The organism is uncultured Flavobacterium sp. (assembly GCF_963974175.1).
Classification (GTDB): domain Bacteria; phylum Bacteroidota; class Bacteroidia; order Flavobacteriales; family Flavobacteriaceae; genus Flavobacterium.
Map to the genome: position 1 here is coordinate 115,343 of NZ_CAXBBR010000006.1, position 57,671 is coordinate 173,013.

General features: G+C 34.5%; 52 protein-coding genes and 1 tRNA gene (2 of these 53 running past the window's edge). 26 read left to right on the plus strand and 27 right to left on the minus strand.

Features of this window, described 5'->3' with window-relative positions:
• On the plus strand, positions 1 to 181 hold the 3' portion of the coding sequence (locus AAC069_RS11265) for a 3'-5' exonuclease (RefSeq protein ID WP_339920571.1). It extends 434 nt beyond the left edge of the window; only the last 181 of its 615 coding nucleotides appear in the window; its start codon lies off the left edge, out of view; the stop codon is at positions 179 to 181.
• Positions 182 to 496: 315 nt separating this feature from the next.
• A complete protein-coding gene (locus AAC069_RS11270; protein WP_339920572.1) occupies positions 497 to 889 on the plus strand; it encodes a lipid-binding SYLF domain-containing protein in 393 nt (130 codons plus the stop codon).
• A 168-nt stretch (positions 890 to 1,057) separates the two neighbouring features.
• Here the strand turns inward: AAC069_RS11270 and AAC069_RS11275 are convergent.
• Positions 1,058 to 1,130: transfer RNA gene (locus AAC069_RS11275), tRNA-Phe, on the minus strand.
• Between the two features lie 128 nt (positions 1,131 to 1,258).
• On the opposite strand from AAC069_RS11275, the gene AAC069_RS11280 reads away from it, so the two are divergent.
• From AAC069_RS11280 to AAC069_RS11305, 6 genes are all read left to right on the plus strand, one after another.
• Complete coding sequence (locus AAC069_RS11280; protein WP_339920573.1) at positions 1,259 to 1,993, plus strand: type III pantothenate kinase; 735 nt, start codon at positions 1,259 to 1,261, stop codon at positions 1,991 to 1,993.
• Positions 1,986 to 3,236 (plus strand): hypothetical protein, encoded by a 1,251-nt coding sequence (locus AAC069_RS11285; RefSeq protein WP_339920574.1) that lies wholly within the window; start codon positions 1,986 to 1,988, stop codon positions 3,234 to 3,236. Before AAC069_RS11280 ends, AAC069_RS11285 begins: the two co-directional genes overlap by 8 nt.
• A 41-nt stretch (positions 3,237 to 3,277) precedes the next feature.
• On the plus strand, positions 3,278 to 3,832 hold the full coding sequence (gene lptC / locus AAC069_RS11290; protein WP_339920575.1) for an LPS export ABC transporter periplasmic protein LptC: 555 nt from the start codon (positions 3,278 to 3,280) through the stop codon (positions 3,830 to 3,832).
• Positions 3,833 to 3,850: 18 nt separating this feature from the next.
• On the plus strand, positions 3,851 to 4,045 hold the full coding sequence (locus tag AAC069_RS11295) for a DUF6526 family protein (protein ID WP_074720896.1): 195 nt from the start codon (positions 3,851 to 3,853) through the stop codon (positions 4,043 to 4,045).
• Positions 4,046 to 4,048: 3 nt separating this feature from the next.
• Positions 4,049 to 5,308 (plus strand): hemolysin family protein, encoded by a 1,260-nt coding sequence (locus tag AAC069_RS11300; RefSeq protein ID WP_339920576.1) that lies wholly within the window; start codon positions 4,049 to 4,051, stop codon positions 5,306 to 5,308.
• A gap of 107 nt (positions 5,309 to 5,415) precedes the next feature.
• Positions 5,416 to 7,512: a peptidylprolyl isomerase gene (locus AAC069_RS11305; protein WP_339920577.1), complete on the plus strand. Its 2,097-nt coding sequence runs from the start codon at positions 5,416 to 5,418 to the stop codon at positions 7,510 to 7,512.
• Positions 7,513 to 7,622: 110 nt separating this feature from the next.
• Here the strand turns inward: AAC069_RS11305 and AAC069_RS11310 are convergent, their stop codons facing one another.
• The gene (locus AAC069_RS11310; RefSeq protein WP_339920578.1) at positions 7,623 to 8,540 is read right to left on the minus strand and encodes a GYDIA family GHMP kinase; all 918 of its coding nucleotides are present in this window, start codon (positions 8,538 to 8,540) and stop codon (positions 7,623 to 7,625) included.
• A gap of 115 nt (positions 8,541 to 8,655) precedes the next feature.
• On the minus strand, positions 8,656 to 9,972 hold the full coding sequence (locus tag AAC069_RS11315) for a hydroxymethylglutaryl-CoA reductase, degradative (RefSeq protein WP_339920579.1): 1,317 nt from the start codon (positions 9,970 to 9,972) through the stop codon (positions 8,656 to 8,658).
• Positions 9,973 to 10,152: 180 nt separating this feature from the next.
• Between AAC069_RS11315 and AAC069_RS11320 the strand changes: the two genes are divergently transcribed.
• Genes AAC069_RS11320 through AAC069_RS11340 form a run of 5 tightly spaced genes read left to right on the plus strand, consistent with a single transcriptional unit; the run spans position 10,153 to position 17,462 of the window.
• The gene (locus tag AAC069_RS11320) at positions 10,153 to 12,321 is read left to right on the plus strand and encodes a S9 family peptidase (RefSeq protein ID WP_339920580.1); all 2,169 of its coding nucleotides are present in this window, start codon (positions 10,153 to 10,155) and stop codon (positions 12,319 to 12,321) included.
• A gap of 8 nt (positions 12,322 to 12,329) precedes the next feature.
• The gene (locus AAC069_RS11325; RefSeq protein WP_339920581.1) at positions 12,330 to 13,832 is read left to right on the plus strand and encodes a peptide MFS transporter; all 1,503 of its coding nucleotides are present in this window, start codon (positions 12,330 to 12,332) and stop codon (positions 13,830 to 13,832) included.
• A 27-nt stretch (positions 13,833 to 13,859) separates the two neighbouring features.
• The gene (locus AAC069_RS11330) at positions 13,860 to 15,377 is read left to right on the plus strand and encodes a peptide MFS transporter (RefSeq protein WP_339920582.1); all 1,518 of its coding nucleotides are present in this window, start codon (positions 13,860 to 13,862) and stop codon (positions 15,375 to 15,377) included.
• Between the two features lie 36 nt (positions 15,378 to 15,413).
• Positions 15,414 to 16,955, plus strand: coding sequence for a peptide MFS transporter (locus AAC069_RS11335; RefSeq protein ID WP_339920583.1), 1,542 nt, complete (start codon positions 15,414 to 15,416; stop codon positions 16,953 to 16,955).
• A 45-nt stretch (positions 16,956 to 17,000) separates the two neighbouring features.
• Positions 17,001 to 17,462 carry a thioredoxin family protein gene (locus AAC069_RS11340; RefSeq protein ID WP_339920584.1) on the plus strand — a complete coding sequence of 154 codons (462 nt, stop codon included), beginning with the start codon at positions 17,001 to 17,003 and terminating at the stop codon, positions 17,460 to 17,462.
• Positions 17,463 to 17,465: 3 nt separating this feature from the next.
• Here the strand turns inward: AAC069_RS11340 and AAC069_RS11345 are convergent, their stop codons facing one another.
• The 5 genes from AAC069_RS11345 to surE form a co-directional block, all read right to left on the minus strand.
• Entirely contained in the window at positions 17,466 to 19,502 is a 2,037-nt protein-coding gene (locus AAC069_RS11345; protein WP_339920585.1) for a ComEC/Rec2 family competence protein, read from the minus strand.
• Positions 19,503 to 19,600: 98 nt separating this feature from the next.
• The gene (locus tag AAC069_RS11350; protein WP_339920586.1) at positions 19,601 to 20,098 is read right to left on the minus strand and encodes a C40 family peptidase; all 498 of its coding nucleotides are present in this window, start codon (positions 20,096 to 20,098) and stop codon (positions 19,601 to 19,603) included.
• Positions 20,099 to 20,144: 46 nt separating this feature from the next.
• Positions 20,145 to 21,254, minus strand: coding sequence for a lipid-A-disaccharide synthase (gene lpxB, locus AAC069_RS11355; protein WP_339920587.1), 1,110 nt, complete (start codon positions 21,252 to 21,254; stop codon positions 20,145 to 20,147).
• Positions 21,255 to 21,341: 87 nt separating this feature from the next.
• A complete protein-coding gene (locus AAC069_RS11360) occupies positions 21,342 to 21,614 on the minus strand; it encodes a hypothetical protein (protein WP_339920588.1) in 273 nt (90 codons plus the stop codon).
• Entirely contained in the window at positions 21,607 to 22,386 is a 780-nt protein-coding gene (gene surE / locus AAC069_RS11365; protein WP_091089288.1) for a 5'/3'-nucleotidase SurE, read from the minus strand. Before surE ends, AAC069_RS11360 begins: the two co-directional genes overlap by 8 nt.
• Before the next feature lie 206 nt (positions 22,387 to 22,592).
• Between surE and AAC069_RS11370 the strand changes: the two genes are divergently transcribed.
• Genes AAC069_RS11370 through AAC069_RS11380 form a run of 3 tightly spaced genes read left to right on the plus strand, consistent with a single transcriptional unit; the run spans position 22,593 to position 26,822 of the window.
• Entirely contained in the window at positions 22,593 to 24,848 is a 2,256-nt protein-coding gene (locus AAC069_RS11370) for a carboxy terminal-processing peptidase (RefSeq protein ID WP_339920589.1), read from the plus strand.
• A 16-nt stretch (positions 24,849 to 24,864) separates the two neighbouring features.
• Positions 24,865 to 25,971: an ABC transporter permease gene (locus tag AAC069_RS11375; RefSeq protein ID WP_339920590.1), complete on the plus strand. Its 1,107-nt coding sequence runs from the start codon at positions 24,865 to 24,867 to the stop codon at positions 25,969 to 25,971.
• 23 nt (positions 25,972 to 25,994) lie between these two features.
• Positions 25,995 to 26,822: a DNA/RNA non-specific endonuclease gene (locus AAC069_RS11380; RefSeq protein ID WP_339920591.1), complete on the plus strand. Its 828-nt coding sequence runs from the start codon at positions 25,995 to 25,997 to the stop codon at positions 26,820 to 26,822.
• A gap of 29 nt (positions 26,823 to 26,851) precedes the next feature.
• Here AAC069_RS11380 and rodA read toward each other — a convergent pair whose 3' ends face one another.
• Genes rodA through purH form a run of 6 tightly spaced genes read right to left on the minus strand, consistent with a single transcriptional unit; the run spans position 26,852 to position 34,024 of the window.
• Positions 26,852 to 28,087 carry a rod shape-determining protein RodA gene (rodA, locus tag AAC069_RS11385; protein WP_339920592.1) on the minus strand — a complete coding sequence of 412 codons (1,236 nt, stop codon included), beginning with the start codon at positions 28,085 to 28,087 and terminating at the stop codon, positions 26,852 to 26,854.
• A gap of 17 nt (positions 28,088 to 28,104) precedes the next feature.
• A complete protein-coding gene (mrdA, locus tag AAC069_RS11390; protein ID WP_339920593.1) occupies positions 28,105 to 30,036 on the minus strand; it encodes a penicillin-binding protein 2 in 1,932 nt (643 codons plus the stop codon).
• Positions 30,033 to 30,539 carry a rod shape-determining protein MreD gene (locus tag AAC069_RS11395; protein ID WP_339920594.1) on the minus strand — a complete coding sequence of 169 codons (507 nt, stop codon included), beginning with the start codon at positions 30,537 to 30,539 and terminating at the stop codon, positions 30,033 to 30,035. The genes mrdA and AAC069_RS11395 overlap by 4 nt, the downstream gene beginning before the upstream one ends.
• Complete coding sequence (mreC, locus tag AAC069_RS11400; RefSeq protein WP_339920595.1) at positions 30,532 to 31,356, minus strand: rod shape-determining protein MreC; 825 nt, start codon at positions 31,354 to 31,356, stop codon at positions 30,532 to 30,534. Before mreC ends, AAC069_RS11395 begins: the two co-directional genes overlap by 8 nt.
• Before the next feature lie 57 nt (positions 31,357 to 31,413).
• Positions 31,414 to 32,442 (minus strand): rod shape-determining protein, encoded by a 1,029-nt coding sequence (locus tag AAC069_RS11405; protein WP_091088876.1) that lies wholly within the window; start codon positions 32,440 to 32,442, stop codon positions 31,414 to 31,416.
• A gap of 55 nt (positions 32,443 to 32,497) precedes the next feature.
• The gene (gene purH, locus AAC069_RS11410; protein WP_339920596.1) at positions 32,498 to 34,024 is read right to left on the minus strand and encodes a bifunctional phosphoribosylaminoimidazolecarboxamide formyltransferase/IMP cyclohydrolase; all 1,527 of its coding nucleotides are present in this window, start codon (positions 34,022 to 34,024) and stop codon (positions 32,498 to 32,500) included.
• A 165-nt stretch (positions 34,025 to 34,189) separates the two neighbouring features.
• Here purH and AAC069_RS11415 point away from each other — a divergent pair, with 165 nt between their 5' ends.
• Positions 34,190 to 35,440, plus strand: a complete 1,251-nt coding sequence (locus AAC069_RS11415) for an ABC transporter permease (protein ID WP_339920597.1) — start codon at positions 34,190 to 34,192, stop codon at positions 35,438 to 35,440.
• A gap of 265 nt (positions 35,441 to 35,705) precedes the next feature.
• On the opposite strand, the gene accD is transcribed toward AAC069_RS11415, so the two are convergent.
• The 3 genes from accD to AAC069_RS11430 all read right to left on the minus strand — a co-directional run bounded on the left by accD (position 35,706) and on the right by AAC069_RS11430 (position 40,339).
• Positions 35,706 to 36,560, minus strand: coding sequence for an acetyl-CoA carboxylase, carboxyltransferase subunit beta (gene accD, locus AAC069_RS11420; protein ID WP_091088865.1), 855 nt, complete (start codon positions 36,558 to 36,560; stop codon positions 35,706 to 35,708).
• Between the two features lie 86 nt (positions 36,561 to 36,646).
• Positions 36,647 to 37,714: a class II fructose-bisphosphate aldolase gene (gene fbaA, locus AAC069_RS11425; protein ID WP_339920598.1), complete on the minus strand. Its 1,068-nt coding sequence runs from the start codon at positions 37,712 to 37,714 to the stop codon at positions 36,647 to 36,649.
• A gap of 66 nt (positions 37,715 to 37,780) precedes the next feature.
• Positions 37,781 to 40,339 carry a BamA/TamA family outer membrane protein gene (locus AAC069_RS11430; RefSeq protein ID WP_339920599.1) on the minus strand — a complete coding sequence of 853 codons (2,559 nt, stop codon included), beginning with the start codon at positions 40,337 to 40,339 and terminating at the stop codon, positions 37,781 to 37,783.
• A 37-nt stretch (positions 40,340 to 40,376) separates the two neighbouring features.
• On the opposite strand from AAC069_RS11430, the gene AAC069_RS11435 reads away from it, so the two are divergent.
• The gene (locus AAC069_RS11435) at positions 40,377 to 41,099 is read left to right on the plus strand and encodes an RNA methyltransferase (protein WP_339920600.1); all 723 of its coding nucleotides are present in this window, start codon (positions 40,377 to 40,379) and stop codon (positions 41,097 to 41,099) included.
• A 12-nt stretch (positions 41,100 to 41,111) separates the two neighbouring features.
• On the opposite strand, the gene AAC069_RS11440 is transcribed toward AAC069_RS11435, so the two are convergent.
• Together AAC069_RS11440 and ubiE are read right to left on the minus strand one after the other, a co-directional pair.
• A complete protein-coding gene (locus AAC069_RS11440) occupies positions 41,112 to 41,816 on the minus strand; it encodes a porin family protein (RefSeq protein WP_091088851.1) in 705 nt (234 codons plus the stop codon).
• A 24-nt stretch (positions 41,817 to 41,840) separates the two neighbouring features.
• Positions 41,841 to 42,572 carry a bifunctional demethylmenaquinone methyltransferase/2-methoxy-6-polyprenyl-1,4-benzoquinol methylase UbiE gene (gene ubiE, locus AAC069_RS11445; RefSeq protein ID WP_339920601.1) on the minus strand — a complete coding sequence of 244 codons (732 nt, stop codon included), beginning with the start codon at positions 42,570 to 42,572 and terminating at the stop codon, positions 41,841 to 41,843.
• 236 nt (positions 42,573 to 42,808) lie between these two features.
• Between ubiE and AAC069_RS11450 the strand changes: the two genes are divergently transcribed.
• Complete coding sequence (locus AAC069_RS11450; protein ID WP_339920602.1) at positions 42,809 to 43,108, plus strand: hypothetical protein; 300 nt, start codon at positions 42,809 to 42,811, stop codon at positions 43,106 to 43,108.
• A 54-nt stretch (positions 43,109 to 43,162) separates the two neighbouring features.
• Here AAC069_RS11450 and AAC069_RS11455 read toward each other — a convergent pair whose 3' ends face one another.
• Both AAC069_RS11455 and AAC069_RS11460 read right to left on the minus strand, forming a co-directional pair.
• Positions 43,163 to 43,645 (minus strand): dihydrofolate reductase, encoded by a 483-nt coding sequence (locus AAC069_RS11455; RefSeq protein WP_339920603.1) that lies wholly within the window; start codon positions 43,643 to 43,645, stop codon positions 43,163 to 43,165.
• Positions 43,646 to 43,656: 11 nt separating this feature from the next.
• Complete coding sequence (locus AAC069_RS11460; protein WP_339920604.1) at positions 43,657 to 43,989, minus strand: 2TM domain-containing protein; 333 nt, start codon at positions 43,987 to 43,989, stop codon at positions 43,657 to 43,659.
• Between the two features lie 236 nt (positions 43,990 to 44,225).
• Here AAC069_RS11460 and AAC069_RS11465 point away from each other — a divergent pair, with 236 nt between their 5' ends.
• A complete protein-coding gene (locus tag AAC069_RS11465) occupies positions 44,226 to 44,522 on the plus strand; it encodes an isoamylase early set domain-containing protein (protein WP_339920605.1) in 297 nt (98 codons plus the stop codon).
• A 22-nt stretch (positions 44,523 to 44,544) separates the two neighbouring features.
• Here the strand turns inward: AAC069_RS11465 and AAC069_RS11470 are convergent, their stop codons facing one another.
• From AAC069_RS11470 to AAC069_RS11485, 4 genes are all read right to left on the minus strand, one after another.
• The gene (locus AAC069_RS11470; protein WP_339920606.1) at positions 44,545 to 45,369 is read right to left on the minus strand and encodes a thymidylate synthase; all 825 of its coding nucleotides are present in this window, start codon (positions 45,367 to 45,369) and stop codon (positions 44,545 to 44,547) included.
• Positions 45,370 to 45,439: 70 nt separating this feature from the next.
• Positions 45,440 to 46,069 carry a bifunctional nuclease family protein gene (locus AAC069_RS11475; RefSeq protein ID WP_091088830.1) on the minus strand — a complete coding sequence of 210 codons (630 nt, stop codon included), beginning with the start codon at positions 46,067 to 46,069 and terminating at the stop codon, positions 45,440 to 45,442.
• Between the two features lie 163 nt (positions 46,070 to 46,232).
• The gene (locus AAC069_RS11480) at positions 46,233 to 47,201 is read right to left on the minus strand and encodes an electron transfer flavoprotein subunit alpha/FixB family protein (RefSeq protein WP_339920607.1); all 969 of its coding nucleotides are present in this window, start codon (positions 47,199 to 47,201) and stop codon (positions 46,233 to 46,235) included.
• Positions 47,202 to 47,274: 73 nt separating this feature from the next.
• On the minus strand, positions 47,275 to 48,021 hold the full coding sequence (locus AAC069_RS11485) for an electron transfer flavoprotein subunit beta/FixA family protein (RefSeq protein ID WP_339920608.1): 747 nt from the start codon (positions 48,019 to 48,021) through the stop codon (positions 47,275 to 47,277).
• Positions 48,022 to 48,288: 267 nt separating this feature from the next.
• On the opposite strand from AAC069_RS11485, the gene AAC069_RS11490 reads away from it, so the two are divergent.
• The 5 genes from AAC069_RS11490 to AAC069_RS11510 all read left to right on the plus strand — a co-directional run bounded on the left by AAC069_RS11490 (position 48,289) and on the right by AAC069_RS11510 (position 55,729).
• A complete protein-coding gene (locus AAC069_RS11490) occupies positions 48,289 to 49,266 on the plus strand; it encodes a pyruvate dehydrogenase complex E1 component subunit beta (protein WP_339920609.1) in 978 nt (325 codons plus the stop codon).
• Between the two features lie 70 nt (positions 49,267 to 49,336).
• Entirely contained in the window at positions 49,337 to 51,823 is a 2,487-nt protein-coding gene (locus tag AAC069_RS11495; protein ID WP_339920610.1) for a DUF5686 family protein, read from the plus strand.
• Positions 51,824 to 51,915: 92 nt separating this feature from the next.
• Positions 51,916 to 52,524, plus strand: coding sequence for a DNA-3-methyladenine glycosylase 2 family protein (locus AAC069_RS11500; RefSeq protein ID WP_339920611.1), 609 nt, complete (start codon positions 51,916 to 51,918; stop codon positions 52,522 to 52,524).
• Positions 52,525 to 52,625: 101 nt separating this feature from the next.
• Entirely contained in the window at positions 52,626 to 53,156 is a 531-nt protein-coding gene (locus AAC069_RS11505; RefSeq protein WP_339920612.1) for an inorganic diphosphatase, read from the plus strand.
• Positions 53,157 to 53,272: 116 nt separating this feature from the next.
• Positions 53,273 to 55,729 (plus strand): sodium-translocating pyrophosphatase, encoded by a 2,457-nt coding sequence (locus tag AAC069_RS11510; protein WP_339920613.1) that lies wholly within the window; start codon positions 53,273 to 53,275, stop codon positions 55,727 to 55,729.
• Between the two features lie 98 nt (positions 55,730 to 55,827).
• Here AAC069_RS11510 and AAC069_RS11515 read toward each other — a convergent pair whose 3' ends face one another.
• Positions 55,828 to 56,442: a deoxynucleoside kinase gene (locus AAC069_RS11515; protein ID WP_091088809.1), complete on the minus strand. Its 615-nt coding sequence runs from the start codon at positions 56,440 to 56,442 to the stop codon at positions 55,828 to 55,830.
• Positions 56,442 to 57,233, minus strand: a complete 792-nt coding sequence (locus AAC069_RS11520) for a hypothetical protein (RefSeq protein ID WP_339920614.1) — start codon at positions 57,231 to 57,233, stop codon at positions 56,442 to 56,444. Before AAC069_RS11520 ends, AAC069_RS11515 begins: the two co-directional genes overlap by 1 nt.
• A 122-nt stretch (positions 57,234 to 57,355) precedes the next feature.
• Here AAC069_RS11520 and AAC069_RS11525 point away from each other — a divergent pair, with 122 nt between their 5' ends.
• On the plus strand, positions 57,356 to 57,671 hold the 5' end (the start) of the coding sequence (locus tag AAC069_RS11525) for a GLPGLI family protein (RefSeq protein ID WP_339920615.1). 563 nt of this gene lie beyond the right edge of the window; only the first 316 of its 879 coding nucleotides appear in the window; it begins with the start codon at positions 57,356 to 57,358; its stop codon lies beyond the right edge, outside the window.

Genomic DNA, 57,671 nt, shown 5'->3' on the forward strand with positions numbered 1-57,671 from the left:
TAAAAGTATTGATAGTGATGCGATGTATCAAAAATTTAAAGGACTACAGGAAGATCAGCATACAAGTTTGGATGAACTCTGTGGAGTTTTTAAGATTCAAAGTAGTGACCGACACACGGCAATTGGGGACGCGTACATAACAGCATTGATTTTTTTACGACTTAAAAACAACTTGAAGTAGTATTGTTGTTTTGCAATTTAATATTTTATATTACTGATAATCAGATTATTTGATTATTATTTGGAGAATTTATTTTAAATTTGAATAACCTTATTCCACTCTTTAGTTAATGGTTGAAAGTGTCCGTATTCGGAGTTGTTTTTTTGATAACAATTTAAAATAGAAGCTATGAAAAAAGTAAATATTACTTGGATAGTATTGATGGCTTGCACAATGATGATAACACCTATTTTCGGGCAATCTCGTGCAAAGAAGAATAAAATTATTGCTGATAGCAAGATGGCAAAGATGGAGTTTATTAAAACTGATCCTCTTATGAAGGGGCTTTTTGATAAAGCCTATGGCTATGTTGTTTTTCCCAATGTGGGTAAGGCAGGATTTGGTATAGGAGGAGCGTCTGGTAATGGGGCGGTCTATGAACGCAATACCTTGATGGGAATGGCAAAGTTGTCGCAGCTGAGTATAGGATTTCAGGCAGGGGCGCAAGCGTATCGCGAAGTCATATTTTTTGAGACAGAAGCTGATATCGAACGATTTAAAAGCAGTCAATTGGAGTTTGCTGCTCAAGTTTCGGCAGTAGCTGTCACAGCAGGAGCTTCAGCAAATGTGAAGTATGCCGAAGGTGTTATGGTATTTACGATGCAAAAGGGTGGACTCATGTATGAGGCATCAGTAGGTGGGCAACAATTTAAGTTTAATAAATTGTAGCGTTGTGATACTTTTTGGACATTATACATTTGCAATTAGTGAAAATCTGATTGAATTTGCTAAACGCTTAACGAGTTAAAAGAAAAAAGGAGCTAGTAGCTCCTTTTTTGTGTCTTATAGTAATATTATAAAATAAAAAACCCGAATATTTCTATTCGGGTTTTAAAGTGGTACCTCCAGGGATCGAACCAGGGACACATGGATTTTCAGTCCATTGCTCTACCATCTGAGCTAAGGTACCATTTGGTTGCTTTTCGTAAGCTATAATGCTTGTTGATTGCGGGTGCAAAGATAGAATGTTTTTTAATATATCCAATACATTTTTTTGAAAAAATCAATTCGTATCTTCGCACAATCAAAATTCAAATTATGATTTTAACAGTTGACGTGGGGAATACAAGAATTAAAGCTGCTGTTTTTGAGGAGGATATCCTCTTGCAGCATTTTGTTTTTATGAAAGAAGAGCTCAAAGAAAATATTGAAAATATTTTAAAAAAATTTAAAAATACTTCTCATTTGGTTGTTGCGTCGGTTGGAAATGTAGAAAAACAGTCTTTTTTGGAGTTTAAAAAAGAGGTTGTAATTCATTTTATTTCTCATGATGATGTCTTCCCTTTTCTTAATGGGTATGAAACTCCAAAAACTTTGGGAATTGACAGGATGGTACTTGCTGCCGGAGCAACTTTGCAGTTTCCGAGGCAAAATAGGTTAGTCATCGATGCCGGGACATGTGTCACATTTGATTTTGTAAATGAGAATGATAAATATCTAGGAGGTGCAATCGCTCCCGGATTGCAGTTACGCTATAAATCATTGCATGATTTTACAGCCAGGTTGCCTTTGTTGTCATTACAAAGTCCTGAAGGTTTAGTAGGGAAGTCAACTTCGGAATCCATTCATTCTGGAGTTGTAAATGGTTTGGCATATGAGATTGACGGTTTCATAGATGAATATAGGGCTGTTTGTCCAAATTTTATAATAATTTTAACGGGAGGTGATGCAGAATTTTTGGCTAAACGATTAAAAAATACCATATTTGCCAATTCAAATTTTCTTTTAGAAAGTTTGAACCAAACATTTCAATATAAAATCAAAAATGATTAAAAAAATTATAATAAGCGCTTGTTTGCTTTTGTCGTTAGTTTCCTTTGCTCAAGAAGGTACTTCATCGCCTTATTCTTATTACGGAATTGGAGATGTTAGGTTTAAAGGAACAGTTGAAAACCGTTCTATGGCAGGCATAGCAGTCGAACAAGACAGTATTCATATCAACTTACAAAATCCTGCAAGTTTTGCTAATTTAAAGTTTACAACATTTGCACTTGGAGGTACTTATAATACTACTACAGTAAAATCAGATGCTAAGAGCGAAAAAGCAAGAAGAACAATGTTAGATTATCTTGCTGTTGGATTGCCTTTCGGTAAAGTAGGAGTTGGGTTTGGATTAATTCCTTATTCTTCTGTTGGATATAAGATAGAATCTATTACGGAAGATGCAAACACAAATAATAGACGTTATAATGGTTCAGGAGGATTGAATAAAGCTTTTCTTGGAGTAGGTTATAAAATAAATTCTAATTTTAGTATAGGAGCTGATGCTCAATATAATTTTGGAAAAATTGAAACGACTAGTTTAGAGTTTATAACTGGAGTTCCTGTTGGAACAAGCGAGAAAAACCGTGCTGATTTGTCAGGAGTAAACTTTGATATTGGAGCGATGTTTAAGGCTAAGCTAAATAATAAACTAAATGTGTATAGTAGTTTAAATTATACATTAGAAAATACTTTGACATCTAAAAACACAAGGAATATAGCTACTGTAGCTTATAATTCAGGGTTTGATTTGTCAGCCGTGGATATTTTAGCGGAGCAATCAAGTGTTGTAGAGTTGAAATTCCCAAGTAAGATCTCTTTAAGTGCTGGTATTGGAGAATCGCAAAAATGGTTAATTGGTGGAAAAGTGGCTTATTCAAAAACTGCAGCACAAGCTAATGAATATAATAATGCGAGCAATGTAGGTTACGGAAAATACGGAAGTGTAAGTTTAGGAGGGTATTATCTTCCTGACTATAACTCGTTTTCAAGTTATGCTAAAAGAATTGTTTATAGAGGAGGTTTGAAATATGAAAAAACAGGCCTGGTTGTTAATGGAGAATCTATAAATGATGTTGGACTTACATTAGGACTTGGGTTGCCTATTACGGGAACTATCTCTAATGTCAATATTGGATTTGAATTAGGGAAAAAAGGTACTACATCGGCGGGGTTGGTTCAGGAGAACTATGCTAACATTAGTATTGGATTTTCATTGAATGACAAGTGGTTCGTGCAAAGGAAATTCCAATAATAAAATCATTACAATACATTTCACTTTGTCTATATTGACGTATGAATTTATTCAAAACACATAGAATACTTAACCTAGTCACAGTTTTTGCTGTGACTCTGTTTTTTGGGTGTGAAAGTAATTTTAAAGAAGTTCAAAAAATCAATGTCACGGAATTTACGCCGAGTGGGGATGCTGATAAAGTGAATTTAAAATACACTGATTCTGGACTTATAAAAGTGGTCTTACTTAGTCCTAAAATGCTGGATTTTTCGACTGTTGATTTTCCTTTTACCGAATTTCCTAAAGGAATTGATGTTACATTATATGACGACAAAGGGAAGACCACCCGCGTGACATCAAATTATGCTATATCCTATAAAGTTACCGGTATAATTGATTTACAAGGAAAAGTAAAGATTGTTTCCGAAAAAGGACAAACGCTCGAAACAGAGCAATTGTACTATGATCAAAAAAATGAATGGTTTTTTACTGAAAAAAAGTTTAAATTTACAGATATCAAAGGATCTACTAACGGACAAGGAATAGATTTTTCCAAAGATTTTAAGATTGTCAATTCACAAAGATTAACGGGCGAATTTGAATCGGCTCAATAAACATCAAATAATAATACTATGGGTTACTTAAAATACACACCTTACATTTACCTTATTTTTGCTTTGTACTTCATTTATGAGGCTATTGTGAAATGGAGCGATCCGGAAGCTACGCCTTGGTTGAGTGTGATGATTGCTGGACTTGCAATTTTTATGTTTTTCTTCAGGAGAAAATATGCAAAGAAGATGCAGGACCGTAATGATCAATCCTAGTATATGGAAATTGGTGTTATAATATTATGTCTAATACTAAGTGCCTTTTTTTCTGGGATGGAAATTGCATTTATTTCTTCGAATAAAATATATTTAGAAATAGAGAAGAAACAAGATAATTTTCTTTCTAAAATTCTTACTAAACTTACCGAAAAGCCATCAAAATTCATAGCTGCTATGCTTATTGGGAACAATATTGCACTAGTGGTTTACGGTTTTTTTATGGGGGCTTTACTGATGCGTCAGATCGAGTCGTTAGGATATCATTTTTCGGATTTATTGAATTTACTTATCCAAACAGTGCTGTCTACGCTGATTGTTTTGATAACAGCAGAATTTTTACCAAAAGTATTTTTTCAAATTTATGCCAATGGTTTAATTAAGTTTTTTGCGCTGCCAGCCTATATGTTCTATGTCCTGTTCTATTTTATTTCTACTTTCTTAATTTGGGTTTCCGATTTTGTTCTAAAGAAATTTTTTAGAACAGATGGTGATCAGATACAACTTTATTTCAGTAAAGTAGAACTTGGAAATTACATTACGGAGCAAATGAGTAGTGTTGAAGATGATGATGAGGTAGATTCAGAAATACAAATGTTTCAGAATGCCTTAGAGTTCTCAGGTGTAAAGGCCAGAGATGTTATGAGCCCTAGAACGGAGCTTGTAGCTATCGATTTATTTGACACTATAGCGGAGCTGAAAGAATTGTTTATTGAAACAGGCTATTCTAAGGTAGTTGTCTATGAAAATTCACTAGATGATATTGTGGGTTACGTACACTCCTTTGATTTGTTTAAGAAACCAAAAAGTATTAAAGCTGTCGTTATTCCTGTCGAGTTTGTTCCTGAAACCATTTACATCAAAGATGTTATGAACTTGCTTACTAAAAAGCGAAAAAGTGTGGCGGTGGTGCTAGATGAGTATGGTGGGACTTCAGGTATAATTACTATTGAAGATATTGTAGAAGAGCTTTTTGGAGAGATTGAAGATGAGCATGATTCAGATGAAGAATTGATCGAAAAGGAAATGGGTGACGACACTTATATTTTTTCGGCTAGATTTGACGTCGAGTATTTGAATCAAACCTACAAGCTTAATATACCGGAGAGTGATTCATACGGTACTTTAGGTGGTTTTATAGTTGATTTTACTAATGATATACCGTTAAAAGGGGAGGTGATTACCATAGGAACCTATCATTTTATAATAGAAGAGGCTACAAACAAGAAGATTGAATTGGTCAAATTGACCGTAAAAGAGTGATTTTTTTTATAAAAGTATTTTTTTTGTAAAATAAAACGCTACTAGTATAATTATTAATTAGATAATTGTATTTTCGCAAACTGAATATAAAATTAACAACAATAAAAATGGCAGTTTTATCAAATATTAGACAACGTTCCGCTTTAATGATTGCAGTAATCGCATTTGCATTATTTGCATTTATCATTGGCGATTTATTCAACAGTGGTAGCTTTAACAGTACGTCAAAAGATGTAGGAAGTATCAATGGAAGTGATATTTCATTTGAAGATTTTAGAATTAAAGTAAGTAATGTTGAAAAGAGTAATCAAGGAATCACTTCTACAGCAGCAGCAAACAGAGTTTGGGACCAAGAGGTTTCTGTAGCTTTGTTAACTTCTGAATTTGATAAATTAGGTTTGAGAGTTGGTGAAAAACATTTATTAGCAGTTTTACAAGCTGATCCTAATATTGGAAAAAATCCAATGTTCTTAAATGCAGCAGGTATGTTTGATATCGCAAAATTCAAAGAATACTTCAAGTCAAATCCTGCGCAATCACAATTCTTGAAAGACAGAGAGAAAGATGCTGAGCTTAGTGCTAAATATCAAATTTATAATACTTTGATAAAATCAGCGGTTTATACTACTCAAAGCGAAGGAAAGTTGAAATATGAAATGGAAGCTAACAAAGTTAACTTTGCTTATGTTGCCGGTTTATATTCTACTATCAAAGACAGTGACGTAAAAGTGACTGACGCTGAGATATTGGATTACATGAAGAAAAACGAAAAGAAATTTAAAGCAGACGAATCTCGCGAAGTGGAGTATGTTTTAATCGCAGATAAAGCTTCTAAAGAAGATGAAGCTGAAGTAAAAGCAAAAATCACTGGTTTATTATCTGGAAGTGTTGTTTACAATCAAGCGACTTCTAAAAATGATACTGTGGCAGGATTTAGAGCTACTAAAAACACAGTTGAATTTGTAAATTCAAATTCAGATGTACCTTACGATTCTACTTATGTAGCTAAGAAAGATTTACCTGCTGTTGATGCAGATCAATTATTTAACCTTGCTCCAGGAGAAATTTATGGACCTTACGTTTTTGGAAACTACTACTGTGTTTCAAAATCTATGGGTAAAAAATTAGGAGTGAATGCAAAAGCAAGTCATATCTTAATTAGTTATGAAGGAACACAAGTTCCAAACAAAAAAGAACAAAGAACTAAAGAAGAAGCAAAAGCAAAAGCTGAAGCTATTTTAGCTCAAGTAAAAGCGAATCCAGATAGTTTCATGATGTTAGCTTTTTCTAGCTCAGATGATTCATCATCACAACAAGGTGGAGATTTAGGATATTTCAGTCAAAATCAAATGGTGAAACCATTTAATGACTTCGTTTTCAATAGTAGTATTGGTTCAATTGGTTTAGTTGAAACTGCTTTTGGATTCCATATTATCAAAGTAACTGATAAACAAGACGGAATTCGTTTAGCTACTGTAGCGTTAAAACTAGAAGCTTCAGAAGCTACTTCAGATAAAGCGTTTACACAAGCGACTAAGTTTGAAATGGATGCGACTGATAAAGATTTCAATACTGTTGCAAAAGGAATGGGGCTTTCAGTAGTTCCAGGAATTACAGTTCAGGCTATGGATGAAAACTTTGGACCATTAGGAGTACAAAGATCTATTGTAAGATGGGCTTTTGAAGATGATTCTAAAATAGGTACAGTAAAAAGATTTGAAGTAGCTAACGTTGGACACGTTATTGCAAGAGTTAAAGGTATCGATAATTCAGGTTTAGTATCTATTACACAAGTTAAACCTTATGTAGAGCCAATTCTTAAAAACAAGAAAAAAGCAGAATTAATCAAAGCTAAGATGACAGGAAGTTCTATAGACGCTATTGCTAAAGCGGCAGGTTCTACTGTGCTACAAGCAACTGATGTTACTATGGAAAACCCAATGTTAACTGGTGTTGGTCAAGAGCCGAAAGTTGTTGGAAATGCATTTGCCTTGGAAGCAAACAAGATGTCTGCACCAATTGAAGGGAATACTGGAGTATATGTTGTTAAAAATGTAAGTACAGTGAAGGCGCCAGCTTTAAAAGATTTTGCTCCTTATGTAGCTAAATTGAAAGCGCAGTCTGCTGGAGATGTAAACAGAGTTTTACCAGCGCTTAAAGATAATGCGACAATAGAAGACAATAGAAAACAATTTAATTACTAGTTGATTTAAAGTAATTATTAATTTCACAAAAAACCCGATACATTGTATCGGGTTTTTTTATGCTTGAATATTTTTTGAAGTGCTGCTTATTTCTTTCTTTCTTATCGATTCTAACTTAGGATCATTTCATTATATGGAATAATAGTATCAAACCCTTTTGAGCTAAAATAAGATGTTGGGTCTGACTCACTGATTGCCATAATAAAATCACCACCCCAAGCGCCCAGACTTTTTACTTCACCGTTAAAATCAGAAAACAGGGCTTCTTTAACTGTTGTCGTTTTTAAAACAATACTCATTTTATTCTCATGCTTTTCTATTGCTTGCGCAAAAGAGTGAAGGCTATTTGCGTGTAGAACTTCAAGTGTTATTTTATTGATTGCATCAATATTTGTATTTAGATTGTTGGTTTTATTCGTTTGGTAGTTAGCAATGGCTGTCTTGCTACTTTGTTTCTTATTTAGATAAACGAAATAAATATGCTGTGAGAAGTCTGGTTTGAAAGTAGTTTTCTCTACGATAGGTTTTCCTTTTTCAAGATGGAAGAGAATGGGGTTGTTGTTTTGGGCGCAGGCAATATCGTAACCGCTACCTCCAAAGCTGTTATTAAGTAATGTAAATGCATCGATTTGTAACCACTGTGCAATATTGTTTATTAAGGTGGAGGAGGTTCCTAGACCCCATTTTTTTGGAAAGCTTAGTTGGGTAATAATAATATATCCGGATTCGGCCTTTATAAAGCTGGGATTTAATACATAGCCTTCATGAAGAATAGATAGTAAAGTAGATTTTATAGTTTCGGGTTCTTGCAGCTCTGGATTGATGATTTCTGAAAACAAAATCGTGTCTTCAAACCAGATTTGGCCGTCAGAATCAAAACTTTTCCAATGAATTTTATGATTAGGGCTCTTTTCGACAGTTAAGTTCTGTCCGAATTTTGTAGGCAATGCAAAAGCTTTCGCACCGTCCAAAACCAGGTATTCTCCGGTAATCAAAAGTTTCCCGTTACTGTAAAATGTTTCTTTCATTTATGCTGAATTTATTGCAATATTCCTTTTTGTAGCCCCGATAGTAGCGGTATCCTTTACTTGATTTCTTTAATCAAGTAAAGATAGAGCGAATAGCGGGATTAGCTTCTAATTATTACTTCCTTAAATTGTCAATATAGTCAACAACGGCGCTGTGAGACACCGCATGGGTCTTAAAGTGTTTTTGAATTAGGATGCGCTCGTCATCATTTGCTTCAAACTGGTTCAAGATGTTGTTTAAATGCATTTTCATATGACCGTCTTGAATACCTGTTGTGGTCAAGGAACGTAACGCAGCAAAGTTTTGTGCTAAACCGGCAACGGCAACGACCTGCATTAATTCTTTGGCGGAAGGTTTTTTAAGCATTTCCAATGATAGCTTTACCAACGGGTGTAAAGTAGTTAGTCCGCCAACAGTTCCCAGTGCTAATGGTATTTCTAGCCAGAATGTGAATATGCCGTTTTCAATTTTTGCGTGGGATAAACTAGAGTACTGACCTGATTTTGCCGCATAAGCGTGTATTCCTGCTTCGACCGCACGAAAATCGTTACCTGTAGCAAGTACAACAGCGTCGACTCCGTTCATAATCCCTTTATTATGTGTTACGGCTCTAAAAGGTTCTACTTCGGCAATTTGAACTGCTTGTACGAAGCGTTCCGCAAAATCTTGTGGATTGAGAATGTGTTTTTCGGCTAATTCTTCTATAGGGCATGAAACCTCTGCGCGTACAATACAATTGGGTACGTAATTAGAGAGGATGCTCATAATTACGGTGATGTCTTTTTCTATTTGTGAAAACAGTTCGTAGATCTGCGTTTCTTCTTTTAATGTTTTTGCAAATTGCTCTAAACAAGAATTAATGAAATTAGCGCCCATGCTGTCTTTAGTTTCAAAAGTAGCGTGAAGTTGGTAGTAGTTGGGAAGCAGGTTGGTTTTGTCTTGTAAGACAATATCCAGAATTCCGCCCCCTCTTTTTTGCATGTTTTTTGTAATGCTTTCTGTGTCAGAAAAGAATTTTGCTTTGTTTTGAGCAAAAAATAATTCCAGTTTTGAAACATCGCCTTTATAAAGAAAGTGTACTTGACCTATTTTCTCCGTGTTGATTACTGTTGCTTTAAAACCACCTCTAGTAGACCAGAATTTTGCGGATTTAGAAGCTGCGGCGACAACAGAACTTTCTTCGATAGCCATTGGAATGGTGCTGTATTTTCCGTTAATTAGAAAATTAGGAGCCACGCCAAGGGGGATGTAGAAATTAGTGATGGTGTTTTCTATAAATTCATCGTGTAGTTTCTGTATTTTTTCATCTGAATTCCAATAATTTTTCAATAATGTAATGGCTTGTGAAGGAGTTGAAAAGTATTCCTTGGCAATCCAGTTTATTTTTTCTTCTTTGGATAATTTTGAAAATCCTGCAACGGGCTTATTCATTCTCAATAGATTATAGTGTAATTAGCTGCAAAGATACATTTTTAGTGGTTTTATAGGCATTAAATTATTGTCATTAAAGTGGACTCTTAAATATTGTTTTCAACATTTAACACATCAAATGTGATATAATTGTAATTTTTTCACTAAAATTGGGCTCATTTTTACATTTAAATTAATAGTATGAAGTATAAGCAGTTTTCGGTCTTATTTTTATTTTTGTGTTTCACGGTTTTCGGGCAACAAAAAATATCGGTTGAGCAAATATACGGTGGAGCCTTTCGTGCTCAAGGAATGGATGAGCTACAATCCATGAAGAATACAAATCAATATACAGTATTGAACTTAGATCGCTCTTCTAGAACGATGCAAATCGATTTGTATGATTATGCTACCCTGAAAAAAACGGCAACTTTAATAAATACAAATGATCATGCGGATATGCCGATGATCGATAGCTATACTTTTGATGCTAGTGAAAAAATGATTTTGATTGCCTGTAATTCAAATCAAATTTTCCGTCATTCTTTTACGGCAGATTACTATTTATACAATACTGCAACTAAAGAATTGACAAAACCATTTGATTTTCAAGTGCAGGAGCCGACTTTTTCTCCTGATGGAAAAAAGATTGCCTACGCTAAAGAAAACAATCTTTATGTATATGACTTGGCTTCAAAATCAACTACTCAAATTACAACTGATGGGAATAAAAATGCCGTGATAAATGGTATTACGGACTGGGTTTATGAAGAAGAATTTGCTTTTGTAAGAGCATTTGACTGGAGTAAAGACAGTAGAAAATTAGCCTATATTCGTTTTGACGAAAGTCAGGTTCCTGAATTCTCTATGTCTATGTTTCACAAAGATTTGTATCCTACAATTGAAACATTTAAATATCCAAAAGCAGGAGAGAAAAACTCTCTAGTTTCCTTACATGTATACGATGCTAATTCGAAAGCGACCAAAGAAATCAATTTGGGTAAGTACGATGATTTTTATATCGCGCGCATGCAGTGGACTAATGATTCCAATGTATTGTCAGCTCAGGTTTTAAACCGTCATCAAGATAATCTGGATTTATTATTTATTGATGGGACAACTGGAGCGACAAACGTAGTTTTGAACGAAAAAGATAAAGCTTATGTGGATGTTACAGATAATCTTACATTCTTAAACGATAACAGTTTTATCTGGACGAGTGAAAAAGACGGGTTTAATCATATCTACTTATACGACAAGAACGGAAAATTACGCAATCAAGTTACCAAAGGGAATTGGGAAGTAACTTCGTATTATGGATTTGACGAAAAGACAAATACTGTTTTTTATCAATCTACGGAGAATGGGTCTATTAACAGAGCAGTGTACAGAATTGCCCTTAATGGAAAAAGCAAATTGGCTTTGTCCAAAGAGTTAGGGACGAATGACGCTACTTTTAGTCCTAATTTCCAATATTATATTAACACGTTTTCTAGTGCTGCTCAACCAACGACTTATGCTTTAAATGAAGCTAAAACAGGAAAGCAAATAAAAGTCATTGAAGATAATGCTGCATTGGCAACAAAGTTAAAAGACTATAATTTACCTGCAAAAGAGTTTTTTGTTTTAAAAACGGAAAAAGGAAATGAATTGAATGCATGGATTATTAAACCGAAGGATTTTGATGCTTCAAAGAAATATCCGGTTTTTATGTATCAGTATTCAGGACCAGGTTCTCAGCAGGTAGCAAATCAATGGAATTCATCAAATGACTATTGGTTTATGATGCTTACGCAACAAGGGTATATCGTAGCTTGTGTGGATGGGCGAGGAACCGGTTTTAAAGGAGCTGACTTCAAGAAAGTGACTCAATTAGAATTAGGAAAGTACGAAGTGGAAGATCAAATCGACGCTGCAAAAGTGATTGGAAATTATTCGTTTGTAGATAAGTCCAGAATAGGCATATTTGGCTGGTCTTACGGCGGGTTTATGTCTTCAAACTGTCTTTTTAAAGGGAACGATACTTTTAAAATGGCAATTGCAGTAGCGCCGGTAACTAACTGGAGATTTTATGATAGTATTTACACAGAACGTTACATGCAGACTCCACAAGAAAATGCCAAAGGATATGATGATAATTCACCAATTAATTATGTAGACGGTTTGAAAGGGAAGTTTTTGTTAATTCACGGTAGTGGAGACGATAATGTTCATCTACAAAATTCAATGCAAATGATGGAGGCTTTAATTCAGGCAAATAAACAATTCGATTCGCAAATTTATCCAGATAAAAATCATGGGATTTATGGAGGGAATACGAGAATTCAATTGTACAATAAAATGACTAATTTTATTAAAGAGAATTTATAACATCATAGATGAGTAATAGAATTCCAACGTTAGAAGAAATTCAAAATTTTGAAGGCAAATACCCAAAGCAATTGTGGTATTTGTTTTTAGTTGAAATGTGGGAGCGTTTTTGTTTCTATGGAATGCGCGGGGTGCTTACCATTTTTATGGCAGATAAAATTTTGGGTCTGGCACTTTCCGATAAGGATGCGAATTTGAAGTATGGGGCAATTCAGGCTTTTGTCTACGCATTTACTTTTATTGGAGGAATCTTTGCCGATAAGATTTTAGGTTTTAAAAAGTCACTTCTTTTTGGTGCAACCGTAATGATTCTTGGAAATCTATTAATTGCATTCTCTCCCCAGGACTTTTTCTATTTAGGAATTACGCTTACAATTATTGGAACTGGTTTTTTCAAGCCAAATATTTCTTCAATGGTTGGTGATCTATACAAAGTGGACGACAGTCGCAGAGATGCTGGTTTTGGATTGTTTTATTCAGGAATTAATATTGGAGCATTATTAGGTGGAGCAGTTTGCGTGTATTTAGGTACAAGTCCTGATTACGGTTGGAGCTACGCTTTTTTATCGGCTGCAGTTGTTATGGTAATTGGTTTAGTTACTTTTATAGCTACGAAACATTCCTTGGGACCAATAGGGGATTCTCCGCTAGTGGATCTGGCGCCTTCTAAAAGAACAACCAAAGAAATCGCTGTTTATGTAGGTGCTTTAATCAGTATTCCACTTATTTTTATTATGATCAAAAACACCGATTATACTGATTATTTCATGTATGCCATCGGTCCATTGGCTATCCTGTATTTTCTTTATGAAACTTTTAAAGAGAAAGAGGAAGCTTCACGAAAGAAATTAATTGCTGCTTTTGTATTTATTCTTTTTTCTATCATCTTCTGGGCATTTTACGAACAAAGTGGTGGTTCTTTAGCGCTGTTTGCAAAAGATAACCTACATCATAACTTGTTGTTTTTCGAAATTAATCCTAATATTGTTAACAATACGTCGAACTCATTGTTTGTCATCATTTTTAGCCCAATAGTTGGATTGATTTGGTTGGCTATGGCAAAGAAGAAAATAGAGCCTAATACGGTAATAAAATTTGGTGTAGGGTTCTTATTTTTAGCTGCTGCTTTTTATGTGTTCTATTATACTAAGTTTTTTGCTGATGCAGAAGGTTTAACTTCTTTGAATGTTTTTACTCTGGCGTATTTAGTAATTACCTTTGGGGAACTATGCGTGTCGCCAATAGGATTGTCTATCATGACGAAATTGTCGCCAAAAAGATTATCAGGGATGATGATGGGGATGTGGTTTTTAGCAAGTGCTTACGGGCAGTACGCTGCAGGTCTACTTGGAGCAGGGATGTCATCACCGGATGAAAATGCTTCTTTAGTCACAAAGTTACAAGGATATACAGAAGGATATTATCAATTAGCAATATATGCTTTAATTGCGGGTTTACTACTAATTGTAGTTTCTCCGTTAATTAGAAAATTAATGCAGGAAGTCAAATAAATACTAATATTAATTAAATTTTATAATATGTCTACAACTACTTCAGACGCTCATTTAAACAAGAATCTTTTTGGACATCCAATTGGGTTATTTATATTATTTCTTACAGAAATGTGGGAGCGTTTTTCATATTATGGGATGAGAGCACTACTGGTTTTGTATATGACTTCATCAACATTAGGAGATGATGCAAGAGGAGCTGGTTTAGGATGGACAAGTCAAGAAGCTTTAGCATTATACGGATGGTATACCATGTTAGTATATATAATGTCAATTCCCGGAGGAATGATTGCGGATAAGTTATTAGGACAAAAGAAGGCCGTTCTTTTAGGAGCTATTGTGCTTTGTATAGGACATGGTGTTTTAGTATTGACAGATACCTGGGCATTTTATACTGGATTAGGATTGGTAATATTAGGGGTTGGTTTATTGAAACCTAATATTTCAACGATGGTCGGAGGATTGTATCCTAAAGGAGATATTAGACGAGATAAAGGATTTAGTATTTTCTATATTGGAATAAATACAGGATCGTTGTTAGCTACTATGGTGATTGGATTTGTAGTTGTAAAATGGGGATGGCATGCAGGTTTCGGTTTAGCTGGTATTGCGATGCTATTAGGACTTGTAGTTTATATCTGGGGACAAAAATACTTAACACATGTTGGTAATTTTGAAGCGCAAGAAGTAAATGAAGTGGATCAGTCTTCTTACGGGCGTCTTTTTGGAGATCTTCTTAAATCTAAAAATCAATTATTATTTACTGCGATACTTTTTGCTCTATCCTTATTTGGATGGTATAGTTTAGGTTGGGCTTTTGGTTTACTGTTTATGTTTCTTACAGTAATCGTAGCTTTAATGATGATGATTTATAAGGAATTGTCATCGCAACAAGACAAGGATCGTTTTGTGGTTTTGTTATTGTCTTTCATTATGGTTATTATTTTCTGGGGTGCTTTTGAGCAAGCTGGAGGTTTAATGAATTTATATACGGATACTAAAACAGACAGAATGCTATTGGGTTGGGAAATACCTACAGTTATGTTTCAAAGTTTAAATGCAGGATTTATTATACTTTTTGCAACTGTTGTAGCCGGATTTTGGGCAAAAAGAAAGTTGAAAGGGAAAGAAGCTTCTTCTATTTTTAAAATGGCGATGGGTATTATTATCATGGGTTTCGGATTTTTATTTATGGTTTTTGCAGCTATGGAATTTGAGAAATCAGGCTCTTCAAGTATGATATGGTTAGTTTTGGCTTATTTGTTTCATACTATTGGTGAACTTTGTATTTCGCCTGTGGCATTGTCATTTATCACAAAATTATCTCCGGTTAAATATGCTTCTTTAATGATGGGAGTTTATTTTGCAGCAACGGGATTAGGGAATAAAGTAGCAGGTATTATTGGTGAGTCTGCCAGTGATCTTGGTGAGTACTCCGTGTTTTTGGGAATATTAATATTTACCCTTGTCATCGGTGCAGTATTTATGATGTTGCTAAAACCATTAAATCGTTTAACTCATGGTGCTGAGGATAACGAAAAATAATAGCTGAAAATAAATTCAATTTAATAATTAGATCATATGAGTCAAAATACGACCGACGAATTTTTTAAAAACCCTGTTCTTGGACATCCGGCAGGATTGTTCGTATTGTTTTTTACCGAAATGTGGGAGCGTTTTTCTTACTACGGAATGCGTGCCTTGCTCGTGTTGTTTTTAACATCTTCGCTTGCAAAAGGCGGATGGGCATGGAGTATTGAAGATGCAATGGCATTATATGGAACGTATACTATGTCTGTATATTTCACTCCGGTAATTGGAGGGTTTTTAGCAGATCGTTATTTAGGGTATCGTTGGGCAGTTGTTTTAGGTGCATTAGCGATGACTTTGGGACATGCGTCGATGGCAGTGGAAACTCCTTTGTTTTTATATATTGGAATCGGATTTCTTATTATTGGTAATGGGTTATTTAAACCTAATATGACCTCGATTATTTCTAATGCATATCATTCCCACCCTGAGAAAAAAGACGGTGCTTATTCAATGTATTATATGGGAGTAAATGCAGGTGCTTTTTTAGGTATTATGCTTTGTGGTTATATAGGAGAAAAAATTTCTTGGAGTTGGGGCTTTGGATTAGCAGGTGTTTTTATGTTATGTGGAATGCTACAGTTTTATTTTACTCAGGACATATTTGGTGATATTGGTTTAAAACCAACAGCTGCATCTAAACAAGAATCTAAATATAAAGCAGCTGCTGAGAATACTCCAACTAATGTGGTTCGGGATAGGATTATAGCAGTATTGATTTTTTCAGTCTTTACAGTTTTCTTTTGGGCTTCCTTTGAACAAGCGGGAGGTTCAATGACCATTTTTGCAGAGAAGTTTACGCAAAGAGAGTTGTTTGGTAACAGTGCATTTTTATTTAAAATAGCGGATGCTCTATTGACAATAGTCCCTCTTATTATTATTACGTATGTTTTAATTAAATTGTTTAGACAAACCTTTAAAAAGTATGCGACAGGGAATATTATACTGTCTGTTAGTTTTGTAATAATATGGGGTATTGTAATATGGAAAGTAGGCAGAGAATATGCTTCTGCAACTACAGAGGTTCCTGCAACTTGGTTCGGAATTTTGAACTCTTTATTTATTGTAGGTTTTGCTCCAGCTTTTTCAAAATGGTGGGAAAGCAAATACAATCTTTCAGGACCTATGAAATTTGGATTAGGGCTTACTTTGTTGGGCTTAGGTTTTGGATTTTTAGCCTACGGGAGTATGGGTATTACTGCAGACTCTGTTGTTAGAGTTAGCATGTTTTGGTTGATAGCTGCATATTTATTTCATACGCTTGGAGAATTATGTATTTCTCCAGTAGGTTTATCTTATGTGAGCAAATTAGTTCCTGCAGCATGGATAGGAATTATGTTTGGGGTGTATTATTTATTTATAGGAATGGGTAATAAACTAGCCGGATCAATGGGAGGAATGATTGAGACAATTACTGCACAGTATAGTTTGACAACTTTTTTCTTGATTTTTACTATTGTACCTATTGGAGCTGGTTTAATAATGATAATGCTATCTCCTCTTATGAAAAAGTTAATGCATGGTGTAAAATAGTTTTTAGGTATTATATTTGTTATGTAGAGATTAAAAGAAATAAACATGAAAAAATTAATTTTACTATTCGTTTTGTTTTTTGGGATGCAGGCAGTCCAATCACAAGAACTGAAATGGCATACTAATGTTAAAGAAGCTATTTCCATTGGGAATAAAGAACACAAGCCTTTGATGATGTTTTTTACAGGCAGCGATTGGTGCGGGTGGTGTATAAGATTACAGAAAGAAGTGTTGTTGACGCCAGAATTTGCAAAATGGGCATCAGATAATGTTATTCTTGTCGAGTTGGATTATCCAAGAAGAACTCCTCAGGCTCCTGAAGTAAAAAAGCAGAATGATGAATTACAACAAGCTTTTGGAATACAAGGGTTTCCAACGATTTATTTCGCTAATGGTACTGATGCCGGTGGGAAAGTAAATTTTGAAGGTCTAGGTAATACTGGTTATGTTGCCGGTGGTCCTGTAGCTTGGTTGGCTGTTGCAAATCAAATTCTTAAAAAGAAATAATACTCAATTTAGTTTAAAAAATCCCTTTTCACCAATAGCGTGAAAGGGGATTTTTTGGTTTTCACAACTCTGTTTCCAATATTTTTGAACGGTCTTATAATTCGATGCATCGGCGACAACTATTTTTGGTTGCAGTTCCTTTAGCATGCGGTCTAAATTTATTTTAGGAGATTGCGTGAGCAGTATCACTGTAGGATGCATATCCTTTGGGTAAGTGCCCAAGCTATCTAAAATCAGAATTCTGTTTTCATTATAAAAGGCAGTATTTTGAATCTTTTCTTTACTGGTTAAGGCACTGAAATTAGCAGTTAAATACGCTTTGAGAACGCTGTTGTTTTTTGAATTCTTCCTAATACTATCATTCGCGTAGAGAATTACTTTGGTTCCATGACGCTCCGTTATCATGGTACTCCTTTTTAGGTTAAAAATTACCCATTCTTGTTGGTTTTGGATGTTCCACCGTGTTTGCATATACGTAAGCTGAATGGTTATAACAGACACTAAGACGATGGCCAGTTTATGGAATGTAGGTTTCTTGAACCAAACGATAGCTGAGATTATCAGTAAATAACAACTAAGCAGTAAATAGGAGTTTAGTGGTATGTCTCGAATTATAAACTGTTCAAAAGAGGCTATCGAATTAACTATTTTGTTGAGATAATAGATGCTCCATTCCAGTGGTTTTGACATAAAAAGTGGAACGAAGTCAAAAGCAGCTAATACCATAACTAGAACTCCAAGAATCATTATTAAACTCAGTAATGGGATAACGATTAAGTTAGTGATGAAAAACAAACCTGGAAACTGGTGAAAGTAATAAATACTCAAAGGCATGGTTCCAATTTGTGCAGCGAAGGAAACAGTGAGAATTCCCCAAATGTATTGTAAGTGTTTGTTTTTTGGATTCCATATAGAAGCTAATAATGGCTGTAGCCAAATTATAAAAAATAAAGCGATGTAACTTAACTGAAAACCTACATCAAACAAAAAGGACGGTTGAAATAGTAAAATTAGTAATATTGAAACCAATAAAGTATGATAAATGTTGACGCTTCGTCGCAATTGATATCCGATGGCTACAAAAGAAAACATAGTTACTGAACGAACAACAGATGGAGCGAGTCCTGCGATTAATGCAAAAGCAGCTAGACATAACAGAATTAGAATTAACTTGAGTACAGCCCCTCTTTTAGTGTTAGGGATTGGACTCAGGATAAAAGTTAGAAACAGCAGTAGGAACCCAACATGTAATCCTGAAACTGATAAAATATGAATTGCGCCAGCATATTGGTAATCTTGGATGATGTCGGGAGAAATGTCTTGTTTTTGACCCAAAACTAAAGCGATGGCTACACTTAGCTCTTTTTTATGGAAGTTATTTTTCTCAAGATTATGAATAATTGTTGTTCTTAACTTGGACGCATAATACCAAATGTCTTTCGTTAAGTCGGCACTAATATCTATCTGATCTGTGTCGGTGTATAGTTGGGCGTAGATTTGTTTTTTTGAAAGGTATTCGCCGTAATCGAATTGGTTTGGGTTGTTTGGTAGTTTGTTTTTATAGAGTACGCCTCTAATGCGTAATAAAGTCCCGGTTTCTAAATTGTGAGGCACGCTGTCTTTGCGTATATTTAGGAGTATTTTTCCTGAGTATTTTTTTGTTTCAATTTGATTAATGACAGCAATATAACGATCATTAGTATTGCTTCCTTTTAGCTTTTCTCTAATTACCAGAGACAAAAGCTGTGGTTTTTCAAAAACACTGCGATCTTGAGTGTAGTTGGTTTTTTGATAAGAGTCAGTATGAACAATCAGAGTGGCAGCTCCGATCAAAAAGGATAGCAAATACGTGCTTAGTCCAAAAAAAATGGTGTTTTTAAGAATGTTTTTTTGCAAATAGTAACTGGCACCAAAGAGCAACAAAGAAGCACCTAATAATCCGAAAAGGAATGCTGGAGCGGGTTTTATGTAAAAGGTGATTAGTATACCCAATACAAAACCTATTGTAATTCTCGCTAAAGGGAACTGCAGTACTTTCATAGTTCTAAAGTACAGAATTTTAACAATAAAAAACGGGTTTGTTTTACTGTTTAAAAAATGACATCTTCGCTAGAAAAATAAGTGGGGTCTATTGTGTTTTATCTTAGAATACGATTCAATTGAACAAAAGTATTCTGGTAATAGGTCTGGCTCATTGAAGAGATTATAACTCCTTTTGAGGTAGAGGCGTGAATAAACTTGATCTCGTCATCTTCGACTTCAGTTACGATTCCAACATGATTAATTTGAGATCTTCTATTTGTTTTAAAAAAAATAAGATCTCCTTTTTTTGCCTTTTTTAGATTTTGCCCTAGTTCAATTCCTATTTTTGATTGTTCGTAAGATGATCGGGGTAGTTTGATGTCGTATATTCCAAAAGTGGAATAGACTAACCCAGAACAATCATAACCTGATTTTGTTGTTCCTGCCGTTTTATATCGAACTCCTATGTTTTCAGTTGCTGCGCTTATTATTTTATCAATAATTTGGTCTGTATTCTCCTTTTTGTTTTCAGTGGACGAGGGGATAACTACCGAAGAAGATTTGCAGGAGGCAAATAAAACAATTAGAGATAATATGTAAAATGATTTTTTCAAATGAATTTGCTTATAGGGATTAAATCGCTACCGATTGGGAATTGAGTTATTTTAAGGCCGCAACAATCAGCTTAGCTGTTTTTTCACTTGCTCCAGTGCCTCCGAGTTTTTTTTCTAATATATCATATTTTTTCAACAGTTGTGCACGATAGTTAGGGTCCAGTATTTTTTGGAGCTCTGTTTTAATATTTTTGGTATTAAAATCTTCCTGAATTAATTCGGTGACTACTTCTTCATCCATAATCAGATTGACAAGGGAAATGTATTTTAGGGTTATAATACGTTTTGCAATTTGGTAGGAAGCCCAGCTTCCTTTGTAACATACTACTTCTGGTACTTTTAAAAGTGCAGTTTCTAATGTTGCTGTTCCGGAAGTAACTAACGCTGCTGTAGCGTTCTTCAGTAAATCATACGTTTTATTCGAGATGAATTTTATATTTTCTTTTTTAATGAATTGTTGGTAAAAGGAATAATCTTGGCTTGGTGCACCAGCAATCACAAACTGATATTCTGGAAAATCATCAACTATACTTAACATCCCAGCAAGCATTTTGGTTATTTCTTGTTTACGACTACCAGGAAGCAAAGCAATAATAGGTTTTTCACTTAATTGGTTCTCAGTTTTAAAAACCGTGGAATCTATTGATGGGTGATTATTAATAGCATCAATTAAAGGATGTCCTACATAGGTTACATCATAATTGTATTTTTCATAGAAAGGCTTTACGAAAGGCAAAACCACATACATATGATCAATTGTTTTTTTAATTGTTTCTACTCTACTGGCTCTAGATGCCCATACCTGAGGACTTATGTAGTAAAACGTTTTGAATCCTGCGGGTTTTGCCCATTTAGCAATTCGAAGGTTGAACCCAGAATTGTCTATAAAGATTAACGCATCAGGTTTGTAATCTTCAATGTCTTGTTTGCAAGTCTTTATAAAATCTAAGATGGAAGAAAGGTTTTTTATAATCTCTGCAAAGCCCATAAAAGCACGTTCTTTGTAATGAGAAACTAATTCGGCTCCAGCTTGTTGCATTAAATCGCCTCCCCAGCATCTTATTTGTGCCTCTTTATCTTGCTTGAATATTTCTTTAATCAAATTAGATCCATGCAAGTCTCCTGATGCTTCTCCAGCTAGAATGTAGTATTTCATTTTAAGGATATGAATTAGTTTAAAAAAACTTCGGCATTCAAAATTAGGTATTGGATGTTCATCAATCAAGCAAATCAGTTGTTATTTTTAAATAAACAAAGTCAAAACGGTTAAAGCAATTACGGCGAGAATTACACCTCGCGCGATAAAATCTTTATTTAATTTTAATAATACAGCAAAAATCGCGAGGTCTAGAATAGAACCGAGCGTAATTAATTTACCAAGTGAACCTTGAGATTTCATAATTTGAATTCCTGACATAAATGCATAAGGAGTAAAAAAGCTTATGAAAATAAAAATGCCAAATAGTGATCCAATAATACCAAGTAAAAATCCTTTTAACAACGCTATTTTATTCATTCCACTTCCAGGTATTTAGTTCTTGTGTGGCATAATGTGCCGTTAAATCAAATTGAACAGGAACGACAGAAATGTACCCATTTCCAAGGGCCCATTCATCAGTGTCTTCACCTTTGTCTTGGTTTACAAACTCACCGGCAAGCCAATAATAATCTCTTCCTTGCGGTGTTTGTCGTTTGTCAAATTTTTCTACCCAACGGGCTTTAGCTTGACGACATATTTTGATTCCTTTGATGTTCTCTTGTGTTAATTTCGGAAAATTCACGTTTAATACAACTCCTTTGGGTAAGCTGTTTTCTAAAACTTCTAAAGTGATTTTTCGGATAAAAGGTTTCATCGTCTCAAAATCGGCATTCCAATCGTAGTCTAAAAGCGAAAACCCTATTGCGGGAATTCCTTCTATACCTGCCTCGACGGCAGCACTCATCGTTCCTGAGTAAATGACGTTTATGGAAGAATTAGAACCATGATTTACTCCAGATACACATAAATCTGGTTTCCTTTTTAGGATTTCGTTTACCGCTAGTTTTACGCAATCTACCGGTGTTCCAGAACAGCTATATTCTTGAATACTATCAGTTTCTTTCGAAATTTTGTTTAAATACAAGGTGCTGTTTGTCGTTATGGCATGCCCCATGCCACTTTGAGGCTTGTCAGGTGCCACAACTAAAACATCTCCTATTTCAGCCATAACAGCAATTAATGCTCGTAGTCCTGGAGCCGAAACACCATCGTCGTTTGTTATTAAGATTAAAGGTTTTGCTGTGTCCATATATTTGTGATTTTTTATGATGTAAGTCCTGTTTTGAAGGCTAATAGCATTAGGCAGATTTATGTAATTCAAGCAAAGGAAACAAAATTTATTAACTTGTTAGATTAAAGCAAAACAAAAAAACATTTTTATATCTTTAACAAAAATTTATGGAGACCTTGCGAGCCGTGGCATAGTTTTTACCGTATATTAGTTCAAAAATTTGGATGAATACTATTCTTAACTTTATGAAAAGAAATTATAAAATATTACTTGCAATTGTGCTTCTTTCTGCGACTTTATTTGCATTTAAAATGAAATCAGGGGTCGATTCTAATCCTGATAAAGACAAACTACTTTTAGAATTATTGACTTTTGTGCTTGAAAAAGGGCACTATAATCCAGCGACTATAGATGATGCTTTTTCAAAAGGTATTTATAAAGACTATGTTCAGGCTTTAGATCCGTCAAAACGATTTTTTCTGCAATCAGATATTGATGAATTTTCAAAATATGAAACGGAGTTAGATGATGAGTTGATTAACAAAGATTTGACTTTTTTCAATCTGACTTACGATCGTTTGATGAAAAGAATGGAAGAAAGCAAAAGTATCTATAAAGGAATCATGAATGTTCCTTTTGATTATTCTATTGATGAGAGTTTTGATACGGATTATGACAAAGCACCTTATGCAAAAAACACTGCTGAACTTAACGAAAGATGGAGAAAGCAGATTAAATTGTCTACACTTTCTTCTTTGACAGAGCGTTTGAGAGTTCAAGAAAATAAAAGTAAGGGTATTGATACGGTAGCTACTGCGAAATCTGGGAATAAATTAATTAATGAAAACATAGAGAAAATAAAAAGTGATGACTCTGTGGATAGCGGTAAAGTCAAAACTTTTGTAGAGTTAGAAAAAGAAACGCGTGAAAGTGCTAAAAAGTCGTTAGATGAGTACTTTGGTTTTATGAATGATTTAGATAGAGACGATTGGTTTTCAGTTTATATCAATTCAATCACGGCTGGTTTTGACCCACATACAAATTATTTTGCACCGGAAGAAAAAGAACGTTTTGATGTAAGTATTAGCGGGAAATTAGAAGGAATCGGGGCGCGCCTTCAAAAGAAAAATGACTTTACCGAAATTTCTGAATTGATTTCAGGAGGTCCGGCTTGGAGAGGAAAAGAGCTTGAAGCAGGAGACTTAGTTATGAAAGTAGCTCAAGGAAATGCATTGGCTGTTGATGTTGTAGGAATGCGACTTGACGATGTTGTTAAAAAAATTAAGGGACCTAAGGGAACTGAGGTCCGTCTTACTGTGAAAAAAGTAGATGGAACGATTAAAATTATATCTATCATTAGAGATATAGTGGAGATTGAAGAAACTTATGCTAAGTCTAGTGTTGTTACTAAAAATGGTTTGAAATATGGGGTGATTTATTTACCTAAATTCTATATTGATTTCGAAAATAAAGACGGTAGAGATGCCGGAAAAGACATTGCTTTAGAAGTTGAGAGACTGAAAGCGGCACAAGTAGATGGAATAGTATTAGATGTTCGTGATGATGGAGGAGGATCATTATCAACAGTTGTGGATATCGCTGGACTGTTCATCGAGCAAGGTCCTATTGTTCAAATTAAATCAGCAGGAAGAAAGAAAGAAGTTTTATTCGATAGAGATAAAAAGATAGAATGGGATGGTCCATTGGTAATTATGGTCAATAGTTTCTCTGCTTCAGCTTCAGAAATTTTAGCTGCTGCGATTCAAGATTATAAAAGAGGAGTAATCATCGGTAGTAAGCAAACCTATGGTAAAGGAACGGTACAAAACGTTATCGATCTAAACCAATTTGTAAGAAATAGTGAGGTAGGAGATTTGGGAGCATTGAAAACAACAACCCAAAAATTTTATAGAATAAACGGAGGTTCAACCCAATTAGAAGGGGTGAGTAGTGATATAGTTATGCCGGATCGTTATGCTTATTTAAAAATGGGTGAAAGAGATGTTGAGCACGCTATGCCTTGGGATAAAATTGATGCTGCTCCATACACAGTGTGGGATAAAAATGCTAATTTCAGTAAAGCTATTGCAAACAGTAAGGATAGAATTGCTAATAATGAGCATTTTAAATTAATCGAGGATAACGCTAAATGGATCGATAGCCGTAGCAATGAAAATACCTATAGCTTAAATATTGAAAAATTTAAAATTGCCCAAAACGCAATTGAAGAAAAAGCCAAAAAATACAAACCTATTTCGCAGTATAAAAATTCATTACAGTTTTCTTCGCTGCCATATGAAGTAGTGCAAACGGCTAAGGATAGTATTTTAAAAGAAAAAAGAGACAGGTGGCACGAAAGTTTGTCTAAAGATATTTATGTTGAGGAAGCATTGAATGTTTTGGATGATTTGCAAACCAAAGTTGTTTTGAAAAAGACAATTCCTTCAAAAATAAAAAAAGAAAAACTAGCTAAATCATAAGTGTAGCCTTCTTTAAATGAATAATACAACACAATCATTAACTGCAATTGCGCTCCATAAATTCAAAAAGAATTTTTGGGGCGTTTTTAGTTTTGCGTTTATCGTAATCTTACTTTTTATTTCCGTTTTTGCGTATGTTTTGGCACCTGATAATTCAGAAAACGCAAACCAGATGCATTTGTCGATTCATTCTAAACCGCCGGGTTTCAATGTGACTATACTGTCTATTCCTTTAGATGTGAAGCCAAAAACGACGGTGAAGAATTATCTTTTAGGTTTTCCAAATACTGTGACAGAAGTAGCGATTGAAAGTTACCAGATCGCTGGGAATAGTATTGTGTATGTCGAGTATAACGATGAGCCGTCATTAAAAATGGTTAAAGAGATTGATTTAAAGTCTTTTGTGGGGCAAAGTTCAATTGCGTCCGTGGAACAGAACTTTATTAAGAGTAGGACTTTTTACCTAGGCACTGATAAATATGGTAGAGATTTACTCAGTAGAATGTTGATTGGGTCTAGAGTTTCAATTTCTATTGGTATTGTCGCTGTGTTAATTTCCCTAATTGTAGGAATCTTTTTCGGTGCAATAGGAGGATATTTTGGAGGGAAAGTAGATGCTTTTATTATGTGGTTGGTCAATATTATTTGGTCAATACCTACACTTCTTTTAGTGATAGCTATAACATTGGCCTTAGGAAAAGGTTTTTGGCAGGTTTTTGTTGCTGTAGGACTAACGATGTGGGTTGAAGTAGCACGTGTTGTACGTGGACAGGTCATAAGTGTTAAGGAGATGCAATATGTTACCGCGGCTAGAGCTTTAGGTTTTTGTGATTTTCGAATTATATTCAATCATATATTACCCAATATTATGGCGCCGGTAATTGTGATTTCGGCGGCTAATTTTGCTTCAGCGATTTTAGTGGAAAGTGGACTTAGTTTTTTGGGTTTAGGTGCTCAACCTCCAATTCCTAGTTGGGGGAGTATCATAAAAGACCATTACAGCTATATCATTTTGGGGAAACCCTACTTAGCAATGGTTCCTGGTTTAGCTATTATGTTGTTAACGTTAGCATTTATGATGATGGGGAATGCTTTGCGAGATGCCTTAGATGTCAAGGAATAATAATTAAATAAAAGAAATTGTCGATGAAGTATTCACAGCTAGTAATATTCTCAATGGTAAGTTTGACATTGTTATCTTCTTGCAAGAGAGACTTTGGACCTGCTGACTTACGGATTAAGAATGAGGGCGGTGATATTTCGATAATAAAAGAAACTGTAGCAGAAAGGAATATTGTATTTGACTATTTGCCAGCAGCGTCTACAAATGAAATTGTTAAACATAAGTATTATACGTTGTCGTATAATGAGAAGGCGGAACAGGCAGAATGGCTGGCGTATGAATTAAAGAAAGAGTACGTTACCAATAGTGATTTTAAAAGACCATACTTTATTGAAGATCCTAAAGTGAAAAGTACTTCTGCTGACTGGAGGAATTATAAAAATTCAGGATACGACAAAGGTCATCTATGTCCTGCCGGAGATATGCAGTTTGATAAGAACGCCTACAATGATACTTTTTACACATCTAATATTTCTCCTCAAAATCATGATTTTAATTCTGGGTTTTGGAACAGACTGGAGCAGAAAGTTCGTTATTGGGCGGTTCGATATGATGGAGTTTATGTCGTGACTGGTGGAGTATTTAATAACTCTACGAAAACCATTGGTAGAGAAAAAGTCATTGTTCCTGATTCTTTTTATAAAATAGTATTAAATAGGAGTAATGGAAATTATAAAATGATTGCTTTTTTAGTTCCTAATAAGCGAACTGAAAAACCACTTTATAGTTTTGTAGTTTCCGTAGATAGAATTGAGCAGCTAACCGGAATTGACTTTTTCCCGAAACTAGATGACACATTAGAAAATAGCTTAGAGAAAAATACCGATTATAGTGCTTGGATTTTTAATTAGATACTACCACGTTTCGGGTCTTTTTTAAGTTACCATTCATTTACTTTATTAGCATCCATTTTAAGGAATATAAACAGTAATATAGTAAATCCCCAAAGTCCAGATCCTCCATAGGAAAAGAAAGGTAATGGCACGCCAATCGTAGGGAAAACGCCTACTACCATTGCTATATTTACAAAAAAGTGTGTAAATAAAATACCCGCTACGCAGTACCCATAAACGCGACTGAATTTGGTTTTTTGCCTTTCGGCCAAATAAATAACTCTAAGAAATAAGCTTACAAATAGAGCAATAACTACAAAAGATCCCACGAATCCCCATTCTTCACCAACGGTAGTGAAAATGTAATCAGTGTGTTGCTCTGGTACAAACCCTCCTTTGGTCTGTGTTCCTTCAAGGAAACCTCTTCCTAGCCATCCTCCGGAACCAATAGCAATCTCTGATTGATTAGTATTGTATCCAATTCCTTTTAAATCTACGGTTTTACCCAATAAGATATTAAAACGATCCCTATGGTGTTGTTTAAATACATTTTGAAAAACATAATTAACAGATAGTACAAAGCCTGAAATTAGTACAAAAAGAATACTACTTAAAACGATATTTCGGTCTCCTAATCTTGATTTAAAATAGACGATCAAGATGACCGCTAGCGCCAATAATATCACATATTGTGGTTGTAAGACTAGGGTCAGTACAAATAAAAGAATAGTTGTAAAGCCAGTCCATACATACCATGAAGGCAATCCTTCACGATACAATACAATGATAAAGATGCTGTAAATAAGCGCGCTACCAGGGTCTGGTTGTGGTAGGATAAGTAGAACGGGTAAAAAAACAATCGCAAGAGCTTGAATTTGACGATTGACCTCCTTTAAGTTAATTTGAGAATCACTTAAAAATTTTGCTAAAGCCAATGAGGTTGCTGCTTTTGCAAATTCAGAGGGTTGTAATGTGAAGCTACCTATTGCATACCAACAACGCTGGCCAGCGATGGTTTTTCCAAATAAAAATAGACCTGCTAATGATAATAGAGAGACACCAAAGATGATACTCGCATATTTCTCATAAAACTTACCGTCAATAGCAAGCAGTATGAAAATTAGAGGAATAGTCAATAAAATAAATATAAGCTGTTTCTGGTAGGTATCTTCTATAGATGACAAGGACGATGAGTAGATATTTAACCAACCCATAATCACAAGTGCACCATAAATTAGTATACATGTCCAGTCAAGATTTTTCTTTATACTCTGATTTTTCATTTGAAATGAATCTCTTTTTAATTTTGTTTAGTAGAATCAATAGGTGTAAATGTGTTCACAACATTTTTTTTCCCTATAGAATCTTTAGGCGTAGTTTCAATAGCGCTAGCTTCCGTCATTCCGCCTAATTTTGCATATTGATCTCGTAAGCTAATATTTAGAACTCTCGTTTCTAAATCTATTCTTGTAATTTTTTTTCTAAGGTATCTTTCGATCATTAGACTGGCAATAGGACCCGCAATTGTTGCTCCAAATCCACCATTTTCTACTAAAATGGCTATTGCAATTTTTGGATTATCCTTTGGCGCAAAAGCTACAAAAATAGAGTGATCCTTAAGCTGAACTCTTTTCCCTCCAATTTTAGCAAAATTTTCTGCTGTACCTGTTTTACCAGCAATGTCAATTCCTTCTACTCGCAATGAACTGGCGGTACCCATGTTGTACACGTCAAATAAACCTTGAATCATAGGTTTAAAATACTTTTTATCAATGGTCGTCTGATGTTTCACTTTAAATTTAGGGTCAATAGCAGTGCCTTTAATTTTCTTGATGATGTGGGGAGTATAGTAGTAACCTTCATTAGCAACCGTCGCCATCATATTGGCTAGTTGTATTGGTGTCATTAAGACTTCTCCTTGTCCGATTGAATTTGATATAATGGTCGTGCTTCTCCAGCCTCCGTTAGGATAGATTTTTTTATAAGTTTTTGAATCCGGAACATTCCCTCTTTTTCCTGTGGGTAGATCATAACCCATAAAATCACCCAGTCCAAAGCTTTTTACGTGATTGCTCCAAACATCAACGGCATAAGATGGTTTTGCATATTTATTAATAGTCCTCATGTAGACATTAGCAAAATAGGTGTTACAGGAAGCGTATATCCCATTATTCAATTTGTGCGGTCCAAAACCGTGACATTTCATAAATCGTCCTCTTGCATAACTAAATCCATGATGGCACATAAAAGTGGTTTGTTCGTCTACAACACCTTCTTGTAAACCAATTAAACCAGTTAATATCTTAAAAGGAGAACCGGGAGGGTACTCTGCTAAAAGACTTCTGTCATAAAGTGGTTTTGCAATCGAGTCGTAATATAATAAGGTGTAATTTTTAGAGCGTTGTCTACCAACCAGAATAGATGGGTCATAAGATGGGGCGGTGACAAGGGCTAGAATCTCGCCCGTTTTAGGTTCGATCGCTACAATCCCCCCTCTTTTATTAATCATTAATTGCTCTCCATACTTTTGTAGTTCAGCATCAAGTGTAAGATTTATGTCTTCTCCTTGTACTGCAATAGTATCATATTTCCCGTCTTTATAAGAACCTATTTCTCTGTTGTATTTGTCTTTTTGAAAATATTTAACCCCTTTTATTCCTCGTAGGATTTCTTCATAACTTTCTTCAACACCTTGGCGGCCTATCAAATCCCCACTGTTATAGTACGGGTTTTTAGCAATTAATCGTTCGTTAACTTGAGTGATAGACCCAAAAACATTTGCTCCAAAATCCACTTCATAATCACGAAGCGAACGTTTTTGAAAGTAGAAACCTGGGAATTTTCGTATTTTTTCTTGAAATGCAGCAAACTCACTCTTGTTTAATTGAGATAAAAAAACGGAAGGAAGGCGTGGGCTGTACACTTTAGCTTTAGCTATTTTTTTAATATAGTCCTCTTTTGTAATATTTAATAACTGGCAAAACTCTAAAGTGTCGATTTTTTTTAACTCTCTTGGTATTACCATAATATCATACGACGCTTGATTAGATACTAACAACTTCCCATATCGATCAAAAATATAACCTCTTTCGGGATAGTCGTATTTTATTTTAATGGCGTTATTATCTGATTTTAATTTGAAGCTGTCATTGATAACCTGCAAATAAAATATGCGAATCAGCAGCAATAATGCTGCGACGATAATTAAGGAAGGCAGCAGGAGTTTTCTCATCTTTTGTTAGGCTTGATTAGGTATATTATTATGATACAGCTAATGATAGTAAACACGGTACTTAATAATGTTCGAATTAGGATGTCCCAGAAGAAACTGACCTGAAACGCTTCTAATATAAATAAGGTGAAATGATGAACTATTACTGAAATTAATATAAAAGAGAACCGCTCAGGGGTTAAAACATCATTCAATTTTATCGTTTGGTATTCGTAACTAATTCCAAAGGAAAATTTAAATATAGAAGGCCTGAGATAAGCTAAGGTCAGACAGGAAGCAGCGTGCACACCTCCTGAATTAGAAAACACATCCATGGTGAGGCCTAATAGAAAACTGGCTAGTAAAAGCCCAGCTCTATTTCCATTAACAGGGTATAAAATAATAAACAACATGTAAGGTAGGGGCATTATAAACCCTAAAAAATTCATATTGTTAAAAATAACAATCTGGACGGCCAATAATAAAATAAACCGAAAAATATTGACTAACAAAGTGCTATTCATCTTTCTCTCTTTTTTCTAAATTATTAAGTTCATCTCGGTATTTGCTTTTTATAATATATACGTGACCTAAATTAGTCATGTCGTTAAATAGCTTAACAGTTATTGTATAATAATGAGTTTGGTCATCGATTTCTACTTTATCAATTGTTCCAATGTTGATGTTTTCGGGAAAAATAACGGATTGTCCTCCGGTTACGATAGTATCTCCTTTTCTAATAGCTGCTAATCTTGGGACATCTATCAATTGAACAAAACCAGTACTTTTTCCGTTCCAAATTAAAGAGCCAAAATGATTTGATTTTTTAATTTTAGCATTTATTCGAGATTTGACATTCAAAATACTGATAACAGTGGAATATCTAGGAGAAGTATTGTCTATAATTCCTACTAATCCTAAATTATTGATTACTCCCATATCCGATTTTACACCTTGTAAGGCACCGGAATTTAATGTGAGGTAGTTTTCGTGAACATTATAGGAGTTATGAATCACTTTAGAAACCACAATGTCGTAAGGCTGTGTTTCCTTTGTTTTTTCTAATTCTGTAATCGAAATAGAGTCGGTAGCGGCAAATAAGACACTTTTTAGCCTGGCATTTTCAATTGCCAAAGCGTCATTTTGAGTTTTTAAATTCAAATATTCGCTCACATTATTGATCTTTTCATAGACTCCGCCGCTTAAATAATTAGCGGAGCTTATTATTTTACTTCTATGGTAGGAGTGAGCTTGTATCGTAAGCAAAAACGAAATGCATAATAACAGCAAAAACAGTATTCTAGTACTGTTTTTGAATATAAAATTAAATATTTGCTGCATTCTCTTGTTTAATTATTTTGTTTCAGGATTTGCTTCTAAACGGAATTCTTCAACATCTTATTTTATTAAGATACTTTTAAATTTCGAAAGGTTTTTAAGCGCCATTCCTGTTCCTCGAACTACTGCTCTTAATGGATCTTCTGCAATGTAAACAGGTAAATCTGTTTTTTGAGAAATTCGTTTGTCTAGTCCACGTAACATAGAACCACCACCGGCAAGGTAAATACCTGTATTGTAGATGTCTGCTGCTAATTCCGGAGGAGTTTGAGACAAAGTTTCCATAACTGCGTCCTCAATTCTTTGAATTGATTTGTCTAACGCTTTAGCGATTTCTCTATAAGAAACCTCTACTTGTTTTGGTTTACCGGTAAGTAAATCTCTTCCTTGAACAGACATGTCTTCTGGAGGAGTTTCTAAGTCCTCAATAGCGGCTCCAATTTGGATTTTTATTTTTTCAGCTGTACTTTCTCCAACAAATAAGTTGTGTTGAGTACGCATGTAATATACTATGTCATTTGTGAAAACATCACCAGCAATTTTCACTGATTTGTCGCATACAATACCGCCAAGTGCAATTACAGCAATTTCAGTTGTACCTCCACCTATATCTACAATCATGTTTCCTTTTGGTTGCATTATATCGATACCGATACCAATTGCTGCAGCCATAGGTTCATGAATTAAGTAAACTTCTTTACCATTTACTCTTTCACAAGATTCTTTTACCGCTCTCATTTCAACTTCTGTAATTCCAGAAGGAATACATACCACCATTCGTAAAGCAGGTGTGAACATTCTTTTTTTCAATGCTGGTATGCTTTTTATGAACATACTAATCATTTTTTCTGAAGCATCAAAATCAGCAATCACACCATCTTTCAAAGGTCTTATTGTCTTAATGTTTTCATGTGTTTTACCCTGCATCAAGTTGGCTTCTTTACCAACAGCAATGATTTTACCAGAGATCCTGTCTCTAGCAACTATTGATGGGCTGTCAATTACGACTTTATCATTATGTATGATTAAAGTGTTAGCGGTACCAAGGTCTATCGCAATATCCTCGGTCATGAAATCAAAAAATCCCATAAGTTTTTCAGGGGTTTAAAAAGTTAAAAATTAGGAGCGTACAAAGTTAAACAAATTAATGCTTAAAATGACGTGTTCCTGTAAATACCATTGCAAGTTTATTCTCATTACAATAGTCGATGCTTAATTGATCTTTTATCGATCCTCCTGGCTGAATGACAGCTGTTATGCCAGCGTCTTTTGCAAGTGCTACACAATCTGGAAAAGGGAAGAAAGCGTCGCTAGCCATTACGGCTCCGTTTAAGTCAAAACCAAAAGTTTTTGCTTTTTCAATTGCTTGAAGCAAGGCATCAACTCTTGAAGTTTGCCCTGTTCCTGATGAAATGAGTGTTCCGTTCTTTGCAAAAACAATAGTGTTAGATTTTGTGTTTTTACAAATTTTAGAGGCAAATATTAAATCTTGAATTTCCTTTTCTGTGGGACTAGTTATAGTAACGGTTCTAAGATCTTCTTTATTGTCGGTAATGTTATTTCTTTCTTGAATTAAAAGTCCGTTCAAACAAGATCTTACTTGTTTTTGCGGTAAGTCTATTTCGTTTTGAATTAAAATAATTCTATTCTTCTTTTCTTGTAAAACGGCAATTGCGTCAGCATCATATGAAGGAGCAATTACTACTTCGCAAAACAATTTATTTATTTCAGTTGCCGTAGCGACGTCTATTTTTGTATTTGCAATTAAGACACCACCAAATGCTGATGTTGGGTCACAAGCTAAAGAGGCATTGTAAGCATCGCTTATTGTATCTCTTGTAGCTAGGCCACAAGCATTATTGTGTTTTAATACGGCAAAAGTAGGTTTGTCAGTTTTGAACTCAGCAATCAAATTAACTGCGGCATCTACATCTAATAAATTGTTGTATGATAATTCTTTCCCGTGTAGTTTGTTAAACATAGCGTCAAAATCACCAAAGAAGAATCCTTTTTGATGAGGATTTTCTCCATATCTTAATATCTGACCATCTGCGATACTTGCTTTGAAAATAGTTTCATCAGTATTGAAATAGTTAAAGATAGCAGTGTCATAATGAGAAGAAACATGAAAAGCTTTTGTTGCCAATAATTTTCTGTCGGCAATAGTTGTCGCTCCATTTTGATCTGTTATTAAGTCTAAAAGTGTACTATATTCTTCAACTGATGCAATTATAACGGTATCCTTGAAGTTTTTTGCAGCAGCACGAATTAAAGAAATTCCACCAATGTCTATTTTTTCAATAATATCACTTTCACTTGCTCCAGAAGCAACTGTTTTTTCAAAAGGGTACAAATCAACAATTACTAAATCGATTTGGGGAATATTAAACTCCTCCATTTGTTGAACATCACTTTCATTATCTTGACGGTTTAAGATACCACCAAAAACTTTTGGGTGTAATGTCTTTACTCTTCCACCTAGGATCGAAGGGTAAGAAGTTACATCTTCAACAGGTACTACTGGAATACCTAAGTTTTTTATAAAATCTTCAGTTCCACCTGTAGAATATAAAATCACATTCTGAGAATGTAGTTTTCTAACTATAGGTTCTAAACCTTCTTTTGAAAATACTGAAATTAATGCTGATTGAATCGTTTTAGCTGTGCTCATTATGTAGTTATAGTTATAAAGTGCAAAAATAGTTAATTTTTGATTATAAATTTATATGAAGTGTTGTAACATTGTCTTAAAAAATCAGACCAACTTGAAGTATCCTTTATTATTTGGTTTTTGAATAATATTTTAAGATTTTTACAATAACAGAAAAAAGTGTTTATGCTAGTATATCTCCGATTATTGAAAGAAAGTTTTGCTTTTGCAATGAATGCATTGCGAAGTAATATGTTGCGAACTTTGCTTTCATTGCTGGGAGTGACTATCGGGATTTTTTCAATTATAGCGGTGCTTGCTGCTGTGGATTCATTGGACAGAAAGATCTCTAAAGATTTAAGTGGTTTAGATAAAAATACGATTTATTTAATGAAATTCTCTTTTGGGCCTTCTGAAATTCCCAAATGGAAAAGAGAGCAGTTTCCTAATATTAAGTATGATGAATATACCTATATGAAAGGTGCTATGACTAATACGGATCAATTGGGTTATCAAATTTTCACTAAACGGGAATCTATAAAATACGATTCAAACACAGTAAGTGACGTTAATATGGTGCCGGTATCCTATGAATTTATAGATATTCAAGGGTTAGAGTTTGATAAAGGAAGGTTTTATAATGAGTCAGAAGCAAATTCAGGTTCGAAAGTTATTGTTTTAGGAAGTGAAATTGCAAAATCACTTTTTGATGAATTAGAGCCAATTGGTAAGAACGTCAGAGTGTACGGTCAACGTTTTACTGTAATTGGAGTGTTAAAGAAACAAGGCGCAGGTCTGTTTGGAGACAGTGACGATACTTCTGCTTTTATTCCAGTTAATTTTCTTAGACAGTTGTATGGAGATAACAATGAATCTTTAGTAAATGTAATTATTCTAAAACCCAATAAAGGGGTTGATATGGGTGCTTATAAGTCTGAAATTTCTCAAAAACTTAGAAGCTACAGAGGTGTGAAAGCTGGTGAAATAGATAATTTTTTTATAAATGTATTCTCTGGTTTTACAGATTTAATTGATGGGATTATATTGAATATGAAATTTGGAGGATGGATGATTAGTGGGTTTTCTCTTTTAGTTGGAGGATTTGGAATTGCAAATATCATGTTTGTTTCAGTAAAGGAACGCACGAATCTAATAGGAATTCAAAAATCATTAGGAGCCAAAAACCGTTTTATCTTATTCCAATTTTTATTCGAAGCTGTTATATTGTCTGTCATTGGCGGGGTTATCGGATTGTTTTTAGTGTGGATTATTGCTTTAATATTAACCAATGTGTTAGATTTCGAATTTGTTTTAGGGATGGGTAATATTCTTTTGGGAACATTATTGGCAGGGTTAATTGGTTTAATTTCCGGAATATTGCCTGCGATTACTGCTTCAAAATTAGATCCTGTTGAAGCAATTAGAACAGGTATGTAAGCCGGTTTATTGCTAGTTGCTGCTGTGCTGTGTGAAAAAGAGTGGTATTGTTAATTCATTTATTTGGGTACGGAATCAGGAGACATTCGCACAATATTTTAATGTGTTCGGTTTGGTAGTAGTAGACTTCTTGTTTTTTATTGCAGCTTAGAAATAAATACGACCAATAAAAATATTCCAGTTTTCGTAAACATAAATTTAAAATAAAAGCATAAAAAAAGGCGCAAATTATATTTGCGCCTTTAGTATTTTTTGGATAGTTATACTATCTAATATCATTATTTTGAATCAAATCGATATACAAGTTGATCTTGTCTTTCAATTCTTTTCTTGGCGTGATAAAGTCTAAGAAACCATGCTCTAAAAGAAATTCAGCAGTTTGGAAACCTTCAGGTAAATCTTTACCCGTAGTATCTCTTACAACTCTTGGTCCTGCGAATCCAATTAAGGCACCTGGTTCAGAAATGTTAATATCTCCTAACATGGCATATGATGCAGTTGTTCCTCCTGTTGTAGGATCTGTACATAAAGAGATGTAAGGTATTTTTTCCTCAGCAAGCTGGGCAAGTTTTACCGATGTTTTTGCTAATTGCATTAAAGAATAAGCAGCTTCCATCATTCTCGCTCCGCCTGATTTAGAGATCATTATAAATGGGATTTTGTTTTTGATAGAGTGATTAATCCCTCTTGAGATTTTTTCACCTACAACCGCTCCCATTGATCCACCAATAAAGGCAAAATCCATACAGCAAATTACTACGTCTCTACCTTTGGATTTTCCAACTCCAGTACGTACCGCATCTTTAAGTTTGGTTTTCTCCATAACATCTTTTAATCGGTCTGCATATTTCTTTGTATCAACAAAGTGCAAAGGGTCTTTAGACGTTAAGTTTTTATCTAATTCAACAAATTCATTATTGTCAAATAAGATTTCAAAATAGGTGCTACTACCAATTCTAACATGAAAACCATCTTCTGGACTTACAAATAAATTGCGTTCCAACTCATCGGCATCAATAATTTTTCCTGTAGGAGATTTGTACCAAAGACCTTTAGGAACATCCATTTTGTCTTCAGTCGCAGTTGTAATTCCTTTTTCTTTTCTTTTAAACCAAGCCATATTTAATAGTTATGAGTTATGAGTTAAAAGTTATGAGTTATAAAATAGAAAGAATACTTCTACTTTATAACTCATAATTCTTAATTTTATAGTGTATTCACGTTGTTCAAGTCGGCAAATGCTTGCTCTAATCTTGCGTTGAAAGTCATTTCGCTTTCACGAATCCATTTTCTTGGGTCGTAATATTTTTTGTTTGGAATATCAGCACCATCTGGGTTACCAATTTGAGTTTTCAAATAATCAATATTTTTAACCATATAGTCACGGATACCTTCAGTAAATGCAAATTGCAAGTCGGTATCGATGTTCATTTTGATAACTCCGTAGCTAATTCCTTCTCTGATTTCTTCTAGTGTAGAACCTGATCCACCGTGGAAAACAAAATCAACAGGATTGTTTCCTGTGTTGAATTTCTTTTGAACGAAATCTTGAGAGTTTTTCAAAATTTTCGGAGTCAATTTTACATTACCTGGTTTGTAAACACCATGTACGTTTCCAAAAGCAGCAGCAATAGTAAATCTTGGGCTTATTTTAGATAATTCTTCGTAAGCATAAGCTACTTCTTCTGGTTGAGTATATAATTTAGAGCTGTCTACATCTGAGTTGTCAACACCATCTTCTTCACCACCTGTAATTCCAAGTTCGATTTCAAGAGTCATTCCCATTTTACTCATTCTAGCTAAGTATCCTTTGCAGATCTCAATGTTCTCTTCGATTGGCTCTTCAGACAAGTCAATCATATGTGAGCTGTATAATGGTTTTCCAGTTGCTGCAAAATGTTCTTCTGAAGCATCTAATAATCCGTCAATCCAAGGTAAAAGTTTTTTTGCACAGTGGTCAGTATGTAGTATTACTGTAGCTCCATATGCTTCAGCCAATGCATGTACGTGTTTTGCACCAGCAATACCTCCAGCTATAGCTGATTTTTCATTTGCATTAGAAAGTCCTTTTCCAGCATTAAATTGTGCTCCTCCGTTAGAAAATTGAATAATAACAGGAGCATTTAATTTTGCTGCAGTTTCAAGAACTCCATTTATTGTACTAGAACCAGTAACATTTACTGCAGGTAGAGCAAAGCCTTTTTCTTTTGCATAATTGAAAATTTCTTGTACTTGATCTCCTGTAGCTACGCCCGGTTTGATGTTATGTCCCATTTTAATTTTTTTTAGTTGGTTTTTTTGTTTTTAGTTCAAGACTGCAAAAATAAGAATTAAATAGCATTAGAAGGGGTAATTTATTCCAAAATTTAAAACAGAGTTTGCAAAGTTGTATTCTCTAAACCATTTTTCTCCAGAATCGTTGGCCGGATTATAGGTTTTAAATCCGAAATCAAATCGTATAACAAAAAAACTTAAATCATATCTTAGTCCGAAACCAGTTCCCAAAGCAATGTCTTTTAGACTTTTAAAACCGGTGAAAGTGGACTTTTCATCAGTCACGTTATCGTAAACATTCCAAATATTACCTGCATCAGCAAAAAAAGCTCCTTTTAATTCTCCCAAAATTTTAAATCGAAATTCAGCGCTCAATGCAATTTTCATATTTGCTTCGTTAAAATCGTCTTTTGCTCCACTGCTTCCAGGTCCTAAACTATAAGGTTGCCAAGCTCGGTTGTCATTTGAGCCACCAGAAAAATAACTTCTAGAAAACGGAATGTAATCAGAGTTGCCAAAAGGAATTGCTATCCCAAAGAAGCTTCTGACAGCAAGTACTTTCTCCTTGGTTAGATCCCAGTGTTTAATATAGTCAAATTCTGTTTTGATATATTCTGAATACTCTAAATTGAAAAGTTCAAATTTGCCGTTTTTATTTTCAACTTGATTTGTCGTATTCGAAATTAAAGTCAATAGTGATCCCGCAGATTCAATTTTTGTTTTGAAGAGGTAAAAAGTGTTATCTAGTAAATCTGTTTTGGTCGTTTTTGTAAACGTATAACTAGTGGCTAGAATAAAATCGTTTTCAGTTAGTCTTAATCTTCGCTCTTCGATGCTCTTTACTGAAGCGTAATCAGTATCTGAAGATGTTAATGCAGTATTTCCAGCTAATACATCGGTAATAAACCCTGTTGTTCCTTTTTCAATTATTAAATCATTGTTGTCGTCAAAATAGGTTGGTTCTATATTGTATGTTTTTCCAATTTCGTTCAAAGCAGTATAGGAAGATCCGTAGACATTAAAATAATTTTGTGGATTCAGGTTTTGAACAAATTGGGCGTTGAAAAGGTCAAAACGAGCGGTGTTGTTTTTCTTAGGAGTCCAGTTGTAAGTAAATGCTCCAGTGAAATTTTCCTTGTCTAATCCAATGTTTCTTTGTCTTGCAAATCCAATAGCCATAAGGGTAGAAGGAATCATACTTTTCTTAATAATTTTTTCGGTAGAGAAAGGCATAAAGATCCTCGGGACGTTTAGCTTTAAGTCAACTCCGTATTCTGAAACATTAAAAAATTGATTGTTTGGATTGGCTAAATCTTTAGATGAACCAATGTTTCCACGTACGGAAGCCTCCAATGTTTCGGCACCGTTAAATACATTTCTGATCGTTTCTGAAATGCTTAATGCGATTCCTATATCCTGAATATTAGAATGTGTGATGTCCAGGGAGGTTCCAAAACTATATTTTTTTCTTGGTGTTAAGTATATTTTTGCAATCAAAGAACTATATGTAGTGTCTCTTGAGTCAATTTCATATTGGACGGTAGGGTAATTGAATATTTTAAGGTTATTCAAATAACGTGTAGTTAGAACAGTTTTGTTGTCTGCGAAAAGCCCGCCCTTAGTGATAAAAATCGCATCTGTTATCGCGTGTGGTTTGTATTTTAATTTTTCGTGACTGTATAAATTAAAATTTTTATAAGTAGTACTATCCGTGATTTTTGAACTACTGTTGTTAGGGGAATAATCCGTATAGATGTTTACATCACTTATTTTATATATCTTAAAAGGTTCTGTTCTCGTAGAGTCTTTATCTTGATAGGAATAATCATTGATGATTAAGTTTACATTGGCCTTATCGACTTTTTGAATGGTGTCAATATCGAAGTTTACATAAGTAGGCTGAAAGTAGTACACACCATTATTTCTGAAATGGGTAGTAATACGGTTTTTCTCATCGTCAAAATCAAGTGTTTTATATTGAGTTCCTGACTTAAGGATGGAGTTAGATTTAATTGTTTCGTATAATGAATCTAAGGCAGGGGTAGCAATTGTTGTTTGTATGGTGTCTAGGAAGTACGGTTTTCCTGTGCTGATTTCATATTTTATTTTGGCTCTTTTAGGAGCCACAGTATCTACTTTGTAATCTGTACTTACATTGAAGAAACCATTATTGAAATAATAGTAATTCAGACGTAAGATTGATTTTTTGGTTTTGGTGCTGTCTAGTATTACAGGAGGTTCCCCTGTTTTTTTAAGGAAATCATGAATTCCGTGATACCAAAAAGATTTCCCAAGTCGGTCTACTTGTTTTGCCGACAGCCATTTTGATTTTCTTTCGTACTTGCCAGGATGATTTGTAAATTTTGCTTGGTAGGTTGAATCTGGATTCAAATTAGCTAAATTGTACAAATTTAAACGCAGACGAAAGCCTAATGACAAAGTGCTATTTGGTTTTTGATATAATTGATTAAACACATTTTCTGCCTTTGTCGCTTTCCCATTTACTATAATTTGATTTTTAGTAAGGAGTTGTTTTCCATCAGGAACTCTTTTTACAGCGTTACAGGCGCAAATAAATGTTGCTATTAGAATAAATGCTGCTATTTTTGTAGAAATCTTCTTCAAGTGTTATAAAATATTTAATTCAAAAGTACATTATTTTATGGTTAGTAAAAACCAAATAAAACTTATAACGAGTTTACAGCAAAAAAAATATAGAACCAGCAATAAATTATTTTTTGCCGAAGGCGTAAAAGTAATTCAAGAATTGTTAGATTCAAATTTTGAACTGGAACATTTGTATTCCACTCAAAACGATTTTGAAGATGTTTTACCATCAAAAAAATCGTTGATACTAGAACCAGACTTGAAGAAAATCAGTGCATTGGCAACGGCTAATAGCTGTTTAGCAGTGTTTAAAATCCCTCTTGAGAAGAAAGTTAAAGAATCAGGTTTAATTGTTGCTTTAGACTCCATACGTGATCCAGGCAATTTAGGGACGATTTTAAGGTTGTGCGACTGGTTTGGTGTTAAGGAGATCGTGTGTTCAAAAGAAACTGTAGATTTATACAATCCAAAAGTGGTGCAGGCTACTATGGGTTCTATAGCGCGAGTTAATATGAGTTATATTGATTTAAATTCTTTTATCGCCGCTACTAATTTGCCGGTTTTTGGTACATTTATGGACGGCGTAAATATTTACAAAACTACGTTGCCGCAAGAAGGTATTGTGGTTATGGGTAATGAAGCGAATGGAATTTCAAAGGAACTCGAAAAGTTGATAAAAAATAAGTTGTCTATTCCTCGTTTTGGAGAAATTCAAAAAACTGAAAGTTTGAATGTGGCGACTGCAACAGCAATCATACTCAGTGAATTTAGGAGGTAGTGTTGATGTCTACTAATGAAAGGTAAAATTAATCAATATCGCTCTCGTTTTTAGAGATTGAATGTCGCCTGTCCATGGACTGTTAGGATCATTGTCCCGTATCAACTCATCGTTAATCCCAAAAACTCCTCGGATAGAAGGGGAAAATATGAAATATTCAGAGAAAAGATCGATGCCAAAACCTACTTCATAATTGGTAGTCCAGGGTTTTACTCTGAATTTTTGTTCGTAATTGTCATCGATTGCTTTGGAATTTCCTGACAAATTTAAAGTAGCAGAAACACCTCCAACAAGATACGGTCGAATGTTACCCGTCCTTAGTGAAGAGAATTTCAACAATAGAGGGAAATGGATGTAGGTACTACTTACTTCTCTTAGAATATCTGTTTTTTTAGTAAATCCAGGAAAGTAGAGGTCTCTCTGGGTGTAGTATAAACCAGGTTCAAATCTTAGATTGATATATTCTTGAAGTTTTAGATCGCCTACTATTCCCACGTTAAAGCCGGTGGTCTTTTTAACAAGGATGTCCGGCCCTACAGTTCTGTAGTCTATTTTGAAGTCGTAGGAGTTAAATCCTAAGAAATAACCGTAATAGACTCTGGATTTTTGAAAATTTTCTAAATTGATTATAGGATCTTTCGCAAACATGCTTTTTTTAAACTGTGAGTTTCCTTTAATGGACAAAACGAGTAAAAGCAAGACAACAATTTTTTTCATGTTTGGGCTGAATATATCTCAGTATTAGTTTTTAGATGCCGAATAAATGGTAGCTACCCCAAAAGTTTGCGGTAGGGCTATTACATCTATAAACCCAATTTTTCTCAATATATTGTTTAAAGCCTCTCCATAAGGAAATGCTGCAGCTGATTCTGACAAATATCCATAAGCTACATCGTCTTTTGAGAAAAGTTTACCAATGATTGGCAGTATGTTTTTACTGTAAAAATTATACCCTTGTTTGTAAGGCGTTTTATCTGGAACCGAAGTCTCAAGAATAACGAAAACACCATTCGGTTTTAAGACACGTAGTATTTCTTTTAGTCCTTTTTCAAGTGTTTCGAAGTTTCTTACGCCAAAGGCAACCGTGATTGCGTCAAAATAATTGTCTTCAAACGGCATGTTTTCAGAATCCCCTAATACCATTTCTATTGTATTAGATAGTTTCTTGTTGGCGATTTTTTTTACACCTACTTCAAGCATTCCTGAAGAAATGTCTAAACCAATAATTTTTTTAGCATTGGTTTGCGCCATCAAAATAGCTAAGTCACCAGTCCCTGTAGCAATATCCAATATTGTTTCTGGATTTGATTTTGCGACAATTTCCAATACTTTTTTTCGCCACTTGATGTCTATTCCAAAAGAAATGACACGGTTCAAATTATCGTAATTTCCAGAAATAGTATCAAACATTTTTGCAACCTGTTCTTTCTTGCCTAAATCGGAATTTTTATATGGAGTTATGTTTTTTGACATTTTTTAAATTTTCACAAATATAATACATTCTAATTTGAACCGTAATCCAGATTTCAAAATAGTAAGAAAAAAATGGGGCTTATGTTTGGTTTGTACTTATCTAGATATGAGGTTGAAAAGCGAGTGTTATAAATAAATTGAAATATCACTAAAAGTGGGTATTGTGGGTGAGCGTTTTTATAACGATTTTTACACTATAAAATTATAATAGTTTTTCAATGATTAAAAGGGAATTAATGACCCAAATCAAGTGGTTGCTTCTTGCGCTAGTTATATCACTTGTTCTTGTAGGCGGGTTTGACGGTACCGTTGTAAAAGGTGGTAGTGTATTTATTGCGCAGCACACGTTCTTAGGATTAAATTTGTTTTTGGAAATTTTAATTTTTTTTGTCTTTAGTACCTTCGTGGTATTTGGTATTAAAGGCTTTTTTGAGATGTACTCTCAGAAAACATCAAATGTTATTATCTTCATTTCTGGAGTTTTATTAACATTCGTTATTTTTGGATTGTGTTATCAAATTCTGTTTCAAGAGTAGGTCATTTTCCTAATCATTGTTTTAAAAGAAAAACACCCTAATTAGGGTGTTTTTTTATTTTCTAATGTACGTTTGGTAAGTGTAATCAAATTGATGTTTCTCGTCCTTATTTTGGAGTTCAGAATGTATCAGTTCCCAATCCTTAAGGTCAATTTCTGGAAAAAAAGCATCTGCTTCAAAGGTGTGATGAACACGTGTTAATTCAATTTTATTTGAAAAAGGAATTCCTAAATTATAAATTTCACCTCCACCTATAATATATATAGCTTCATTTGAAGGGCATATTTCTATTGCTTTCTCCATACTGCTAACTACAATACAACCTTCTGGGTTATAGTTTTCTTGACGACTTATAACTATGTGTGTTCTGTTAGGTAACGGTTTTGGAAAACTTTCAAATGTTTTTCGCCCCATAATGATAGGGTGGCCTGAAGTGAGACTTTTGAATCTCTTGAAATCGTTGGGTAAGTGCCAAACCAATTCATTGTTTTTTCCAAGTGCATTGTTTTCTGATGCTGCCGCAATCATTATAATCATGTTTCTAGTTCTTATATTGAAGTGTCTTCAGTTATTTGTGATTCTAATTCAGCTATTTTGTTTTTTTGTAATGCAACCAGTCTGTCTATCTGCTCTCTTTCCCAGTTTTTATTCATAAAACGGTCGGTTATGTACACTTTGATGAAATGCAATAGGAAAATAAAAAACCATGCTGTAATTAGGTAAATATACCAATTTGAATCTATTCCAAAATTAAAAAGTTTGGTTGAGACAAACAAAAATAAACTGGCTAAAAATAGAAGTACAAAATGAAAATATAACCCTTTTTTTTGTTTTATCCTTCTTCGGGCATATTCATATAGTTCATGTTGTTCTCTTTCCATAAGTTGAATTTTGGTTATAAAGATAAAATTTAATTCGGAAAGTCGACAATTAGACTATCTAATATTTATTGAGAAAACGTTTTCTTTTTTATTTTAGAAAATTTAAGCTTATGTTAATTGTTAAATTAGCTAAAATTTAACACTGTTTGCCTCATACTACTAAATCTGCATGGAGTGTGACTTAAACTCAATAAAATTTGTTTTCTTTGCTTTATAATATTAAAAATGAAACTGTTATGGCTATTAAAAAGCAATTTATAAAAACAAAACCGGTATGTAAAGTTACCTTTTCAGTTGAGGCAAAAGAAGCTGATGAAGCTGCGGTTATTGGAGATTTTAACAATTGGAATCCTAAAGAAGGGGTTTTAAATAAATTAAAAAATGGTACTTTCAAAGGTGTCTTTAGCATAGATAAGGACGCTGCTTACGAATTCAAGTATGTAATAGACGGTGCATTTGTAAATGAAACTGAAGCAGATTCTTTTAAATGGAACGAGTTTGCAGGAGCAGAAAATAGTGTTTTAGTTGTTTAACTAAAACATTTTTTTTTGTCTATTATACGGCCACATTCCCTTTAATAAGGGCATGGGGCTCATATCCTTCTAACGTGAAATCATCAAATTCAAATTTGAATATGTCTTTTATGGACGGATTCAAGATCATTTTTGGTAAAGATTTTGGTTCTCTAGATAATTGCAATTGCAGTTGCTCGATATGATTATTGTAAATGTGTGCGTCTCCAAAAGTATGGATAAACTCGCCTGCTTCTAGATCGCAAACTTGTGCAATCATCATGGTAAGTAGGGCATAAGATGCAATATTAAAAGGGACTCCTAAAAAGATATCGGCACTGCGCTGGTATAGCTGGCAGGATAGCTTACCATCGGCTACATAAAATTGAAAGAAAGCGTGGCAAGGCGGTAAAGCTGCTTTATTGTTAGCTACATTTTCCTCAAAGGATTTTGTAGTATCCGGAAGTACAGATGGATTCCATGCGGAAACAAGCATTCTACGACTGTTAGGATTTGTTTTTAATTCGGTAATTAAATCGGCTATTTGATCTATTTCTTCACTGTTCCAGTTGCGCCATTGATGACCATAAACAGGTCCCAAATCGCCATTGGTATCAGCCCATGCATCCCAGATTTTAACTCCGTTTTCTTGAAGGTATTTAATATTAGTATCTCCTTTTAAGAACCAAAGTAGTTCATATACAATTGATTTGAAATGCAATTTCTTAGTGGTTACCATAGGGAAACCTTCGCTTAAGTCAAAACGCATCTGATGACCGAAAACACTTTTGGTTCCTGTTCCCGTTCTGTCTCCTTTTTGACAGCCGTTGTCCATAACGTGTTGCACTAAGTCTAAATATTGCTTCATTGAAATGTTTATTTGGTGATTTGATAATTTGGTATTGAATTCAAAAATAGCCAAATTAACGATTGTACAACTACGATTCCCTTTTAGAAATTTCGTCTCTTATTTTAGCTGCTTTCTCATAGTCCTCGTGTTGAACTGCCTGATCAAGTAATTCACTTAATTCCTGAAGGCTATGCTTAATATAAATACGACCGCTTTCGTTGCTTTCTTCTTCATTTCCAAAAGTTTCTGGGTTTGAAAGAATATCATCGATTTCTTGGGAGTCTTTATCTGTTTCTTGTGAATTTGCTTTTAAATAAATACCGGCTTTGTCTAGAATATTTTTGTAAGTAAAAATAGGTGCGTTAAATCGTAATGCAAGTGCGATTGCATCTGAGGTACGTGCATCTATTATTTCTTCAATTTTATCTCTTTCGCAAATGATGCTGGAATAAAATACACCGTCAACTAATTTATGAATGATGACTTGTTTTACAGTGATGTCAAATCGTTCTGCAAAGTTTTTGAATAAATCATGTGTCAACGGGCGAGGTGGTTTAATTTCTTTTTCTAAGGCGATTGCTATAGATTGTGCTTCAAATGCACCGATGACAATTGGTAGTTTTCTTTCGCCATCAACTTCATTCAAAATCAGGGCATAAGCTCCATTTTGTGTTTGGCTGTATGAAATTCCTTTTATCGATAATTTAACTAAACTCATATTTGCTGAAATGAAAAGTACGGGGTACCTAATTTAAAGATTTAATTTCGTTATTAAATTTGGGTGCAATTTTAATAAAAAAATGACAGACAAAAAAACTGCCTGAAAACAAAGGTACGATTATCTTGTTTTCAGGCAGCTATATTTCTTGAAGAATATTACATTATGACTGTTGCGCCTTGAATGTTTTAAATTTCTCGATTAATCTAGGAACGATATCAAATGCATCTCCAACGATTCCGTAGTCAGCCACTTTAAAAAACGGAGCTTCTGGATCACTATTGATAACCACTTTTACTTTTGAAGAACTTATTCCTGCTATATGTTGGATTGCTCCAGAGATTCCTATTGCAATATATAGGTTAGTTGCTACCGGTTTTCCAGTTTGACCAACATGTTCTCCGTGAGGTCTCCAACCTAAGTCGGAAACTGGTTTAGAACAAGCAGTTGCTGCACCAAGTACAGTTGCTAATTCTTCTATCATTCCCCAATTTTCAGGTCCTTTTAATCCACGACCTGCAGAAACTACGATGTCAGCATCAGCGATAGATACTTTTCCAGATACTTTTTCTACTGATTCTACTTTTACTCCAAAATCATTTTCTCCAATAGTGGGATTGAAGTCTTCTTCAGTTAGTGTAGATGGGTTTTCAGAAATACCGTAAGAATTTTTGGCAAGACCAAGAACTTTTACTTCAGTACTGATTTCTGTTATATTAAATGCTTTATTTGAAAATGCATTTCTTTTTACTTGGAAAGGAGATGTGCTTAATGGCAATCCCACTACATTAGAAGCGAAACCAGCCTCTAAAGACACGGCAACAAGTGATGAAAGATAGATACTGTCAGTTGTTGATGAAAGTAAAATTACTTTAGCGCTTTCTTTTTGTGCTGCTTGTTTGATAACATCAGCATATGCTTTAGCAGTAAAACCTGCTAATTTATCGTTGTTTACTTTTAATACTTTGTCTACTCCGTATTTTGATAATTCCGAAACATCACCAGCGTTAACTGTTACTGCTGTTACAGTTGTTCCTAGAGATTCGGCTACTTTTTTTGCATATGAAGCCAATTCAAAAGCTACTTTTTTGAACTTTCCTTCCGCAGATTCTGCATATATTAATATTGACATGATTTATTTTTTTAAAGTTTAAAGTTCCAGGTGTAAAGTTTATTACTGAACACTGAATACTGAACACTGATTTCTAGATTACTTTTGCTTCGTTGTGTAATAAGTCGATTAATTCGTCTAGATTGTCTGGAGAAATTAATTTCACAGCTGATCTAGGTGCTGGTTTTTCAAATTTTACTGCTTTAGTATTTACTGGAGCATCAACAGGTTCAACAATCGTTAGCGCTTTACTTCTAGCAGTCATAATTCCTCTCATGTTCGGAATACGTAAGTCTTTTTCTTCTACAAGTCCTTTTTGGCCTCCAATAATTAATGGAAGAGAAGTAGAAACAGTTTCTTTCCCACCATCAATTTCACGAATTGCTGTTACATTTGTTCCTTCAACGGTAAGGCCGGTACAAGAATTAATGAAATTATTACCCAAGATACCTGCAATCATTCCAGGAACCATTCCTCCGTTATAGTCTAATGATTCTTTTCCTGCAATAACAAGATCGTAACCACCATTTTTTATAACATCGGCAAGTTGTTTTGCTACAAAGAAACCATCAGTAGGAGCTGCATTTACACGAATTGCTTCGTTTGCTCCAATAGCTAATGCTTTTCTTAAAGTAGGTTCAGTTTCTGGTCCTCCAACATTCACAACAGTAACTGTTGCTCCTTGTTGTTCTTGAAACCATATTGCTCGTGTTAATCCGAATTCGTCATTTGGATTAATTACATATTGTACCCCATTGGTATCGAATTCAGAATCACCATTGGTAAAATTAATTTTTGAAGTAGTATCAGGAACGTGACTGATGCAAACTAATATTTTCATAGGATTGTTTTTTATTTTTCTAATAGTCTTTTACAAAATTAGGATATTAATTCGAATAATATACTATGCATGCATAGTTTTTTTTAGTAAGCTATTACGATTTCGTAGCCCGGATAGTAGCGACATCCTTTGTGTGGCTCCTTTAGCCACAGGAAGATATAGCGTATAGCCGGATACAGCTGCTGATTATTTTAGAGTAATTTATGCAAAAAAGTGATTTAAAATATTTATTTTTGCTATCGAAAATTAGACATATACAATATAAATATGAGAACGATACAATTTAGAGAGGCTATTTGCGAAGCGATGAGTGAAGAAATGCGTAATGATGAGTCCATATATTTAATGGGTGAAGAAGTTGCGGAATACAATGGTGCTTACAAAGCGTCTAAAGGTATGCTTGCCGAATTTGGAGAAAAAAGAGTAATTGACACTCCAATCGCAGAGCTAGGTTTTACAGGGATTGCAGTAGGTTCAGCGATGAATGGTTGCAGACCTATTGTAGAATACATGACTTTTAATTTCTGTCTTGTAGGGATTGATCAAATTATAAATAATGCAGCTAAGATGCGTCAAATGACTGGTGGTCAGTTTAACGTGCCTATTGTTTTTCGTGGCCCAACAGCTTCGGCAGGACAATTAGGAGCGACTCACTCACAAGCATTAGAAAACTGGTTTGCTAACACACCTGGTCTTAAAGTAGTAGTTCCATCTACTGTTTATGATGCAAAAGGATTGTTGAAATCAGCTATTCGTGATAATGATCCTGTGATTTTCATGGAATCAGAACAAATGTATGGTGATAAAGGTGAGGTTCCAGATGGGGAGTACACTATTCCTATTGGAGTTGCTGATATCAAGCGTGAAGGAACAGATGTTACTATCGTTTCTTTTGGTAAAATTATCAAAGAAGCTCATATCGCTGCTGAGGAATTAGCCAAAGAAGGAATTTCTTGCGAAATTATCGATTTGAGAACAGTACGTCCTATGGATTATGACACTATTTTAACATCTGTTAAAAAAACAAATAGATTGGTAGTTCTTGAAGAGGCTTGGCCTTTTGCAAGTGTTGCTTCTGAAATTACTTATATTGTTCAAGAACGTGCTTTTGATTTTCTTGATGCACCAATTCAAAGAATTACAACTGCTGATACGCCAGCGCCTTATTCTCCAGTATTATTGAAAGAATGGTTGCCAAATGCGGATGACGTTATAAAAGCGGTTAAAAAAGTAATGTATAAATAATATACTAAACCATGTTATGAAAGCTTCATCAATCGTTCGTTTGATGAAGTTTTTTGTTTTAAATAGAATTATGAAAAAGAATTTTTTATTTATTGTCTTTCTTTTATTGATGATCTCCAATGCTGTTTTTGCCCAAACAAAAGTGAGCGGTATCATTGTAGATAAATTAGATCAACCTGTCCCTTTTGCAAATATAGCGTTCAAAGATTCTAGGGAGGGAACTGTTGCTAATGAAGATGGGCGTTTTTATATTGAATCTGCTAAAACATATACGACTTTAGTAATTACTTCTGTTGGTTTTTCAGATCGGGAAATTGCCTTGGAAAAAGCGGTTAGCTATAACTTTAGGGTGCTGTTGAAAGAGGCCGAAAGCTTAAATGAAGTTGTTATTTTTACTGGTAAAACATCAAAAAAGGATAATCCTGCGCTGGATATTCTTAGAAAAATATGGGAGAGAAAGCGTAAAAACGGATTGTATCTTTTTGATCAATACCAAATGGAAAGGTATGAGAAGATTGAGTTTGATATGAACACAATTGACAGTGCTTTTATGAAAAATAAACTGTTCAGAGGAATGGAATTTATTTTTGATCATGTCGATACTTCCAGGGTTACCGGAAAGACGTATTTGCCGATTTTTATAAATGAAACCTTGTCAGATATTTACGGAGATAATAAACTGAAGAAAGTAAAAGAAAAAATAAAAGCCAATAAAAGCTCTGGTTTTAAGGGGAATCAGCAATTGCTATCTTTTGTAAAAGATTTATACTCAGATTATAATGTTTATGATAATCACCTTACCTTTTTTGACAAAAGCTTTACCAGTCCTATTTCTACAACAGGAATTGATGTCTATAACTATGTACTGAGAGATAGTGCTTATATCAATAATAAATGGTGTTACAACATCGTGTTTTATCCAAGACGTAAGAACGAATTGACTTTTAAAGGTGATTTTTGGGTAAATGATACAACCTACGCTATTAAGAAAATTAATATGGCAGTTACTAAAAGTGCTAATATTAACTGGGTGAAGGATATTTATTTAGAACAGGAATTCGATGTTGTAAATGATTCTGTTTTTCTGTTGACCCGTGATTACTTAATGTCAGATTTTGCAGTAAATAAAAAAGAAGATTCAAAAGGACTTTATGGAAAGCGCACATCTTTCTACGGGAATCATGAGTTCAATAAAGAAAAACCTTCGTCTTTTTATAAAGAAGAAGTCGCTTATGCTAATGATTCGATCTACAATAAGTCAGATCAGTACTGGCATAAAAACCGTTATGAGAACTTAAGTAAAGATGAGTTGGGTGTTTATAGGATGCTTGATACCTTGCAAACGGTTAGGAAATTCAAACAAATAACAAGTTTAGTTACTGTGCTTGCCAGCGGCTACGTCAATTATGGAAATTTTGATTATGGACCTATTTTTTCCACTTTTGGATTCAATGAAGTAGAGGGAGTGCGTTTGAGAGCCGGAGGAAGAACTTATTTTGGTACTAATGATACTTGGAGATTACAGGGATACACAGCCTATGGTTTTAAAGATGATAAATTTAAATACGGACTATCAGGAAAGTGGATGGTTGACAAACGAAATAGAATTATCCTGTCAGGGGGAAATAGGAGAGACGTAGAACAAATTGGTGCGAGCTTAACCACTACAAATGATGTTTTAGGTCGAAGCTTTGCCTCTTCTTCTCTATTTTCATCTGGAAGTAATGGGAAGTTGACTAATATCAATTTGAGTAATGTTGCTGTCGAAATCGAACCAATAAAAAACCTGACCTTTCAAACCGGTTTTTCTTATCGAACATTAGAATCTGCTTCGCCAACATTTAGTTTGGATTACTATACAGATGCTGGACAAACTGCTACAAAAAGTGATGTGAAACAGTCTGAAGTGAGTTTTCAGATTGAGTATACGCCAAAGCGAAAAACGATTGGGTATGCTGTAGAGAGAGACAATGTAGATAGCCCTTTCAGTAGGTTTTTTGTAAACTATAGCCATGGATTCAAAGGATTGTTAGATAGTGATTTTAAATATGAAAAATTACAATTGTACTATAAACAGCCTATAATCATTGGTCCGTTAGGACGAACAAATATTACTATTGAGATGGGAAAAACTTTTGGCACAATTCCTCTAGGTCTTATGAGTGTTATTCCTGGGAATCAAACTTATTTTACTATCGACAACACCTTTAGTAATCTTAATTTCTACGAATTTGTGTCTGATCAATATGCAACGCTACAATGGGATCATAATTTTGGAGGGCGTATTTTCTCCAGAATTCCATTTATGCGAAAACTAAATTGGAGAGAAATCATTGGAGTAAAAGGCGTTTACGGAACCATTTCAGATGCTAACAGAGCGATAAATGCTTCGGGTCTGCAGTACAATGCTCCTGAAAACGTGTATTGGGAGTATAATGCCGGAATTGGGAATATCTTCAAAGTGTTCCGTATCGATTTTGCCTGGAGAGGAAATTATTTAAATACACCAGATACGCAGCGATTTTCAGTAAAAGGATCTTTTGGTTTTTATTTTTAGGAGCTATTTCCAGCTATTCGTTGCAATCTTTTCCTTTTTAAAGAAAAAAGGAAAAGGATTTCCACTTCTATCTGGGCTAAAAAAATCAGCGCATGAGAGAAGCTATAGAATATCTTTCGGAAGTAGACCCAATTTTCAATATCATAATTGAAAAATACGGAATACCAATCAGACCAAAACGGCCACAAGGTTTTGAGACGCTAGTGCTGCTGATTTTAGAACAGCAAGTGTCTATTGATTCAGCTAAAGCTACTTTTTTGAAATTAAGGGAAAGGATAAAAATCTTTGAGCCGACTCTTTTGATAGGTTTAGCGGATGAGGAGTTTAGACTTCTTGGCGTAAGCCGACAAAAAACATCCTATATCAAAGCGTTATCCTTGGCAGTGCTTAGCAAGAACATAGACTTGGAATCTTTGGCGGGTAAAACGCCGGATCAGGTACGGGAAGAACTTATCAAAATCAAAGGAATAGGAAACTGGACTATCGACGTCTATTTAATGTTTAGCCTTCAAGCTCCAGATTTACTTCCACTGGGAGATGTTGCGGTAGTAAATACAATCAAAGAATTACTCGATATTCACGAGAAAGAAGCCATGGAAGCGCATGCTGAAAAATGGAGTCCGCATCGCTCCATTGCCACTTTTCTATTGTGGCATTATTATCTCAAAAAAAGAAATAGGACAATAGTGTATCAATATTAGTTTTTTTGCTATTTAATGTGTAGATAAGAGCAATTTTATATTGTAAAAACAGATGGTTTGCTTATTTTTGTTGCGATTATCATAGAAAAGAAAAAATTAAAATGACTGCAGACAAAATAAAAACTTTCGATGTACTTATCGAAATTCCAAGAGGAAGTAGAAACAAATATGAATACGATTTCGAAATAAGAAGAATGCGTTTCGACAGAATGTTGTTTTCATCAATGATGTACCCAGCTGATTATGGATTTATTCCTGAAACTCTTGCGCTAGATGGTGATCCACTAGATGTATTAGTTTTAGTAAACGAGCCTACTTTTCCTGGATGTGTTATGGAAGTAAAACCTATTGGTGTTTTTCACATGGCAGATGATAAAGGGCCGGACGAAAAAGTAATATGTGTACCAGTATCTGATCCAATTTGGAATTCATTGAATGATTTGTCAGATATGAATCCACACTTATTAAAAGAAATAGAACATTTCTTCCAAGTTTATAAAGATCTTGAAAACAAAACAGTTGACGTAGGTGGATGGGGAGATGTTAATGAAGCATACGCCATTATTAAAAAATGTACCGATCGTTTTGATCAAATTGAAAATAAACCAGAGGGATTATTCAGTATTAAGTAATAAATACCCCTGTATTTTATAAAAAAAGCAACATTCTGTTAAGAGTGTTGCTTTTTTGTTTAAATTCGTTTTTGTACTATATTGATTATTAACCAATAACCAAAAAAACCAAATTTATGAATACAATTATGATTTATTTGCCAATTGTCATGGCAATTGTAGGGCTTCTGTTCATGTGGATTAAAAGATCTTGGGTATTAAAACAGGATGCCGGCGACGGTAAGATGAAAGAAATTTCAGATTATATTTACGAAGGTGCATTAGCGTTCTTAAAAGCAGAATATAGGTTACTCGCTTTCTTCGTAGTTGGAGCAAGCATCGTTTTAGCAGGATTGTCTTATTTTGTTCCTACTACACATATTTTAATAGTTGTTGCATTTGTTTTCGGTGCAGTTTTCTCAGCTCTTGCAGGGAATATGGGAATGAAGATTGCAACAAAAACAAATGTTAGAACTACACAGGCGGCACGAACAAGTTTGCCGCAAGCATTAAAAGTTTCTTTTAGTGGTGGAACCGTAATGGGACTAGGTGTTGCCGGTTTAGCTGTTCTAGGTTTAACTTCTTTCTTTATCTTTTTCTTCCATTTCTTTATGAATGGAACATGGACTTCAACTGAGGACATGACCATCGTCTTAGAAACATTGGCTGGTTTTTCTCTTGGAGCCGAATCAATCGCCTTGTTTGCCCGTGTGGGAGGTGGTATTTATACAAAAGCGGCCGATGTTGGAGCTGATTTAGTAGGGAAAGTAGAAGCAGGAATTCCAGAAGATGACCCACGTAATCCAGCTACGATTGCTGATAACGTAGGAGATAATGTCGGGGATGTTGCCGGAATGGGTGCAGATTTGTTCGGGTCATACGTAGCGACAGTTTTGGCAGCGATGGTTCTTGGGAACTACGTTATCAAAGACATGGGAGGAAGTATAGATGATGCCTTTGGTGGTATCGGACCTATTTTATTGCCAATGGCAATTGCCGGTTTCGGAATCTTATTTTCGATTATAGGAACCATGTTAGTTAAAATTACTGATGAAAATGCTAAAGAAGCACAAGTACAAAAAGCGTTAAATATTGGAAACTGGGTTTCTATAGGTTTAACAGCAGTAGCTTGTTATTTTTTAGTACAATATATGTTGCCAGCCAATATGAAAATGGAATTTTTTGGTGAAGGAATGCAAGACATTTCCTCGATGAGAGTTTTCTATGCTACGATTGTTGGGCTGGTAGTGGGTGCTGTTATTTCATCTGTCACAGAATATTACACGGGATTGGGAACAAAACCAGTGATGGCTATTGTTCAAAAATCGAGTACTGGAGCAGGAACTAATGTAATTGCAGGTTTAGCAACAGGAATGATTTCTACATTTCCTACCGTTTTATTATTTGCTGCTGCCATTTGGACTTCTTATGCACTTGCAGGATTTTATGGAGTAGCATTAGCTGCTTCAGCTATGATGGCGACTACAGCGATGCAATTAGCTATCGATGCTTTTGGTCCAATATCTGATAATGCAGGTGGAATTGCTGAAATGAGTGAATTGCCAAAAGAAGTACGTACACGTACTGATATCTTGGATTCGGTAGGTAATACGACCGCTGCTACTGGAAAAGGATTTGCTATTGCTTCGGCAGCATTGACTTCGTTAGCATTATTTGCAGCATATGTAACTTTTACGGGAATTGACGGGATTAATATTTTTAAAGCTCCTGTTTTAGCGATGTTATTCGTAGGGGGAATGATTCCGGTAGTGTTCTCTGCATTAGCGATGAACTCTGTTGGTAAAGCCGCAATGGATATGGTGTATGAAGTACGCCGACAGTTCAAAGAAATTCCTGGAATTATGGAAGGTACTGGTAAGCCAGAATATGCAAAATGTGTTGATATTTCGACTAAAGCCGCTTTACGCGAAATGATGCTACCTGGAATTTTAACGATTGGTTTTCCTATTGCCATTGTGCTTCTTGGGAAACTGGTTTATGGGGACAATAATCAATTAATTGCAGAAATGCTTGGAGGATATATGGCTGGAGTTACTGTTTCTGGGGTTCTTTGGGCAGTTTTTCAAAACAATGCCGGAGGTGCTTGGGATAATGCTAAGAAATCTTTTGAAGCAGGCGTAATGATTAACGGTGAGATGACTTACAAAGGGTCTGAGGCGCATAAAGCTGCCGTAACTGGTGATACTGTTGGAGATCCTTTCAAAGATACTTCTGGACCATCGATGAACATATTAATTAAATTGACTTGTTTGATAGGTTTAGTAATGGCACCAATTTTAGGAAGCGGAAGTCATACTATTACGGATAAAGCGCGTTGTTGCATTACGACTGGCGCATGTACTTCAATGTCTAAAGAAGAATGTGTTGCTAAAGGTTGTACTAATGCAGCTTGTGAGCATATGAAAGGGGCGCATATGATGCAGGAAGTTTCTAAACAAGTGACTATTGAGAAAACAAATGTTAATGGTGCAGTTGTCGGTACAGTTACAACTACTGTAAACGGTCAAGTGGATACAAAAGTTTTTGAAGGCACTGACGCTGAAGTTCAAGCAAAAATTGATGCTTTAAAATAATTATATGCTTTGTTATAAATGAAAAATGCCTCGCGAAAGTGAGGCATTTTTTTATAGTAAGGTTGTATTTTTTTTATTTTAAGATGAGAAGAATAGGGCTAAAATAATCCGTTCAACTCAGCATTAATCTTGTTTAAAATCATTCCTAAATCCTCTGGATTGTCGACAAAGTTAATGTTGTCTACGTCAATAATTAATAATTTTCCGCGATCGTAGGTATGAACCCAGGCCTCATAACGCTCGTTTAATCGGCTTAAATAATCAATAGAAATTGAGTTTTCATACTCACGTCCTCTTTTATGTATTTGTCCTACTAAATTAGGTATCGAACTTCTTAAATAAATTAATAAATCAGGGGCTTTTACCGTCGATTCCATTAATTCAAAAAGCGAAGAATAATTCTGAAAATCACGATTAGTCATCAAACCCATTGAGTAGAGATTTGGTGCGAAAATATGGGCATCTTCATAAATCGTCCTATCTTGAATGATTTTCTTTCCGCTCTCGCGTATTTGGATCACTTGACGGAAACGACTGTTTAAGAAGTAAATCTGTAAATTAAATGACCAGCGTTCCATTTGGTGATAGAAATCATCGAGGTACGGATTGTCAACGACATCTTCATAATGAGGCTCCCATTTAAAATGTTTTGCCAATAAACGCGTTAGTGTCGTTTTTCCCGATCCGATGTTTCCTGCTACTGCTATGTGCATTACGGTGTTGTGATTTTATAATTTATAATTCCCTTCGATGTAAAAATAGATAAAATTTGGTCTTTGTAACAGAATTTTTTAAACGTTTTTTCTGAAATATCAATTTCATGTTTTTGTTTTTTCTCTAAGTCTTCAAAAAACAGCTTACTATTTTTAGAGTAGATAAATTGAGAGTCATTAATGATCTCAATAGTATCGAAATCTGGCGTTTTGCCTTTAGTTTTTATTTTCCCGAAGGCATCGCAAGAGTACCAGTTGTTTTTGTTGTCTATCCAATAGAAGGTATTGAAATCAGTTTGATAGTATTTGATGCTTTCTGGAAAAGGTGTAGATATTGTTTTGTAGTCATTTTTTATATAATTAAAAAGACCAATCTGCTGGTTCAAACTATTATAAATCCAAAGCCTATTTTGTGCAGCAATTCCAATTGCTGATGCCGCTATAGGACTTGTGTTTTCTGAAAAGTTTACTTTTTGCGTTTCATTTAATTGATTGTCCAGTAAGATAACGGTATTGAAATTCTCATAGAAAAGCACGATTTTTAGTGGGTTTCTAATGTCGACTTTTGCTATTTTTCCAAGAGAGGTGTTTTTATATTCTAATGATTCAGTGTCATTCGTTTTATGTAGAACGTTATCCTTTATATAGTAATAGAATTCAAACTGATCATAACCAATGAAATCATCAGCAATGATATTGAAGGTGTCTGTTGTAATGGTTTCAAGCTTAATGTTTTGACTAATAGCGGTCCAGGTCGATACTAAAGTAATGAAGAGAATTATTTTTTTCATATATAGCTAAATTACGATTAAACCTTTTATAATTATTGAAGTCTTAATTTATTTATAATAAGATTGTAACAAAAAGATAAACGGGAGGTCTTACCATAATAATTTTTTAAAAGTTAAAAGTCATGAAGAAAGTAATTTTAGTTTTAGCATTTAGTGCGTTTGGCTGTTTAGGTTTGCAAGCACAGGAGTTCCAAGGTCTGGCTGTATATGAATCAAAAACGAGCACGGCTGATTTTAAATCGAATTTTGCAGGTAATAGGGAGATGACTCCTGAAATGCAAAAATCAATTGAAGAACGTATGAAAGGTATGTTTGAAAAGACCTTTATTCTGAATTTTGACAAATCGGCTTCAGTATACAAAGAAGAAGAAAGATTAGACGCTCCAGGTCAAGGAGGCGGAATGAGAATGATGGCTTCAATGACTGGTGGCGGCGGAA

What these genes read in the sequence shown, in the direction of transcription:
- AAC069_RS11490 (WP_339920609.1), top strand. Translation starts at nt 48,289, where the DNA reads ATGAGAACGATACAATTTAGAGAGGCTATTTGCGAAGCGATGAGTGAA.
- AAC069_RS11395 (WP_339920594.1), bottom strand. Translation starts at nt 30,539, where the DNA reads ATGAATAGCACTTTGTTAGTCAATATTTTTCGGTTTATTTTATTATTG.
- AAC069_RS11320 (WP_339920580.1), top strand. Translation starts at nt 10,153, where the DNA reads ATGAAGTATAAGCAGTTTTCGGTCTTATTTTTATTTTTGTGTTTCACG.
- AAC069_RS11340 (WP_339920584.1), top strand. Translation starts at nt 17,001, where the DNA reads ATGAAAAAATTAATTTTACTATTCGTTTTGTTTTTTGGGATGCAGGCA.
- AAC069_RS11475 (WP_091088830.1), bottom strand. Translation starts at nt 46,069, where the DNA reads ATGAGTTTAGTTAAATTATCGATAAAAGGAATTTCATACAGCCAAACA.
- AAC069_RS11435 (WP_339920600.1), top strand. Translation starts at nt 40,377, where the DNA reads ATGGTTAGTAAAAACCAAATAAAACTTATAACGAGTTTACAGCAAAAA.
- purH (WP_339920596.1), bottom strand. Translation starts at nt 34,024, where the DNA reads ATGAGCACAGCTAAAACGATTCAATCAGCATTAATTTCAGTATTTTCA.
- ubiE (WP_339920601.1), bottom strand. Translation starts at nt 42,572, where the DNA reads ATGTCAAAAAACATAACTCCATATAAAAATTCCGATTTAGGCAAGAAA.
- rodA (WP_339920592.1), bottom strand. Translation starts at nt 28,087, where the DNA reads ATGAAAAATCAGAGTATAAAGAAAAATCTTGACTGGACATGTATACTA.
- AAC069_RS11360 (WP_339920588.1), bottom strand. Translation starts at nt 21,614, where the DNA reads ATGAATAAAATAGCGTTGTTAAAAGGATTTTTACTTGGTATTATTGGA.
- AAC069_RS11450 (WP_339920602.1), top strand. Translation starts at nt 42,809, where the DNA reads ATGACCCAAATCAAGTGGTTGCTTCTTGCGCTAGTTATATCACTTGTT.
- AAC069_RS11270 (WP_339920572.1), top strand. Translation starts at nt 497, where the DNA reads ATGAAGGGGCTTTTTGATAAAGCCTATGGCTATGTTGTTTTTCCCAAT.
- AAC069_RS11370 (WP_339920589.1), top strand. Translation starts at nt 22,593, where the DNA reads ATGAATACTATTCTTAACTTTATGAAAAGAAATTATAAAATATTACTT.
- lptC (WP_339920575.1), top strand. Translation starts at nt 3,278, where the DNA reads ATGAATTTATTCAAAACACATAGAATACTTAACCTAGTCACAGTTTTT.
- lpxB (WP_339920587.1), bottom strand. Translation starts at nt 21,254, where the DNA reads ATGAAATACTACATTCTAGCTGGAGAAGCATCAGGAGACTTGCATGGA.
- AAC069_RS11470 (WP_339920606.1), bottom strand. Translation starts at nt 45,369, where the DNA reads ATGAAGCAATATTTAGACTTAGTGCAACACGTTATGGACAACGGCTGT.
- AAC069_RS11405 (WP_091088876.1), bottom strand. Translation starts at nt 32,442, where the DNA reads ATGGGATTTTTTGATTTCATGACCGAGGATATTGCGATAGACCTTGGT.
- AAC069_RS11335 (WP_339920583.1), top strand. Translation starts at nt 15,414, where the DNA reads ATGAGTCAAAATACGACCGACGAATTTTTTAAAAACCCTGTTCTTGGA.
- AAC069_RS11485 (WP_339920608.1), bottom strand. Translation starts at nt 48,021, where the DNA reads ATGAAAATATTAGTTTGCATCAGTCACGTTCCTGATACTACTTCAAAA.
- AAC069_RS11520 (WP_339920614.1), bottom strand. Translation starts at nt 57,233, where the DNA reads ATGAAAAAAATAATTCTCTTCATTACTTTAGTATCGACCTGGACCGCT.
- AAC069_RS11455 (WP_339920603.1), bottom strand. Translation starts at nt 43,645, where the DNA reads ATGATTATAATGATTGCGGCAGCATCAGAAAACAATGCACTTGGAAAA.
- AAC069_RS11295 (WP_074720896.1), top strand. Translation starts at nt 3,851, where the DNA reads ATGGGTTACTTAAAATACACACCTTACATTTACCTTATTTTTGCTTTG.
- AAC069_RS11460 (WP_339920604.1), bottom strand. Translation starts at nt 43,989, where the DNA reads ATGGAAAGAGAACAACATGAACTATATGAATATGCCCGAAGAAGGATA.
- mreC (WP_339920595.1), bottom strand. Translation starts at nt 31,356, where the DNA reads ATGCAGCAAATATTTAATTTTATATTCAAAAACAGTACTAGAATACTG.
- AAC069_RS11315 (WP_339920579.1), bottom strand. Translation starts at nt 9,972, where the DNA reads ATGAATAAGCCCGTTGCAGGATTTTCAAAATTATCCAAAGAAGAAAAA.
- AAC069_RS11515 (WP_091088809.1), bottom strand. Translation starts at nt 56,442, where the DNA reads ATGCACATAGCAGTAGCAGGAAACATCGGATCGGGAAAAACGACACTA.
- AAC069_RS11415 (WP_339920597.1), top strand. Translation starts at nt 34,190, where the DNA reads ATGCTAGTATATCTCCGATTATTGAAAGAAAGTTTTGCTTTTGCAATG.
- accD (WP_091088865.1), bottom strand. Translation starts at nt 36,560, where the DNA reads ATGGCTTGGTTTAAAAGAAAAGAAAAAGGAATTACAACTGCGACTGAA.
- AAC069_RS11345 (WP_339920585.1), bottom strand. Translation starts at nt 19,502, where the DNA reads ATGAAAGTACTGCAGTTCCCTTTAGCGAGAATTACAATAGGTTTTGTA.
- AAC069_RS11285 (WP_339920574.1), top strand. Translation starts at nt 1,986, where the DNA reads ATGATTAAAAAAATTATAATAAGCGCTTGTTTGCTTTTGTCGTTAGTT.
- fbaA (WP_339920598.1), bottom strand. Translation starts at nt 37,714, where the DNA reads ATGGGACATAACATCAAACCGGGCGTAGCTACAGGAGATCAAGTACAA.
- AAC069_RS11310 (WP_339920578.1), bottom strand. Translation starts at nt 8,540, where the DNA reads ATGAAAGAAACATTTTACAGTAACGGGAAACTTTTGATTACCGGAGAA.
- AAC069_RS11330 (WP_339920582.1), top strand. Translation starts at nt 13,860, where the DNA reads ATGTCTACAACTACTTCAGACGCTCATTTAAACAAGAATCTTTTTGGA.
- AAC069_RS11305 (WP_339920577.1), top strand. Translation starts at nt 5,416, where the DNA reads ATGGCAGTTTTATCAAATATTAGACAACGTTCCGCTTTAATGATTGCA.
- AAC069_RS11500 (WP_339920611.1), top strand. Translation starts at nt 51,916, where the DNA reads ATGAGAGAAGCTATAGAATATCTTTCGGAAGTAGACCCAATTTTCAAT.
- AAC069_RS11300 (WP_339920576.1), top strand. Translation starts at nt 4,049, where the DNA reads ATGGAAATTGGTGTTATAATATTATGTCTAATACTAAGTGCCTTTTTT.
- AAC069_RS11440 (WP_091088851.1), bottom strand. Translation starts at nt 41,816, where the DNA reads ATGAAAAAAATTGTTGTCTTGCTTTTACTCGTTTTGTCCATTAAAGGA.
- AAC069_RS11280 (WP_339920573.1), top strand. Translation starts at nt 1,259, where the DNA reads ATGATTTTAACAGTTGACGTGGGGAATACAAGAATTAAAGCTGCTGTT.
- mrdA (WP_339920593.1), bottom strand. Translation starts at nt 30,036, where the DNA reads ATGAGAAAACTCCTGCTGCCTTCCTTAATTATCGTCGCAGCATTATTG.
- AAC069_RS11380 (WP_339920591.1), top strand. Translation starts at nt 25,995, where the DNA reads ATGAAGTATTCACAGCTAGTAATATTCTCAATGGTAAGTTTGACATTG.
- AAC069_RS11505 (WP_339920612.1), top strand. Translation starts at nt 52,626, where the DNA reads ATGACTGCAGACAAAATAAAAACTTTCGATGTACTTATCGAAATTCCA.
- AAC069_RS11325 (WP_339920581.1), top strand. Translation starts at nt 12,330, where the DNA reads ATGAGTAATAGAATTCCAACGTTAGAAGAAATTCAAAATTTTGAAGGC.
- AAC069_RS11480 (WP_339920607.1), bottom strand. Translation starts at nt 47,201, where the DNA reads ATGTCAATATTAATATATGCAGAATCTGCGGAAGGAAAGTTCAAAAAA.
- AAC069_RS11375 (WP_339920590.1), top strand. Translation starts at nt 24,865, where the DNA reads ATGAATAATACAACACAATCATTAACTGCAATTGCGCTCCATAAATTC.
- AAC069_RS11465 (WP_339920605.1), top strand. Translation starts at nt 44,226, where the DNA reads ATGGCTATTAAAAAGCAATTTATAAAAACAAAACCGGTATGTAAAGTT.
- surE (WP_091089288.1), bottom strand. Translation starts at nt 22,386, where the DNA reads ATGGACACAGCAAAACCTTTAATCTTAATAACAAACGACGATGGTGTT.
- AAC069_RS11510 (WP_339920613.1), top strand. Translation starts at nt 53,273, where the DNA reads ATGAATACAATTATGATTTATTTGCCAATTGTCATGGCAATTGTAGGG.
- AAC069_RS11495 (WP_339920610.1), top strand. Translation starts at nt 49,337, where the DNA reads ATGAAAAAGAATTTTTTATTTATTGTCTTTCTTTTATTGATGATCTCC.